This is a genomic window from Ruegeria sp. BHSC037, assembly GCF_059613045.1.
Genome location: NZ_JBXWRT010000012.1, coordinates 53603 through 108876 on the forward strand (window position 1 = coordinate 53603; position 55274 = coordinate 108876).

A 55274-nucleotide genomic window follows, 5' to 3' on the forward strand; every position below is an offset into this window, starting at 1 on the left:
CGTCTTTCGTGAACCTCGGCGCCTATGTGGACGAAGGCACCATGGTCGACACTTGGGCCACGGTCGGTTCCTGCGCGCAGATCGGCAAGAACGTCCACCTGTCCGGTGGCGTCGGCATTGGCGGCGTTCTGGAGCCCATGCAGGCCGGCCCGACTATCATCGAGGACAACTGCTTCATCGGCGCCCGCTCCGAGGTGGTCGAGGGCTGCATCATCCGCGAAGGCTCGGTTCTGGGCATGGGCGTCTATATCGGCCAGTCCACCAAGATCGTGGATCGCGAGACTGGCGAGGTGTTCTATGGCGAGGTGCCGCCTTATTCGGTGGTGGTGTCCGGCTCGATGCCGTCGAAGAACGGGATCAACCTGTACTGCGCGGTGATCGTGAAGCGGGTCGATGAGAAGACCCGTTCGAAGACCGGGATCAACGAGCTGCTGCGCGATTGATCGTAGACGTCGTTCAATGTTCCGAAGGTCGCGGCTCTGGTCCGCGGCCTTTTTTGTTCGGCAGGGTCGGACCTATCCCGCCTTGTAGTCGGCGAGATCCTCGGGCGCGTGCAGCAGGGTGCCTTCGTATTTCGGTAAATCATCGCGCAGATCCAGCCAGGGCAGCTTGCTTTGATAATTGACGTGAAAGGTTGGCGCAAAGTCTGAAGGGTCTTCCAGCGAGGTCGCGTACAGATGCATCCCGCCCTCATAGTGGTCGGCCTCGAACCCCATCGGAGAGCCACACGTGGCGCAGAAATGACGCTGGACGCCGTTCGAACTGGCGAAAGTACGCGGTGTTGCGGCGGTCCATCGGAAATTGCGTGAGGGTACGCCCAACCACGCGACCACGGGCGCGGCGCAATTGCGGCGGCAATCATCACAATGGCAATAGCAACTCCAGGTCTCGGCGCCCTCAAATTCCCAGCGTGTTTCACCGCACAGGCAGCGGCCGCGTTTGGTCATGATGTCCTCCGTCGTTTTTCGCGACCAGTCTGACTGGACGGTGGGCTTGAGCGCGTCAAAAAACGACACGGCATCCGGGAACCGCGTCGAGCTGCCATGCTTGACCATCGACCGGCCCCCGGCTAAGGCCCACGGCATGGAAAAGCAAAAGAAACCCTCGCGCCAGCAGGTCTATACTCTGTTGGTTCAGATTGGTCGCAAGGATGGCGACGGCCTGCCCGAAGGCGCCACCGGCGCGGCGCTCATGTGCTATGCCAGCGGCGTGGACGAGGCCGAGGCCGTGCGCGAAACCGTGGCCATTCTCAAGCAGGCCGATACGGCCCCGCTGGACGTCACCGGCTATGGGACCCTGGCCGAGCGCGAGGCGCAGGGGCACGAGATCGACCCGGACGAACGCACGCTGATGCAGAGGGCGCTGGATGAAAACGCGGTGATCGTGGCGCAGATGACACCGTTTTTCGGCGACAAGCCCGAAGGCAGCTAGCGCCGCGCGCCGAACCACTTGCGATAGATCTGGTCGTAGGTGCCGTTCTCGCGCAACGTGAGCAGCACCCGGTTGACGTCTTCGTCCAGCGGTGACCCGGTCGGGAACAGGATGCCGTAGTTCTCGCGCAGGAAGACGCCGCCGGTCATTGCCGCAATCTTGCGCCCCTCGTGGGTGGCAAAATAGGACAGGATCGGCGCGTCAAACACGACGGCATCAAGGTCCCCATCCCTGAACGCGGTCAACATGCCGTCGAGGTCATCATAGCCGACGAATTCGATCTCGCGCCGGTTCAGGAAACTGGCGGCGGTCGAGCCCGAGATCGTGCCGACCTGTTTGCCGTACAGGTCGTTGACCGAGTTGATGTTGCTGGTGATCGCGTCCACCGTCATCACCGAGGTGATCCGCGCGGTGAACACGGATACGATGAACAGCGAGGACACGACCAGCACCACACCCAGAATGCGTCCGAAGGGGGTGCGGGGCATGCGCTCTTCGAACCCGCCATTGACCACCAGGTTCAGCGCCCACCAGAAGGACGGGAACCAGGCCTCGTTCAGGTCGCGGTCGAAATAGGGTTGGGATCGGCGTTCGAATCCCCACATCAGCATGCCGCCACCCAGCAGGATGGCAAAGGCCAGCCCGATGGCGATGAACAGCTCGCGCGACAGCAGCGCCTGCATCAGGGACGGGCTGCGCGCCGCGTCGGAGGGCACCATGATCTGCAGACCGGCCTCGAAGATCGGCTGGCTAAAATCCATTCGGGCTTCGCGGTCGGCGGTGATCGAGATGTTGGCGATGGCCATGTCCGCCTCGCCGTTTTCGACCGCCGACAGCATGTCGCCGAACGTGTCCATGCGGACGACCGTATATTCCCAGCCCAGCTCCTCGGCCAGTGCGGCCAGCAGATCCATTGAAAACCCGGTATCCACGCCCTCGACTTCATACGAGAACGGTGAGCGGTCCACCGTCGCGACCGTCAGAGTTTCGGCTTGGCTGGCTTGTGCAAGGGCTGCCATGGTCAGGCAGATCAATGCGAAAAGGGCGCGCGTCATGGGGTATTCACCTGTTTCGCGGCCCTCTAGCTCAATTTGGCGTGCTGCGGCAAGGCCGTCGCAAGGTCATCACCTCAGAATTCTTTGTCCCGCATTTTCGGGCCGGATCGCCGGAAAACCGTAGATCGGGGTTGGCATCGCCACCAATTCGTTGAATCTGTGCGGTATCCCGTCCCACGCCGAAACCGCGAGGCCCCCGAATGACCGACCCCGTAGACCTGACCGCAGACCTGATCCGTTGCCCCTCGGTCACACCCGAGGAAGGCGGGGCGCTGGTTCTGCTGGAAGAAATCCTGTCGCGGGCCGGTTTCACCTGCACGCGGGTGGACCGCGGTGGCGTCTGCAACCTGTTCGCCCGGTGGGGCGACAAGGGGCATGCGCGCAGTTTCGGGTTCAACGGGCATACCGATGTGGTGCCGGTGGGCGATGAGGCCGCATGGACCCGCCCGCCGTTCGGCGCGGAAATCCATGATGGCATTCTGTACGGCCGGGGCGCGACCGACATGAAATCGGGGGTTGCGGCTTTTGTTGCGGCGGCGGTGGATTTCGTGCGCGACACTCCGCCGGACGGGGCAATCATCCTGACCATCACGGGGGATGAGGAAGGCGATGCGGTGGACGGCACCACCGCGCTGCTGGACTACATGCAGGCGCAGGACGAGCGGATGTCAGTCTGTCTTGTGGGCGAGCCGACCTGCCCCAACGAGATGGGCGAGATGATGAAGATCGGCCGCCGCGGGTCGATGACCGCTTGGTTCGAGGTGACGGGCGTGCAGGGCCATTCGGCCTATCCGCATCGCGCCAGAAACCCGGTGCCCGCTCTGGCGCGGCTGATGGATCGGTTGGCCAGTCACGAACTGGATCGGGGGACGGACCATTTCGACGCCTCGACCCTTGCTGTGGTCACGATGGACACCGGCAACGAGGCCACCAACGTCATTCCGGCCCAGTGCCGTGGCGCGGTGAACATCCGGTTCAACGACCTGCATACAGGCGTCAGCCTCAGCAACTGGCTGAAGGCGCAGGCAGCCAACGTGGCGGCGGAGTTCGGCGTGCAGATCGACACGCGGATCAAGGTCTCGGGCGAAAGCTTTCTGACGCCTCCGGGGCCGCTGTCGGATCTTGTGGCCCGGGCCGTCGAGGCCGAGACCGGCCGCTGGCCCGAGCTGTCCACGACCGGCGGCACCTCGGACGCGCGGTTCATCAAGGATCACTGCCCCGTGGTCGAGTTCGGCCTGGTCGGTCGCACCATGCACCAAGTGGACGAATCCGTCCCGGTCGAGCAGGTCCGCCAGCTCAAGGCGATCTATGCCCGGATCCTGGCCGACTATTTCACCTGAGCGATTGATGCGCCCGGCCGCTTTTTGGTCATGACGCGGTCGTATAGGCATGCTAGGCGGACATCATGAAACGCATACCGACCAAGCAGGAGATCCTCGACTGGATCTCGGCGAACCTCACGCTCACTTCGAAACGCGACATTGCCAAGGCCTTTGGCATCAAGGGCGCGGACCGGATCGACCTGAAACGGATCCTCAAGGAGCTTGAGGCCGAGGGCCATCTTGAAAAGCGCAAGCGCAGCTATCGAGACCCGGACCGCCTGCCGCCGGTCAGCGTGTTGCAGGTCAAGGCGCCGAACGCCGATGGCGACCTGTTCGCGCGACCGATGGAATGGCATGGAGAAGGGGTCGAGCCGATCGTGCTGATTATATCCCGCGCCAGCGACCCGGCGCTGGGCGAAGGTGACCGCATCCTTGCCCGCCTGACCCAGGTGCATGCAGAAGACCACAATTACGAGGCCCGCCTGATCCGCCGCATCGGCGCCAATCCGCGCCGGGTCGTCGGGATTTTCCGCAAGGGCGCCGAGGGCGGGCGGATCGTGCCGATCGACAAGGCCGGATCGACCGAATGGCTGGTGGCCGAAGGTGCGGCGCTGGGCGCCAAGGATGGCGAATTGGTCGAGGCCGAGCAGGCCGGGCCGAAAAACCGTATGGGGCTGCCGCGCGCGCGCATCGTGGAACGGCTGGGCGATCCGTCCGCGCCCAAGGCGGTGTCGCTGATCGCGATCCACCAGCACGGCATCCCGGACGATTTTCCCGATGACGTGATCGCCGAGGCCGACCTGGCCAAGCCCGTCGGGCTGAAAGGGCGCGAGGATCTGCGGGACATCCCGCTGGTGACCATCGACCCGTCGGACGCGCGCGACCGTGACGACGCCTGCCATGCCCATCCTGACGACGACCCGAAAAACCCGGGCGGCCACGTGATCTGGGTCGCCATTGCCGATGTGGCCGCCTATGTGCGCCCCGGCAGTGCACTGAACCGCGAGGCGCGAAAGCGGGGCAACTCGACCTATTTCCCCGACCGCGTCGTGCCGATGCTGCCGGATCGTCTGTCGGGTGATCTGTGTTCGCTGCACGAAGGCGTGCCGCGCGCTTGTATCGCAGTGCGGATGCGGATCGATGCAAACGGCAACAAGATCGACCACCGCTTTGTGCGCGGGCTGATGCGCTCGGGCGCGTCTCTGAACTATGCCGAGGTGCAGGCGGCCATCGACGGCACCCCCAATGACCGCACCGGCCCGCTAATGGAGAGCGTTCTGAAACCGCTCTTTGCCGCGTATGGCGCGCTGAAGACGGCCCGCAACGAACGTCAGCCGCTGGACCTTGACCTGCCGGAACGCAAGATCGTGCTGAACGACAAGGGCGGGGTCGAAAGCGTGGCCTTCCGCGAGCGGCTAGACGCGCACCGGCTGATCGAGGAATTCATGATTCTGGCCAACGTGTCCGCGGCCGAGACGCTGATCGCCAAGCGCAGCCCGCTTCTGTTCCGGGTGCACGAGGAGCCGGCGCCTGAAAAGCTGGAAAGCCTGCGCGAAACGGCACAGGCCGCTGGGCTGAATCTGGCCAAGGGGCAGGTGTTGCAGACCCGTCACCTGAACGCGCTGCTGAATGCCGCCGCCGGCACCGAGGATGCCGAGTTGATCAATCTCAGCACATTGCGGTCGATGGCGCAGGCCTATTACAGCCCCGAAAACTTTGGCCATTTCGGGCTGGCGCTGCGTAACTACGCGCATTTCACCTCGCCCATCCGCCGCTATGCCGACCTGATCGTGCACCGGGCGCTGATCTCGGCCCATGGCTGGGGCAAGGACGGTCTGACCGCCGACGAGATCGAGCGTCTGGAGGAGATCGCCACCCATATCTCGGATACCGAGCGCCGCTCGATGATGGCCGAGCGCGACACGACTGACCGCTATCTGGCGGCCTATCTGAGCGAGCGCGTCGGCAACGAGTTCACCGGCCGCATCAGCGGCATCGCCCGGTTCGGGGCCTTCGTCAAACTGGATGAAACCGGGGCCGACGGGCTGGTGCCGGTGCGGTCGCTGGGGCGCGAGTTCTTCCATTTCGACGCTGAAGCCGGCACCCTGATGGGAGCCGATACCGGCCTGACCATCGCCATCGGTCAGCGTGTCACCGTGCGCCTGACCGAGGCCACGCCGGTGACCGGCGGGCTGGAACTGGAGCTGCTGTCCATCGACGATCAGCCGATGCCACGTGGGGGCGGCCGTGGAAAGCCGGGTCGTCCGACGCGGCGCAAGGCGGTCAGCACCAAGCGCAAGAAGGACAAGATCAAGCGCAAGGTCGAGCGCAAACGCCGTCAGCGGTGATGGTGCGCAGCGCCTTGCAAAGGAACGCTTTGTGAATTTCCGGATTCGGGTTACCCTGAGCGCGAGCAGTCATCAGGAAAACCTGAATCATGAAATATGTGTGTGGCTTTTTGGCCGCCGCAGTTTGGGCATCCAGCTTGCAGGCGGAGACGACCAACCTTTCCCTTGGGCCAGCAGACGCCAGGGTTCAACTGGCCTCGGCCGATCTGACCGCGTCGCTAAGGCCGGTGCCAAGGCCCGCCCACGGCGCGCATCGTGTGGTGGCGGTAAATCCCCGGTTCGAGGTCTGGCTTGGCGCGTTCCAACGCCGGGCCTTGGCGCAGGGGATCAGCCAGGCCACGTTGAACCGCGCGCTGAGCGGCGTGACCCAAGACCCTGACATAATCAGACGCGACCGCAACCAGGCCGAGTTTTCCAAGCCGATCTGGGAGTATCTGGACTCGGCCGTCTCGGACCAGCGCATCGCCAACGGGCGCAAGGCGCTGGAACGGCATCGCCGTGTTCTCGACCGGATCGAGGCGCGATACGGGGTCGAGAAAGAGGTCGTCGTGGCCGTCTGGGGGCTTGAGACGTCCTTCGGCAGCTTCCGGGGCAGCTCGCCTACGATCCGATCGCTGGCGACCTTGGCTTTTGACGGGCGGCGGGCGGAGTTCTTTGAAACCCAGCTGCTGGCCGCACTGCAAATCCTGCAGGCGGGCGACGTGCGCCCCGAGGCGATGACCGGCAGTTGGGCCGGGGCCATGGGGCACACGCAGTTCATGCCGACCTCATATCTGGAACACGCGGTGGATTTCGACGGCGACGGCCGGCGCGACATCTGGTCGGACGATCCCACAGATGCGCTGGCCTCGACTGCGGCCTATCTTGCGCGCTTCGGCTGGACCGAGGGCCAACCCTGGGGCGTCGAGGTACGCCTGCCGGCGGGGTTCGACTATGCCCAGGCCAGCCGCGAAATCACCCGGTTGCCCTCGGACTGGGCGGCGTTGGGGGTTCGGGCGGCGGATGGGCGGGCGATTGCCGATTATGGACCGGCTTCGATCCTGCTGCCGGCGGGCAGCAATGGCGTGGCCCTGATGATCTTTGACAATTTCAGCGTGATCGAGCGCTACAATGGCGCCGATGCCTATGTCATCGGCATTGGCCACCTGTCGGACCGGCTGGCCGGGCAAGGCCCGTTCCGCGCCAACTGGCCGCGCGACGACCGGGTGCTGAGCTTTGCCGAACGCAAGGAACTGCAACTGCGCCTGACCCTTGCCGGGTTCGACACGCAGGCCATCGACGGACGGATCGGTCCGAACACCATCAATGCGCTGCGGGCCTATCAGGTGGCACGCGGACTGGTGCCCGATGGCTATGCCACCGTGCAATTGCTGGAACGGATGCGCTGAACGAAAAAGGGCGGCCGCGTCGGGCCGCCCGTTTGCGATGTTTCCGTGAAATCAGGAGGCCGCTTTCATCAGGCCCTGGGCGATGATCTCGGCCTGCGCCTCGTCCAGCGACTTGTAGATGCGCACGAACATCTCGTCGATATCGGCCGGGGTCAGAATCAGCGGCGGCGAAATGATCATCCGGTCGCCCACATGGCGCATGATCAGGTTGTTGGCAAAGCAGCGATCGCGGCAGATGTACCCGACCGTGCCCGGATCGGAGGCGAACTTGGCCCGGCTGGCCTTGTCCGGCGTCAGCGCGATCGAGGCCATCATGCCCACGATCTTGGCCTCACCGACCAGCGGGTGCTCGACCAGCGCCTCCCATTTCTGTTTCAGATAGGGGGCCGCGACATCGCGCACATGCTCGACGATCTTTTCTTCTTCCAGAATGCGCAGGTTTTCCAGCGCAACGGCCGCTGCGACGGGGTGGCCCGAATAGGTATAGCCGTGGTTGAACTCGGTCCCGCCGATCACCTCGGCGATCTCGTCATTGACGATCGAGCCGCCGATTGGCGCATAGCCCGAGCTGAGCCCTTTGGCGATGGTCATGATATGCGGGCGGATGTTCATGGTCTGCGAGCCGAACCAGCTTCCGGTGCGACCAAAGCCGCAGATCACCTCGTCGGCGATCAGCAGGATATCGTACTTGTCGCAGATGCGCTGGATTTCCGGCCAGTAGGTGTCGGGCGCGACGATCACGCCGCCCGCGCCCTGGACTGGCTCGGCGATGAAGGCGGCGACGCGGTCTTCGCCCAGTTCCAGAATCGCCTCTTCCAGCTCGCGCGCGCGGGCCAGGCCAAATTCCTCGGGCGTCATGTCGCCGCCCTCGGCCCACCAGTTGGGCTGGTTGATGTGGTGGATGTTCGGGATCGGGATGCCGCCCTGTGCGTGCATGCCGGCCATGCCGCCCAGCGACGCCGACCCGACGGTCGAGCCGTGATAGGCGTTGCGGCGGCTGATGATGATGTTCTTGTTCGGATGGCCCTTTTCCGCCCAATAGGTGCGAACCAGACGGATGTTGGTGTCATTGGCCTCGGACCCGCCGGCGGCGAAGAAGACATGGTTCAGGTCGCCTGGCGCCAGCTCGGCCAGTTTGGCCGCCAGCGCGATGGCCGGGACATGGGTCGTTTTGAAGAAGGTGTTGTAGTAGGGCAGTTCGCGCATCTGGCGTGCCGCCACCTCGGCCAACTCGTCGCGGCCATAGCCGACGTTCACACACCACAGACCGGCCATGGCGTCCAGAATTTCTTCGCCCTCGCTGTCGGTCAGATAGACACCCTTGGCACGGGTGATGACGCGGGCGCCTTCCTTACCCAGGGCATTATTGGCCGAAAACGGGTGAAGGTGGTGCGCCGCGTCCAGCGCCTGCAACTCGGCGGTCGGCATGTGGTTGGTGATGGTCGGCATCGGGAGGTTCTCCTGCAACAGCGGTTGGCGGCCAGAATATGATCAAATTTTTTCCTGTCAATCGACTTGGGCGCTCTCAGTCGTCCGCCAATGCCTCGGCCATCAGCTCCATGCCCTGTTCGATGTCTTGCGTCGTTGCTTTTGCGACCTTTTCCGCGTCACCCGCCCGCAACGCGCCGATGATATCCTTGTGCCGATCCGGCAGGCTTTGGGTGCCGAACCGCCCGCAGACGACGCGCAACGAAGGACCGAATCGCAGCCACAGACGCTCGGCCAGGTCCTTGAGGATCGGGGCGTTCGCGTGGTCATACAGCTTTTCGTGGAAGGCGTGGTTCAGACGCAGGTAGCCGCTGACATCACCATCCGCGATCATGCGATCCAGACGCCGGTCGATTTGCTCCAGATGGTCGATGTCCGCTGTGGTCATTCTGCTGGCCGCGCGACGGGAAAGTTCTGATTCCACGGCGTTTCTGGCAAAAATCATCTGTTCGACATCCGCCGCCGTCAGCAGCGGAACGCTGACCCGGCGGTTGCCCTGAAAAATCAGCGCGCCATCCGAGATCAGGCGGCGGATCGCTTCGCGCACCGGGGTCATGCCGACCCCCAGTGATTCGGTCAGGCCCTGGATCGTGACCGGCTGGCCGGGTACCAGTTCGCCGAACAGGATCTGTGACCGCAACGTCCGATACACCTGTTCATGCGCCGGTGCCTTCTGCGCTCCGTCATCGACCCCGGATGCCTTATTTTTGATCAAATCCAAGTGTTTCACCTCGATCCCGATGGTCCTGACTTGTCAGGTTTGCTGCCGCGTGAAACCATACGACGGATCGACGGAAAACGCAAAACTTGATCAAATCTAAAAAAACGGGATGATACCCCTACACTTGCAGGGAGAAGAAAATGAAAATCAGAACGCTGACGATGACGGCGATCGCCGCCTTGGGGACGTCGGCCGCATTCGCGGAAGAGGTGCGCGTCTACAACTGGTCGGATTACATCGACGAAGAATTGCTGACCAAGTTCGAGGAAGAAACGGGCCTGACCCTGATCTACGACGTGTTCGACAGCAACGAGGTTCTAGAAACCAAGATGCTGGCCGGCGGGTCGGGCTATGACGTGGTGGTGCCTTCGGGCACGTTCCTGCAACGGCAGATCCAGGCCGGTGCGTTTCAGAAGCTGGACAAATCCAAGCTGCCGAACCTGGCCAACTTGTGGGACGTGATCGAGGAGCGCACGGCGCAGTATGACCCGGGCAACGAATACGCCATCAACTATATGTGGGGCACCACCGGAATCGGGGTGAACGTGGGCAAGGTTCAGGAAGCGCTGGGCGAGGACGCCCCCATCGACAGCTGGGACCTGGTGTTCAATCCGGCGAACATGGAAAAGCTGGCCGGCTGCGGCGTGCATTTCCTGGACGCGCCGGCCGAGATGATCCCGGCCGCGCTGAAATATATCGGTGAAGACCCCGACAGCCAGGATCCGGACGTGATCGCCAAGGCCGAGGGCGTTTTCATGGCGGTGCGTCCCCACATCCAGAAGTTCCACAGCAGCGAATACATCAACGCGCTGGCCAATGGCGACATCTGCGTGGCCGTGGGCTGGTCGGGCGACGTTCTGCAGGCCCGCGACCGGGCGGACGAGGCCGACAACGGCGTGACAATCGCCTATCACGCGCCCAAGGAAGGCGCGCAGATGTGGTTCGACCAGATGGCGATTCCGGTGGATGCGCCCAACCCGGACGGTGCGCACAAGTTCCTGAACTTCATCATGGACGCCGAGAACATGGCGGCGGCCACGAACTATGTCTACTACGCCAACGGCAACAAGGCCTCGCAGGAGTTCATCCTGCCCGAGATCCTGGAAGACCCGGCGATCTATCCGCCCGCCGACGCGTTGGAGAACCTGTTCACCACCCGGCCCTATCCGGCCAAGGTGCAGCGGGTCGTGACCCGTCTGTGGACCAAGATCAAGTCGGGCACCTGATCAGGTGCTCGGGCGCAAGGCGGCGACTGCCCGCCTTGCGCATTCCCAGTTCCGGCTGACTTACGGGGGTCCCTTTGAACTCTACCGTCTTTGCGCCGTGGGACGACCCACAGGCGAAACCCTTGATCCAGTTCAAGAACGTCACCAAGCGATTTGGGGGATTCACGGCCATCGACAACCTGTCGCTGGATATCTTCGAACGTGAATTCTTTGCCCTGCTTGGTCCGTCGGGCTGCGGCAAGACCACGATGATGCGAATGCTGGCGGGGTTCGAGCAGCCCTCGGAAGGAACCATCCTGCTGAGCGGTCAGGACATCGCGCCGGTCCCGCCCAACAAACGGGCGGTGAACATGATGTTCCAGTCCTACGCGTTGTTTCCGCATCTGAACGTGTGGGACAACATCGCCTTTGGCCTGCGCCGGGACAACATGCCCAAGCATGATCTGGAAGACCGGGTCGAGGAAATGCTGCGCCTGACCCGGCTTGAAAAATTCGCCCGCCGCAAGCCACATCAGATCTCGGGCGGGCAGCGGCAGCGCGTGGCGCTGGCCCGGTCGCTGGCCAAGGCGCCCAAACTGCTGTTGCTGGACGAACCGCTTGGCGCGCTGGACAAAAAGCTGCGCCAGGACACCCAGTTCGAGCTGATGGACATTCAGGAAAAGACTGGCACCACCTTCGTGATCGTGACCCACGACCAGGAAGAGGCGATGACGGTCGCCAGCCGCGTTGCGGTGATGGATCAGGGCAAGCTGATGCAGGTCGCCACGCCAGACCGCATTTATGAAAACCCCAATTCCGTCTATGTCGCCGATTTCATCGGGGACGTGAACATCATCCAGGGCCGGGCCACCTCGATCGGCGAGGACACCTATCGCGTCGACTGGGCCGAGGGCCAGCCGCCGCTGACCGCGACGTCGGCCAACCGGTTTGCCGACGGTCAAACCTGCCACCTGGCCATCCGGCCGGAAAAGGTGACCATCTCGGCCGAGCGCCCCGCCGATGCCGTCAACGCCGTGCAGGGCAAGGTGCATGACATCGCCTATCTGGGCAATCTGTCCACCTATTACGTCGAACTGTCCAACGGCATCATCATCAAGGCGCAGACGGCCAATACCCGCCGCATCTCGCGCCGGTCCTTCACATGGGAAGACCCTGTCTGGCTGTCTTGGACGGCCACGGCGGCGGTTCTGCTGGCAGACTGATGCGCCGCGCGGTCCTGATCGCCATTCCCTATGTTTGGCTGTTGGCCCTGTTTCTGGTGCCGTTCTTCATCGTGTTGAAGATCTCGCTGTCGGACATCGCGCTTGCGATCCCGCCCTACACCCCGACCCTTGATCTGTCGCAGGGCTGGGCCGGGATCAAGGAATTCTTCAGCCAGTTGGATTTTGAGAACTTCGTCTGGCTAACAGAGGATGACCTGTACTGGAAAGCCTACCTGTCCAGCGTCAAGATCGCGCTGATCGCGACCGCGCTGACCCTGCTGGTGGGCTATCCGATCGCCTATGGCATGGCCCGAGCGCCCGAGGAATGGCGCCCGACGCTGATGATGCTGGTGATCCTGCCGTTCTGGACCTCGTTCCTGATCCGCGTCTATGCATGGATGGGGATCCTGTCGAACGAAGGCTACCTGAACCAGTTGTTGCTGTGGACGGGCATCATCTCGACCCCGCTGACCATCCTCAACACGCAGACGGCCGTCTATATCGGCATCGTCTACACCTATCTGCCTTTCATGATCCTGCCGATCTATGCCGCGCTCGATCGGTTGGACGGCTCGCTGATCGAGGCGGCCGAGGATCTGGGCTGTTCGCGTACGCAGGCCTTCTGGCTGGTGACCATCCCACTGTCGCGCCCGGGCATCATCGCGGGATGTTTCCTGGTGATGATTCCGGTGATCGGTGAATTCGTGATCCCGTCGCTGCTGGGCGGGTCGGGCACGCTGATGATCGGCAAGGTCTTGTGGGAGGAGTTCTTCTCGAACCGCGACTGGCCGGTGGCCAGCGCTGTGGCGGTGATCCTGCTGCTGATCCTGGTGATCCCGATCGTGCTGTTCCAGCGCAACCAGCAGAAACAGGCGGAGGCCGAGCAATGAACAGGCTGAGCTGGTTCAACACGGTCTCGCTGACGCTGGGCTTTGCGTTTCTGTACATCCCGATGGTGATCCTGATCATCTTCAGCTTCAATGAAAGCAAGCTGGTCACGGTCTGGGCTGGGTTCTCGACCAAATGGTACGGCGAGCTTATGCAGAACCAGGCGTTTCTGGATGCGGCCTGGGTCACCGTTCGCGTTGCCGTGTTCTCGTCGACGCTGGCGACCATTCTGGGCACCATGGCCGCCTATGTCATGGTGCGGGGCGGGCGGTTCTTTGGCCGCACGCTGTTTTCCGGGATGATCTACGCGCCGCTGGTGATGCCCGAGGTGATCACCGGCCTGTCGCTGCTGCTGCTGTTCATCGGCATCGGGCTGGACCGGGGCATCCTGACCATCGTACTGGCGCATACGACCTTTTCGATGTGCTACGTTTCGGTCGTGGTGTCCTCGCGGCTGGTGACGTTCGATCAGTCGCTGGAAGAGGCGGCGCTGGATCTGGGCTGCTCGCCGGCGCAGGCCTTTAGGTTGGTGACGCTGCCGATCATCGCGCCGGCGGTGATCTCGGGCTGGTTGCTGGCCTTCACCCTGTCGCTGGATGACCTGGTGATTGCGTCCTTCACATCCGGACCCTCGGCCACGACCCTTCCGATCAAGATCTTCTCGGCCGTGCGTTTGGGGGTCAGCCCCGAAATCAACGCGCTGTCGACCATCATGATCGCCGTGGTCACCGTCGGCGTGATCACCGCTTCGCTGGTGTCGAAACGCGCGATGCTCCGGCAGCGGCAAGAGGAACAAGCCGCCGCGCGCACCGAATGAAACGGATCTTTCCTGCCTACACCTATGGCCCCGGCCCGCGCGCGGCGTGCTGGTGGGATGAAACCGTGCCGGCCCCCGACTGGCCGGTACATGAAGGTGATCTATCGGTAGACGTTGCGATCGTCGGCGGCGGGTTCACCGGCATGTCGGCGGCGCTGCATCTGGCGCAGCAGGGCGTTTCGGTCGCCGTGTTCGAGACGGAAACGCCGGGCTGGGGCGCCTCGGGGCGCAACGGCGGGTTTTGCTGCAAGGGCGGGTCGAAACTGGGCCATGCCGCCATGGTGCGCAGATACGGCCCCGCAGCGGCCGAGGCCTATGCGCAAGCCGAGGCAAATGCGGTAGCGCTGGTTGCCCAACTGTTGTCGGCGCACGGGATTCAGGCGGATGTGCATTCGCAGGGCGAGACCCGGCTGGCCCACACGCCGCGGGCGATGGAGGCGCTGCGGCGCGATGCCGGGCCAGACGGTATTTTGCACGAGACCCGTGACCTGCCGAGTCTTGGGCTGGGTGGGCGCTTTTTCGGCGGATACACCGACCCGGTCGGGTTTGCACTGAACCCGCGCAAATACCTGTTTGGTCTTGCCATGGCCGCCCAGGCGCAGGGTGCGCGCCTGTTTCAGCGCAGCCCGGTGCAGGATGTCCGGCGCGCAGGATCCGGGTTCGCACTTGCGCTGCCGCGAGGCTCCGTGCGGTCCGAAACCGTTCTGATCTGTACCAACGGCTATTCCAGCGAAGACATGCCCGACTGGTTGTCGGGCCGCTACATGCCGGCACAGTCGACGGTCATGGTCACGCGCCCGCTGTCCGAGGCCGAGTTGCAGGCGCAGGGCTGGACGTCGCGCCAGATGGCCTATGATACACGCAACCTGCTGCATTATTTCCGACTGATGCCGGACAATCGGTTCCTGTTCGGAATGCGCGGTGGTCTGATGTCCTCGCCCCGGGCCGAGCGCGCGATCCGGCGCAAGGTGGTGCGGGATTTCGCCCGCATGTTTCCGTCCTGGGCCGGGGTTGAGGCAACGCATCTGTGGTCGGGAATGGTATGTCTTGCCCGCGATCTGGTGCCGTTTGTCGGGCCGGTCGCCGATCGGCCTGGCATGTTCGCGGGGCTGGCCTATCACGGCAACGGTGTTGCGATGGGCACGTTTTGCGGCCGAGCCCTGGCGCAGTTGGTCCTGGGGCAGGATGCGAACATCCCCGACCCCATCGCGCGCCCGCCGGGGCGGTTTCCGCTGGGTCGATGGCGGCGCTTGTTGATGCCGCCGGCTTATGCCGTCATGGCATTGGCGGATCTTTGATCCGGTCTAACGGGCGTCCGCCAGCCCCGCAAGTTCCAGCGATAATCCGTTCTCATAGGCCGGGGCGCCGTTTTCGACGCGCCACAGGCAATAGGCCGCCATTCGCCAAGCGTACCAGGGTTTGAGTTCACGGTATCGTTCCGCGGTTTCCGGGCAGCCATAGGCCTGCAGGAACCGGATTTCCTGATCGTGGGTCAGCGGGCGGCCGCGGTAAATCTGCTGCATCGCAGGTGACAGAAACAGGGCCAGATCCTCGCACCGATCCCCGACCGCAGGGCATTGCCAATCGATCAGCATCGCCCCCGAGGGCGAGGTCAAGATGTTGCCGGCTACCGGGTCGCCATGGATCAGGCAAATCCGAATTGTTGGCGGAACGCTTGTTTCTGGCATCAGCCCCTGCAGTGTCTTTCGGAGCTTGTCGTGGCAGCGGCTCAGAATCTCCGAGCCATGGCGAGCAAGATCGGCACTGCCGTTTCGACCGGCAGGCGCGGCAACAGGCGGATTCATGTCATGCAGGCGTCGTAGTAACCGGGCGACAGATTCGACACCCCTCTGCCAAGGGGCGCCCGGCGCATGGTCATACAATACCCAACCGTCCTTTCTGAAATGTCCCGAAGCACGCAGCCGAGGCGCCATACCCGTTTCTGACAGCGCCCGCAGGCAGGCCGCTTCAAGCCGTGCATCATTGCGGAACAACGGATTGGTCTGGGTCGTGTCATACAGCTTGAGGACCTTGTCCCGACCACGGTCCATGATTTTCCACACCCGGTTGGTTCGCCCGCCATACAGCTTTTGAAAGCTGGCCCCATGGACAATCAGGCCACCTTGGAAAAGGTGCTCGACAAGGCCTGATGGTGGCAAGAGAAGCTGGGACAGGGTGGCACCCTTCGACTGAGAATCCGGATGCGCCCAGCATTGGCCTGCGCATTGGTCAAGTTCAAGCGCTCGCGCGCACCGCCGCGACCTCGGTCGCCGAAAGTGACGCGCCGCTGTCCAGCATCAGCACGATTCCCCCTTTATCCAACTGCGCCTCAACGACGCGGCTGAAGGCCGCAGCCGGCTTCTGGGACAGCAGATTGTCCCCCTTGTAGCTTTCCAGACTGGCGGTATACGCCCCTTCGGCAACCGGCGCGCCCGTGATGTCCAGACCGGGCCAGACGAATTGCCGGTCTGTTGCGGGAACGTCCAGCCGGGTGACCACGTCACCATTGATGTCGCGTATGACAAGCACGGCCTTGTCGGCGTTGGGGTCGGGGTCAGCAAAGACCGTTCGCGGTTGTCCGCCAAATTGAAATGCGGCGGGCGCCCGCACCTCAACCCCGACCCATCCAGACAGTTCATCGAGATTCGCGCCGTTCAGTGCCGCGGCCAACCCGGTCAGCAACTTGTTGGTCTGGACCTGCTGTTCGACCATCGAAAACTGCGCCAGCTGGGCGGCATATTCGGAGGAATCCAGCGGCTCGAGCGGATCCTGATTCCGCGCCTGTGTGGTCAGCATCAGCAAGAAGGTTTCGAAATCGGATGCCAAACCCGAACTCTGCGATTGGGTTGTGGCTTGTCCCTGAGCTGTGGTCTGCGTCGCAGGGTTGGTGGCGTTGATCATGGGTCATAACCTCAAGTCGAGTGGGCGCGAAGGGTCGGGCCGGCGTGGAACCGGAGAATCGGGGTCGGGCGAAACGGGATCCGCCTCGGTTTGAATCGCGCCTTGATGCTTCGCTTCCCCCTGCGTTTCGGAGCCGGCGGCACCATTCGAATCGAATTCAAGGCCCCCATAGCCCAGTTGCTGGAACTCGGTCGACAGCAGCGAGATGTGGCGGCGCATCAGATCCAGGGTTTCCGGCCGTTCGGCGGCAATCACCAGGTGGATACCGTCTTCCCGACCCATCATTCTGATCGAGATTCGTCCCAGCTCTTCGGGGTTGAGCTGCAGCTCGATGCCGCCTCCTGCTCTCGCGGAAACCGATGCCGAAATCTGGCTGGCGATCGACCTGGCCAATTCAGCGCCCGAGGCGCGATGCAGCACGGCCGGCGGCGGCATGCTTTCATGTGCGGTGCGGGCGGCAGACGGCTGCACCAGCTGAGGCGTCTCACCCAGATCCTCAGGCGGCTCCTGCGTGTCAGGCTGAACCGGCGGGAGCGGCTGATGGGATTGATTGGGCGACAGAGACGCGGCTGCCGCCTCCATGTTGGTGGGCGCTACGATGGGGCGCTGACCGGAAACCGGCTTGGGTTGGGTCGAATCGGTCCAAGGCGTTTCCGAAGCGGCGCGCATGCCATGTTGCCGATCAGGCGATTCGGGGCGAAGCAGCAAGGCTTGGACGGCCGTCTCGCCCCGCGTGGTCGAGGAAAGCGAATCGGCGGTTTGTGATGACGGCTCGGCGGTTGTGGCGGACGAGTCTTCTTGCAAAGACCCCGTCCGAGGCGCCACCGCCGACACCCCTTGGCCGTCTGTCATGGTGGACTTGATAGTCTTGGACGCCGCGCCGATGGCCGGAGCGCCCGGTGCGGTGGCCGTATCGTGCGGAACCGGCTTCGACCCCTGTTGGCCCTGAGGTAAGGGCGGAGGCATCGCCGCCGCGTCGTCCGGAATCGCCGGAAGAACTTCCGAATTGACCGACTCGCCCTGGGCGATTTCCAGATCCCCGTCCTGCGCCGCCAAATCGTCAGGGACGACGATCGGGTCCGCCTCCGGTTTTTTCCGGTCTGATGGCTGCAATTCGGCCACGAAGTCCGCAAAAGCCTTCTCAGGCTCGGCCTTTCTTGTGTTGTACGCCGACAAAGCAGCGCTTTTCGCCGTTTGGTCGGGACTCACTGTCAGTGGGTTGGGCATTTTGCTCCGGCTCCGTCTGCATGATCCGAACCTGCCCGCAGGAAGTTACGTTTATTTTAACCGCTCTTCGCTTTCATCGGGAAAGTTTCTGACAATTTTCGGAGTTGCGCATGATGATTTCAGCACTCACCCAAACAGCCCGCCCGGACGTGGGGACCAAGCTCAAGGCCGCCGCGGTCGAGCTGGAGGCGACATTTCTTGCAGAGATGTTGAAGGCCGCCGGCATGGGGCAGGCGCGACAATCCTTTGGTGGCGGCGCGGGCGAAGACCAGTTCTCGTCCTTTCTGGTTCAGCAGCAAGCACTGCAGATGGCCCGGGCCGGCGGGATCGGGCTTTCGGAAATCCTGTGCACTGCAATGATGGAGAAAACCGATGCAAAGTGATAACCGGCGCGTTCAAGCCCAGGCGCTTGAGGAGATTCTGGATCAGGAACGGTCGGCCTTGCTCGAGGGTGACCTGGAGCGGCTGAGCCAGATGCTGCCGCGAAAGGAGCAGTTGATCGAGGACCTGAACGCGCTGGAGGTGTCGGACAGTGACGATCTGATCAGGCTTCAGGCGAAGGTCAATAGAAACCAGAGCCTGTTGAGCAGCGCGGCCGAAGGGATCCGGACCGTAGCCGACCGCATGGCGGAACTGCGGAAGGTGCGTCAGGAGTTCACCACATATGACGCCAACGGTCAGCGGACCGGTCACGCGGTGCGGCATGCGGCCAAGCTTGAAAAACGGGCGTGATGACATTTGATTCAAATGCGTTTTTTTCCACGGGCGCGCTTTAGCACTCCGTTAGGAGATCAAACCCGATAGTGGTCCGGCACCTGCAAGACGGGTGGCGCGAAGGCCGCAAGGTTCCTCGCACAGGTCAGAACGACATTTGGCCCGCCGATCCCGGCGGGGTGTCAATGGGCGAAGAAGGCCCGAACGAACAAAGGATGAAAAGCATGTCCAGCATTCTGACAAACAACGGCGCGATGGTTGCGCTGCAAACCCTGAAATCGGTCAACAAGAACCTGGCCGCCACCCAGAACGCGATCTCGACCGGCAAGGACGTGGCAACGGCCAAGGACAATTCGGCGGTTTGGGCAATCTCCAAGGTGATGGAGTCCGACGTCAACGGTTTCAACGCCATCAAGGACAGTCTGGCGCTGGGCGAATCGACCGTGGCCGTGGCTCGGAACGCGTCGGAAACCGTAACCGATCTGCTGACCCAGATGAAAAACAAGATCGTGGCGGCTCAGGAGGACAACGTCGATCGCAGCAAGATCAACGATGACGTAAGCGCCCTGCGCGATCAGATCGCATCGGTTGTCGGCGCGGCCCAGTTCAACGGGCTGAACCTGGTGGATGGATCGGCCGGCACGGCATCGATTCTAGCGTCGCTGGACCGCGACAGCACCGGGGCGGTGACTGCGTCGTCGATTACCGTGAACGGTCAGAACCTGTCGACCGGAGGCTATTCGAGCAAAGGCGTTCTGGCCGGGTCGGACAACGCCACGACCGACAACGATGCTGCGGGCTTTACCATGGACAAGGCTGGCGGCACCGGTGATATCGTGATCGACAGTTCGACCGACAACTTCGCCGCCGGCGACAAGGTGACGATCACCATCGGTGACAAGGTCGCGTCCTACACCGTCCAGGCCGGCGATCTCGATCCGTCGGGTACTTACGACTCGGCCTATACTGACGCGATTGTCGCAGTCGGCTTGAAGAACCAGATTGACGCGCTGGGCATCACCGGCGTGGCCATCGACTATGACTCCAGCGCGCCCGGCACCCTGACCTTCGTGACCGGCACCGCCGCGGCAGGGGCTGACGCAGATCGCGACGTCACCGTTTCGGCCCAGTTCACCAATGCCGGGTCCGGCGGGCTTGGCGCGCTGTCCTCGATCGATGTCTCGACGAGCGCGGGCGCCGCTGCGGCCCTGGGCACCATCGAGACCCTGATCGACACCGCGATCGACGCGTCGGCGGCATTCGGCTCGGCGCAGGGTCGGATCGAAACCCAGAAGGAGTTCATCTCGAACCTGACGGACTCGTTCAAATCGGGCATCGGCTCGCTGGTGGACGCCGACATGGAAGAAACTTCGGCCCGTCTGCAGGCCCTGCAGGTGCAGCAGCAGCTGGCGACGCAGTCGCTGTCGATTGCGAACCAGGCGCCGCAGTCGATCCTGTCATTGTTCCGCTGATCCCAAAGCAATCCCGGGGCGCAATCCACGCGCCCCGGTTCTGACCGCCAGACCCAGTCGGCCAATTGGAAGGATTTCAAGTGACACTGCAAACGCTTGCTCAACGCGCCTACGCGCAGTCTGCCGCTCCGACCCGCACCCCGCGTGATACCGAGTACGAGGCAATTTCGAAAATCACCCATCGTCTGAAAGCGGCCGCGGCGCGAAAGGCATCGGATTTTTCGGGTTTTGTTCAGGCCCTGCACGACAATCGCAGGCTTTGGTCGGTTCTGGCAAACGGTGTCGCGGACTCAGACAATGCCCTGCCGAATGACCTGCGGGCGCGTATATTCTATCTGGCCGAATTCACCGAACAGCACACCGGTCAGGTTCTTGCGAGGAAGGCCGGGATTGAGCCGCTGCTGGAGATCAATCTTGCGGTGCTGCGCGGCCTGCGTCAGATGGGTGCTTCGTAATGGCGGGCCTTGTTCTGAAGCTGGCGCCAAAAGAGCGCGTTCTGGTGAACGGCGTGGTGATCGAAAACGGAGACCGGCGCAGTCGGTTTTCCATCCTGACGCCGGATGCAAACGTTCTGCGACTGAGGGACGCCATCCATCCCAATGAGGCCACGACGCCCGTCCGCCGGGTGTGCTATGCGGCGCAACTGGTCCTATCGGGAGATCTGGATGCCGCTCAGGCACGCCAACAGCTCTTGCGACGCATCGAGGAATTGAGCCAGGTCTTCACCGACCCTGACAGCCGCCGCGTACTGGGGCAGGCAACCGAAGCCCTGGTGGCCGAGCAATATTACAAGTGCCTGAAGGCGTTGCGGTCGCTTTTGCCGCGTGAAGAACGCTTGTTGGCCTACCGCCAATGACCTTTCAGCCGGTCATACCAACTGGCGGGTTGGTCGGCTGGCGCTTTTTGCAACGCACCTATGATGCCCAGTTGCAGGCATTTTCGTCTTCGGCCGTGAACGAGCGGGACACGCAGTATTTTTTAGAGAATATCCGCAACGTGCAGTCCGCCGAAGACCTGGTTTCGGATCGTCGGCTTTTGAGCGTTGCTCTGGGTGCCTTCGGGTTGGAGGACGACCTGGACAACCGGTATTTCATCCAGAAGGTTCTGTCCGACGGAACCAGCGCCGATGACGCTCTTGCCAACCGCCTTGCCGACAGCCGGTACCGCGAGTTTTCAGAGGCGTTCGGACTGGGGCCAGGTGAGGTGAAAAAAACGGTCCTGATCACGGATATGGAGCAGATCGCCCAGAGAAGCATCGTGTCCCGGTTCGAAACCTCGGTGGGTGAAACGGACGATTCCATGCGGATCGCGCTTTTCGCACAGCATGCCTTGCAGGACCTCGCGTCGCAGTCGGGAAGCGAAACAAAGAAATGGTACGACTTGATGAGTTTGCCGCCGTTGCGCAGCATGATGGAAACCGCGCTGGGGTTGCCATCAAGTTTCGGGCAGCTGGATATCGACAAGCAACTGGAGATTTTCCGGGACAAACTGTCGGGTTTGACCGGGTCCGGTGACCTGTCGCAGTTCTCCTCGGACGCGGCGGTGGAAACCCTGACCGACACCTATCTGGCGCGCCGTCAGATCGCCGATCTGCAAAGCACGATTTCGCCGGCGCAAACGGCTTTGATCTTGCTGGGCGGATCGGCGTGACCCGGTTTCGGGGTCGCTGCTGGCCAGCCGGAGGCGGGTTAGTTGCGTCCCTTGCGGATGCTTCTGACGCCGCGCTGTACAAGCCGGCTCAACCGCCAAGGAGAGCTTCGGCCGGAGTATGCAGGGCAAAGCAGGTGACGGGGCGCGAGACATTGTGGAGCTTGAGCGGCCCCAGCGGCACGACGTCGGCGCATTCGGGTGCGATGTCCTCTGACACGAGGATGCGGTGGCCATTGGTCTTGCCCAATTCTCCCAGCCGAGCGGCGATGTTCGCGGCCCGGCCGATCACGGTGAAATCCAGCCGCTCGCGCGAGCCGACATTGCCGTAGGTGACCCGACCATAGGCGATGCCGATCGAGCAGTCGCAATGATGGTCAGCATCGGATGCCTTCAGTTCGGCCAATTGCTCGACGATCTTGATGGCGCTGCGTTGTGCGTTTGACCGCGCCCGTGCGGGTTCGTCTCCGGCGGGAAAGACCGCAAGTACGGCGTCGCCGATGAATTTCAGAACCTCGCCGCCATTTGCATGCACGATCCCCGAGACGGTTTCGAAGAACGCGTTAAGCAAGGTGATGTAGGCCGACCGTCCCAGTTTTTCCTCGAGACTGGTTGAATTGCGCAGGTCGCAGAACATTATCGCGGCATCGATGTCATCGCCGTCACCGCGCCGGATGTCGCCGCCCAGAACACGGGCGCCCGTGCGCTTGCCCACATAGGTCTCGAGCAGGGCCTGGGCGTTTTCGCGCTGGGTGAAGACCTCGTAGAAACGGGCGATGACGGAGGCGCATTCAAAGACCAGTCCGAGGTTCTCGGTCGTGAACCCATCCGGGTGGTCGCAGGTCAGGGTCAGGACATTTATGCGACCATCCGAGAACGGCAGGGGCATGGCGACATAATCCGTGCCGCCCTTGGCGCGCAGGTCTTCCATGATCGGGAAGCTGTGGCGCGGGTTGGCATCGGTCAACCGCTGCCGGACGCCACCCAGACCGTTCGACACATGCCGCAGCGGGCTGTTGATGAAGGCCGGGTGGTCATGGATTTCATAGGTGGGAACATTGGTCGAAATCTCTTCGGCGCCCTTCTCCCAGATATAGTGTTTGCCGGCGATCAGCGGGTGCAGCGACCAGACTAGTACGCTGAGTCTTTGGATTGCGATTCCATGCTGCTGCATGTTCTCGGCCAGCGCCTTGGTGAAGGCTTCGGGTGTTCGAATCGTGCCGGCGCCCCGCATCAGCCAATCGATCAAGGGGCCGCTGATGTTGCCGTCCTGTACGCTGCGCAGCTGGTTTTCGCCAAGGTCGATGTGGGTATAGGTCTCGGGCATGAAACCGATATGGCCTTGGATGGCCTCGCTTTCGGGCAGCGAATCCTCGTAGGCCCAGACCGAATTGGACAGCCGTTCGTCGCCCAGGATCACGTCATGATAGGTGGCGGTGCCTTTGAACGGGCAGAAGGTCTGCAGATCGGTCTCGGGGCCGAGGTCGACGCAAACGTCTTCGCGCGGCACATAGATGACCGGTGCCAGCCGCGTTTCATACATGATCTTTGCATTGGTGCTTTCGGCCAGAACAAGATCGTCGCGGTAGATCGCGACGCGCCCTGTCAGCCGCTCGATCGCGATTTCATAGCCTTTGGTTTCGGGCGGGGCGTGGACGTTCATCAGCAACCTCCCGTGCCGGGTTTCTAAAGGATGGGCCCTACACGGCGGTTTTCCAAGGGGGGCAACGCAGATTTTACCGGTCGGGACCCGAGCCCGTCAGACCATCTTGATGACGTCCTTGTCGATCGACAGCATATAGCCTTTTTTGGCGATGTTCTTCACCAGCAACTCGCTGACCATCTGGTTGCCCAGCGCGTCGCGCAGCCGCTTGATGCGGGTCGCACCAGCGGCTTCGTCACAATCGCTGGCGTCTCGGCCCGAGATCATCGCTTCGATCTGGGCACCTGACAGAACTTCGTCGTCCAGCCGCGATTCGGCCAGCACCGACAGGGTCTCCATGGCGGCGGGCGTGAGTTTGAAATCCATGTTGTTCAGGTACACCGTGTTTTCCTCGCGGCTGATGAGCAGCGAGGTCACCTGGATGCCGGTGCGTTCGATCTGGGCCATGCGGCGGTTCAGTGCGGTCAGCATCACAAGAAAGACCAGCGCGGCCACAAGCATGGCGGTTGCAAATACCAGCAGCACGAAGATCACCATCCGGTAGCTGGCCAGCGTGTCTGCAAAGGCGGTCCCCGATTGGGCGAGGATTTCCAGCAGGCGGATCTCGGCTTGGGTGGTCAGATCGCTTTCGACGAACAGCCGCTCGACCCGCGCGTTGAAGGCGTTAGCGTCCGGAAGCGTCCAGAACAGGAAGGCTGCCGCCGTGATCAGGATGAGGACGATCGCCGCGATGCCAAAACCGACCAGCCGGGCCCCAGAACGCCGCGCCTCAGAAACGGAGAAAGAATTTTCCGGCATTTTCCTTCCTTTGATCCAGACCCTCGGGGCCAAAGACCGAGATGACGTTCAGCAGCGTCCAGCCCGACTTTTTCAGCCGCTTTGCAATCTCTTGCCTGGCTGGCCCCGGCTGGCAGACCGGGACCTCCATCACGCCATAGTGCAGGCGCAGCGGGTTGTCCTGTTTGGCCTTGTAGTCGGCATAGCACTCTGCCGCCGCAGTGGTGGCGAGAAGCGATAGCAGCGTGGAAACCGCCAGGAAAGAGAGGATCTGTCTCATGGGCCGTATCCTGCGCATGGCTTGGTGCGATATTCAATATCTCAGGGGGGTTACACCAATGATATCGGATATCACCGGGCCGATATTGCCTGTCTTGCAGGGCCGGCGGCAAGGATGGTGCATCACTTCCGACGGTCGCAGACGCGGCCACACAGTTCATCCGAAAGGACGTGTCCGATGCACAAGAAATTCATCGCCCTGGTCGTGTCGACCGCCATTGCCATCACCGGGATTTCGGCCTCGAAGGCGCGGGCTGCCGATGCCCATGACATCCTGGGCGGTCTTGCCGCCATTGCCCTGCTTGGCGCGGCCATCAATCATTTCGACAAACAGAAACGGCCCAAGACGGTCACCCGTACCTACAATCACATCTACACCCCGCCAAAAGTGCAACCACCTGTCCGGCGTCCACACCATGTGCGCCCTCTGCCGCCCCGGGTTGCGCGCTATGACTTGCCGCAGCAGTGCCTGCGGGTCTTCAAGCACTATTCCACAGAGCGGCCGCTCTTGGCGACGAAATGCCTGGACAAGCACTACGACTATTCGGCCAGCCTGCCGCAACAGTGCAAGGTTGGATTCTGGAACGGCAAGAAGGTCGAGCGTGCGTACGAGCCGGCCTGTCTGCGCCAGAAGGGATACCGCGTGGTTTACTAGTAATACGTTTCGAGCAGGAGCGGCGCCGTCAGACGCGCCGTGCGGGAAGGGGGCGGCGCCGATCGCCCCCTTCTTTTGTCTTGCGGATCGGGGCGAAACACGGTTTGCCAATGGCATGACGACTCCGAATTTCGAACTGGAACAGGCGCTGATCGCGCAAGGCTACGCTAGGATCGCCGGCGTGGACGAGGTGGGGCGCGGCCCGCTGGCCGGGCCTGTTGTGGCCGCAGCGGTCATTCTGAACCCGCAGGACGTCCCCGAGGGTCTGAACGATTCCAAGAAATTGACCGCCCGCCGGCGGCTTGCGCTGGATGCGGATCTGCGCGCCCGGTCCGAATATGCCATTGCCGAGGCCAGCGTGGCCGAGATTGACGACCTCAACATCTTGTATGCTTCGCACCTGGCGATGGAGCGCGCCGTGGCGGCGCTGAAGCCGTCGCCGGACTATGTGTTGATCGACGGCAATCTGATCCCCAAGGGTCTGACCGTGCCGGCGCAGGCTGTGGTCAAAGGCGATGCGAAGTCAGTCTCGATTGGGGCGGCGTCGATCCTTGCAAAGAATTGGCGCGATCAGGTGATGGTGGATTTGGCGCAACAGCATCCTGGCTATGGCTGGGAAACCAATGCGGGCTATCCGTCCAAACAGCATCGCGAGGCGCTGCAAAATCTTGGGGTAACCCCACATCATAGACGTTCGTTCAAGCCCGTCCACAATATCTTGTATCAAGAGTAAATCGTAACCCCATGATTCAAAAAAGAAATTGACGGCGAATCCGGTTTGACTCATCCTTGTCTCAACCAAATGAGCGCAAAAGCGCCGTGGATATTGAGGCAGAGAAATGACGAAAACCCAGACACAGGGCGCGGCCGCGCTCCCATTAAACACGATTCTTTCCGGCGACTGCATCGAGGTGATGAACAGTCTGCCCGAGGCGTCGGTGGATCTGATTTTTGCCGATCCGCCGTATAACCTGCAGCTGAAGGGTCAGTTACACCGCCCCGACAACAGCCAGGTCGATGCGGTGGATGACCACTGGGACCAGTTTTCCAGCTTTGCCGCCTATGACAAGTTCACCCGGGCCTGGCTGAAGGCCGCGCATCGGCTGCTCAAGCCCAACGGGGCGATCTGGGTGATCGGCTCGTATCATAACATCTTCCGTGTGGGCTCGGCCCTGCAGGATGCGGGCTATTGGATCCTGAATGACGTGATCTGGCGCAAGTCGAACCCGATGCCGAATTTCCGCGGCAAGCGGTTCACCAACGCGCATGAAACGATGATCTGGGCCAGCAAGCGGGAAGGGGCCAAATACACCTTCAACTACGAGGCGCTGAAGGCGTTGAACGAAGGCGTACAGATGCGCAGCGACTGGGTGCTGCCGATCTGCACGGGCCACGAACGTCTGAAGGATGAAAACGGCGACAAGGCGCACCCGACGCAAAAGCCCGAGTCGCTGCTGCACCGGGTTCTGATCGGTTCGACCAACCCGGGCGACGTGGTGCTTGACCCGTTCTTCGGCACCGGAACCACCGGCGCAGTGGCCAAGATGCTGGGACGCGAGTTCATCGGGATCGAGCGCGAGGAAAGCTATCGCAAAGTGGCCGAAAAGCGCATCGCCAAGGTGCGCAAGTTCGACCGTGACGCGCTTGAGGTCAGCGCCAGCAAGCGCGCCGAGCCGCGCGTGCCCTTCGGTCAGTTGGTCGAACGCGGCATGCTGCGCCCGGGCGAAGAGCTGTATTCGATGAACCGGCGTCACAAGGCCAAGGTGCGAGCCGACGGCACGCTGGTGGGCGACAACATCAAGGGTTCGATCCATCAGGTGGGCGCGCATCTGGAAAACGCGCCGTCCTGCAATGGTTGGACGTACTGGTGCTTCAAACGCGACGGAAAAACGGTTCCGATCGACGTGCTGCGCCAGCAGATCCGGGCCGAACTGCACAACTGATCACACCCATACCGCCGGTGCCTGTGGCCTGACACATGGTACCACGCCTTGCCCCGCCGAACCCGGCGGGGTCTTTTGTTTTTGGCCCGGTGATGTTTGGATGGTCGGACCTCATATCCCGCTACAATGCGAGGGAGCATCAGCCAATGACCGACACCGCCGCCACCCCGTCCCGGTTCGGGCGGTTTTTCGTGACCACGCCGGACAGGTTCGATCTGGACAACAAATACACCGAGGCCGCGCTGGAACGGCACAAGCGCGAAGGGCTGGAACTGGCCGTCCGCGCCCGCTGGATCGCCATGGCGCTGACCGGTGTCCTGCTGGTGTTTCTGAACCCGAACTGGGATGTGATGTGGTACCATTTCATCCTGCTGCTGCTCTGCGGCAACGGCTGGTTGATCCGTCGCGCCGGCCGGGTGGGCCAATCCCGGATCGAGCTGTTGTTGATTTTCGCCGATCTGCTGATCATGACGCTGGGCATGATCGTCCCCAACCCGTTCAGCGACGATGTGCGCCCACTGGCGATGCAGTACCGGTTCGACAATTTTCAGTATTTCTTCGTCATCTTGGCCGCGGGTACGCTGGCCTATTCCTGGCGGACGGTGATCGCCATGGGCAGCTGGACGGCCCTGATGTGGACGGTGGGCTGGATCGTCGCCTGGTGGGTGGCCACGCCCATCCCCGGGCTCAGCGAGGCGGTCGCCGCCGCGTTGCAGGGCTATCCTGCCGTGGCTGAATTGTTGGACCCAAACAGCTTCATGGTTCCGATGCGCGTGCAAGAGGTGATCGTGTTCATGATGGTCGCGGTCACGCTGGGCGTGTCGATGCGGCGGCTCAATCGCCTGTTGATCTCAAACGCCGGGCTGGAACGAGAACGCGCCAACCTGTCGCGATACTTCTCGCCCAACGTGGTTGAGCAACTGAGCCAGAACGACGAGCCGCTCAAGCAGGTGCGCAAGGAAAACATCGCGGTTCTGTTCATCGACATCATCGGCTTCACCAAATTTTCGGCCGGGCGTGACCCCTATGAAGTGATCGAGGTGCTGCGGGGCTTTCACGCGCGAATGGAGGCCGAGGTGTTTCACCATCACGGCACGCTGGACAAATATCTGGGCGACGGTCTGATGGCCACGTTCGGCACTCCGGTTCCGACCCCGTTGGACGCGGTCAACGCCCTGTCCTGCGCGCGGTCGATGGTGGACATCATCGACCGGTGGAACCTGGAACGGCGCCGGGCCGGGGAAGAAGAGATCCAGGTGGGCATCGGAGTGCATTTCGGCCCGGTGGTTCTGGGCGATATCGGCGCCAATCGGCTGGAATTCGCGGTGATTGGAGACGCGGTGAACGTGGCCGCCAAGCTTGAGGCGATGACCCGCGAGATGGGGGCCCGTGTCGTGGTCTCGGACGAGCTGCGTGAACAGGCGTTACGGCAAGCGGATTCTGCCGTCGACCTGATGGCTGGGTTCGTCCGGCATGACCGGCAGGTGATCCGCGGGGTCGACCAGCCGATGACCATCTGGACGCTCTAGGCGCGCGGCATCGGCAGCTCTGCTCTGTTGTAGGGCCGCCAGTTGGTGATCTCGGGATAGTACTGCTGCCGCCAGGCCCGCACCCGCGGGTTCATCATGCGCCGCCACAGCGGTGGGATCATTGCCGCGACCGTCATCACCGGATAGCCATAGGGCAGTTGCGGGGCCGCCTCGGCTGGGTGGTTCTGCAGCAGCGGAAACCGCCGGTTGGGCTTGTAATGATGGTCCGAGTGGCGTTGCAGATTGATCAGCAGCCAGTTCGAGGCCTTGTGCGCGGCGTTCCACGAATGGCGCGGCCGGACATGTTCGTATTTGCCGTCGCCCAGGTATTTGCGCGTCAGTCCATAATGCTCGACATAGTTGACCAGCTCCAGCTGCCAGATCGCGGTGCCCGCCTGAACCAGGAACAGCCCCAGCCCCGCCCATCCGCCGAGCAGCAGCGCCAGCGCCAGCATCAGCCCCTGCAGCCCCCAGTACCGCCAGAACGGGTTCGACCGGTCCGTCCAGCTCAGCCCCTTGCGCGCCAGCTTGGCCTTCTCGGCCTGAAACGCGGACACCAGGCACTGGCGCAGGACGCGCGGATAAAAGCGGTGGAACCCTTCGTTGTAGCGCGCGGTCACGGGGTCGCGGGGCGTGCCCACATAGCGGTGATGCACCAGCAGGTGTTCGGATCGGAAATGCGAATACAGCACCATCGCCAGTAGGATGTCGCCCAGCCACCGTTCCAGCCGGCCCTTCTGGTGCATCAGCTCGTGGCTGTAGTTGATGCCGATCGTACCCGAGATCACGCCCATCCCGAAGAAAAGTCCGATCTTTTCCAGCGATGACAGGTGTTCGGCGCGGGTGGCGTACCAGATCAAGCCATAGAGCGTGAAAAACTGGACCGGCACCCAGGCCTTGGTCAGCAGGACGTACCAGCGCAGCGCGTCCTCGGGCGTTTCGGGGTCGGCGTTTTCAAGGTTCAGCCCGGTCAGGCCGTCCAGCGCCGCAAACAGCCACCAGGTAGACAGTGGCACCAGCAGCACCCACCAGCCGCCGGCAAAAGCGGTGAACCACAGGATCGGGATCAAAAGGAAGGAAACCCAGAAGGGCAGGGCCGATTGCCAGCGCGACAGGGTGTCAGTCGGGATCATGGTTCAGGCTCCGAAACTCTGCCGTCAGGGTAATCCCGCCCGCTGCGTTTTCCCAGAGGTCGAACTGCCGCGCCATAGATCATGCGCCTTGCGCATCACGGTCGGAAGGTCGCTGGGGCGAAAGGAATGTTTGGGCGTCACCAGCAACCCCTCGGGGTTCACCTCCGCGGGCACGGCGGCGGTCCAGACGCGCAGGATAAGGTGGAAATGGGTAAAGGTATGGCGCACCTCGGCGGGCAGCAGGGTCCAATCGGCCGGAAAGGGCGGCGCCTCGGCTGTGTCCTCGGCCCAGTCCGAGCCTGGAAAGCCCAGCATCCCGCCCAAAAGCCCGGTCTCGGGGCGGCGTTCCAGCAGGATTGCGCCATCGGCGCGCTGCGCGATGTAGACATGACCGATCCGGGTGGGTTTCGGCGCCTTGGGCGCCTTGCGCGGCAGGTCGGCCTGGGTTCCGGCAGCGCGGGCCTGGCACGGGTCTCGCAGGGGGCAGATGCCACAGGCCGGAGACTTCGGCGTACAGATCGTGGCACCCAGATCCATCACCGCCTGGGCATAGTCGCCGGGGCGTTCGTCCGGGGTCAGCTCGGCGGCCTTCGCCTTCAGAAGAGGCTTCGATTTCGGCAACGGGTCGTGGATGTCATGCAGCCGGGCCATGACCCGCTCGACATTTCCATCGAGCACGGTTTCGGGGCGGTCAAAGGCGATGGCCGCGATGGCAGCAGCGGTGTAGGGGCCGATGCCGGGCAGCATCAGCAGCGCATCATGGCTGTCGGGAAAGCGCCCGTCATGCTGGTCCACCACCGTGCGGGCGCATTTCAGCAGGTTGCGGGCGCGGGCGTAATAGCCCAGCCCGGCCCATTCCGCCATCACCTCGTCGTCGGGTGCGGCGGCCAGCGCCCGGACATCCGGCCAGCGCGAGGTGAAGCGCAGGAAATAATCCCGCACGGCGGCCACCGTGGTCTGCTGCAACATCACCTCGGACAGCCACACGCGATAGGGGTCGGGCTGCACGCCCGAGGCCCTGTCGGCGGGGCTGACCCGCCACGGCAGGTCGCGGGCATGTCGGTCGTACCAGGCAAGCAGGCCGCGGCTCAGGTCGAAGGTGGCGGTGTCACGCAAGTTTTATCCATTTCTCTGTCGGGTTTCGCTGGCGCCCGGATGCACGCCCATTACAATAGCGGCGCAGGAGTTGGAAACCAGATGCAACCAAGACGGTCCACCACCCGCGGGTTCAAACGCACCGCGTCCTTGCTGAGCGATCGGATCCGGAAAGCCGGTGAAAGCCGCGGCTTTGCCGTGTCGCGGCTGTTGACCCATTGGGCCGATATCGTGGGCCCCGACATCGCCGCCATCGCACGGCCGGTCAAGGTGGGCTATGGCAAGGGTGGGCTCGGCGCCACGCTGACCGTGCTGACTACCGGACCGCAGGCTCCGATGCTGGAGATGCAGAAGGACCGTCTGCGCGACAAGGTGAATGCCGTCTATGGCTACAACGCCATCAGCCGCATCCGCATCACCCAGACGGCTCCCACAGGATTTGCCGAGGGGCAGGCCAGTTTCGAACACCGTCCGAAACAGGCGAAACCCACCATCGCACCGGAAGTCGTTGCCGAGGCAGACAAAGTCACGCGCGAAGTTCACGACCAAGACTTGCGTGCTGCCCTTGAACGACTGGGCCGGAACGTTCTATCCAAACAAAAATCTCTGAGAAAGGGCTGAGAATGAGCCGTATCGCAACCGCAATCTGTGCGGTCATCGCCGTGGCCGCTGGCGGCTATTGGCTGACCCAATCGCCAAGCACCGTGCCTGTGCCACAACTGGTCGGCAGCGCTGAAGCGCAAAGCGCCGATCTGGACACCTCGAGCATCGTCGAGATGGTTCAGGGGGCCGAGGATGCACCGGTCGAGATCATCGAATATGCGTCCTATACCTGTCCGCATTGCGCGAATTTCCATCAAGGGCCGTACAAGCAGCTCAAGAAGGAGTACATCGACACCGGAAAGGTCAAGTTCATCTACCGCGAGGTCTATTTCGACCGCTACGGCATCTGGGCGTCGATGGTGGCGCGCTGCGGTGGCCCCGAGAAGTTCTTTGGCATCACCGACCTGATCTATCAGGGCCAGTCCGATTGGACTCGCGCCGGCGGCCCGGCCGAGATCGTGGAAGAACTGCGCAAGATCGGCCGTCTGGCCGGGCTGAGCAATGATCAGCTTGAAGCCTGCCTTCAGGACGGTACCAAGGCGCAAACCCTCGTCGCCTGGTACCAGAAAAACGCTGAGAAAGACGGTATCCAGGCCACCCCGTCCTTCGTCGTCAACGGAAAGAAGGTCGACAACCAGTCCTATGACGAGTTCAAGGCTCTGATCGAAAAGGAACTGGGCAACTGATGACCGGGCCACTGGCCGGTCTCAAGGTTGTCGAGCTGGCGCGCATTCTGGCTGGCCCCTGGGCCGGCCAGACTTTTGCCGATCTGGGCGCTGAGGTCATCAAGGTGGAATCCCCGGCCGGTGACGACACCCGCGCCTGGGGTCCGCCTTTCGTGACCCGCGATCAGGATGTCTCGGCGGCTTATTACCACTCGACCAATCGCGGCAAGGCGTCGGTGATCGCCGATTTCTCGACCCCCGAAGGGCAGGAGAAGGTGCGCGCGCTGGTCGCTGACGCCGATGTGGTGATCGAGAATTTCAAGGTCGGCGGGCTGAAGAAATACGGGCTCGACTATGACAGCCTCAGCCAGTTGAACCCGCGCCTCGTCTATTGCTCGATCACCGGGTTCGGGCAGACCGGACCTTATGCGCATCGGGCTGGCTATGATTTCATCATCCAGGGCATGTCGGGGCTGATGTCCGTGACCGGAGAACCCGATGGCCAGCCGCAGAAGGCAGGTGTGGCGATCACCGATGTGTTCACCGGCATCTATGCGGTGGCCGGGGTTCTGGCGGCGCTGCACCAACGCCAGCGCACCGGGCGCGGGCAGCATGTGGACATGGCCCTGCTGGACGTGGCCGTGGCAGTCACGGCAAACCAGGCGCTGAACTATCTGACCACGGGCCAGGTGCCGCAGCGCATGGGCAATGCACATGTGAACTTGGCGCCTTATCAGGTGTTCGACTGTGCCGACGGACACATCATTATCGCCACCGGCAATGACCGGCAGTACCGGCGCCTGTGTCAGGTGTTGAACCTGCCCGACATGGCCGAGGCGCCCGAATATCTGCACAACAAGGACCGGCTGGCCAATCGCCGCACCCTGATCGCACGGCTGAACGGCGCCACGGCGACCTGGGCCAAGGCCGACCTGCTGGCCGCCTGCGAGGCGCAAGGCATCCCCGCCGGGCCGATCAACACGTTGGACGAAGTCATGGCCGATCCGCAGGTGATCGCGCGCGGCATGCAGATCGAACTGGACGGGGTGCCTGGAATCCGCGCGCCGTTCGTCTTTTCGGATGCCGATCTGAACTTGTCGCGCCCCGCCCCGAAACTGGGCGAAGACGACTAGGGCGGCGGCGCGGCCGTCAGCAACCGCTGACGCACGTCGTCGGCCTGATCCACCTGCAGGCGCACCGGCAGGGTGATGACCTTGCTGCGGAAGGCGGGCGGCAGGCGAACGGCGTCTTTTTCGGTGGTGACCATCTGCGCACCCAGCAGCCGCGCCTCGTTTTCCAGCCGGGTCATCAGGGCCGGCGTCAGCGGCTGGTGATCGTCCAGCGCCTCGGCCCGCAGCAGCCGCGCGCCCTGTTGGCGCAGGGTCTGAAAGAACTTCTCGGGGTGGCCGATACCAGCAAAGGCCAGAACCGGAGTCTCGCTCCAGTCCATCCCGGTTTGCAGCGCCGTGACTTGACCGGTTGCGTGCGGAACGCCCAGCTTGTTGCCCCATAGCTGCGCGAACCGCTCCTGCGCGGCCGGATCGCCCAGCGACAGCACCAGATCGGCCCGTTGCAGCCCGACATCGACCGGCTCGCGCAGCGGTCCGGCGGGCAGGCACAGGCCGTTGCCAAAGCCGCGGGCCGCATCCACCACGACGATCGAGAATGTCTTGGCCACCGAAGGATTCTGGAACCCGTCGTCCAGCACGATCGCGGTGGCGCCGGTTTCGGCTGCGGCGCGGGCGCCGGCGGCACGGTCCTTGGCGACCCAGACCTCGGCGAAGGCCGCCAGCAGCAGGGGCTCGTCCCCGACCTGGGCGGCCGTGTGCCGCAATGGGTCCACCCGAACCGGACCTTCGAGCGATCCGCCATGGCCGCGGGTAACCACATGCGGGGTGTGATACGCATCGCGCAATTGCTCCAGAACCCAGATTGCCGTCGGTGTCTTGCCGGTACCGCCGGCATTCAGGTTGCCGACGCAGATCACCGGCACACCCGGATCGACTCCGGGCCCAGCCGCCACCCGCCGGGCCGTGGCCCGCGCGTATATCCGCCCCAGCGGCGCCAGAAGGCGCGCGCGCAGACCGGTCCGGTCCGGAGGGGTATCCCAGAATTCAGGTGCTCGCATCGTCCATCCGGCCTTTGTCCAACTGGTCCTGAACCATGTCGATCAGCGTGTCCACCTGCGGGGCCCCCTCGGTCACCAGATCCCAACCGGCCAAGGCCATGTCGGCCGCCCGGTCGGGGGCCAGCAGATCGACCAACGTATCGCCCAGCTCGGTTGCGCTTCTGATCACGCAGGCTGCCGAGGCGTTGTCCAGTTGGCCGTAGATGTCCTGATGATGGCCTACGAAAGGGCCGTGAATGACGGCCGACCCCAGCGCGGTCGCGATGATCGGGTCGCAACCGACGCTGCCCTGCTCGAGCGATCGCCCTAGGAAGGTGACCGGGCACAACCGGTACCACAAGCCCAGCGTTTCGGGGTCGTCGCACAGGATCACCTGGGTCACGTCCTCGATCGGGTCGCCGTTTTCCCAGTTGGCGCATCTGAGATCCATGTCTTCGAGCCGGCGCCGAAGCGGGGCGACCTCGCCCCGGTCGGAGACATGCAGGACCATCGCCAGCCGCGGAAGCATCCGCATGGCCTGCCGATGCGCGCTCAGCACCGAGATGACCTCGCGCGGTTCCACCCAGGCCGCCAGCCAGACCGGGCGCCCCGACACCGCATGTGTTGTTTCGATCAATTCGTCCTCGGGCCAAGATTGCAGCGTCGGATTGATGCGCAGAGGCGGGGAAACCGACACTTTGTTCGTCGCCACGCCGAGTCTGCGGATCTGTCGTGCGGTTTCCTCGGACGTTACGTGGATGGCCTGAAAACAGTCGAAGGTGTGGCGGGCGATGTCGGGTACCCATTTCGCCGCCGGCGCTGCGCGGATATCCGGTTCGGCCTCGAGCAGGATCAGAGGTATTCCGGCGTCATGTGCGCGGATGACGAGGTTGGGCATGAGCCCACCGCCAACCCACAACCCGAGATCGGGTTGCCAGTGGTCCAGAAAGCTGCGTGCCGCGCCGGTCCTCTCGGCCGGAAGGCAGACGACAGGGGCGTCGTCCGAGGTCCAGCCGGTCAGGTCTGTCTCGGGCGGAGCGGTTCTGAGGATCGATAGTCCGGGCCGGGTCTGCTGCAACCGTCGGCAAAAGTCGTTCGCCGCGCGCAGGCGGCGCCGGTCGGCGATATGAAACCACAACAGTTCGCCCGCGGGGCGCGGGGGGGTGCCGTGATCCTGCGGTCTGGGTACACCCCAGGACAGCACCCGGTAGGCCGCGAGGCTGAGAGAGCGCTGTCTGCTCATGCCGGCAGGCCTTGGTCTGCAGGCGGTGCCAGCCGTCGGATCAGCAGCTCGTGCAGCCGGGGGCCGGCGGCCACGACGCCGTTCAGTCGCGGGTTCGGATTGTTGAACCGCAACCGGTCGCCGGCACGGTCCGAGCACTGCCCGCCGGCTTCGTGCAGAATCAGTTCGCCGGCGGCGATGTCCCATTCCCAGCTTGGGCGCAGGGTCAGCATCCCATCAAACCGCCCCTGCGCGACCAGGGCCATGCGGTAGGCCAGCGAAGGCCGGTAGGCCCGACGAAACGAGGGCGGTCTGGCGTCTTTCCAATGTCGCGGGTCGAGGCTGGGTTTGGCGGCCAGCACTTCGGCCTCGGATTCCGACCGGACCCGGGTCGCCTGAATAGGCTGGCCGTTCAACGTGGCGCCCCCGCCACGCTCCGCCGCGAACAGCAGGTCGCGCAGGGGCAGATAGATGACAGCCGCGATCACCTGCCCGTGCTCGGCCACCGCCAGCGAATGCGCCCAGGTGCTCGAACCTTCGGCAAAGCTGCGGGTGCCGTCGATCGGGTCGATGATGAAGACACGGTCGCGGGTCAGCCGGTCGGGGTTGTCTTCGGTTTCTTCGCTTAGCCAGCCATAGCCGGGCCGGGCGGCGGGCAGGCGCTGTTCCAGCATCGCGTTCACGGCCAGATCGGCCTCGGTGACGGGGCCCGCGCCTTGCGGTTTGTCCCAGCGCCGGGCGTCGCGACCCGAATACCGCGTGGCGATCTTGCCGGCCTCGCGCGCCGCGTCGATCAGCAGGAGCAGGTCAGTTTCCGGCAAGCGTCATCCCTTCGATCAGCAGCGAGGGCACCACCCGCGAAAGATAGGGGCGCGCGTCGTTGGCCGGAATGATCCGCATCAGCATCTCGCGCAGGTTTCCGGCGATGGTGCATTCGTTCACCGGATAGGCGATTTCGCCGTTCTCCACCCAGAACCCCGCCGCCCCGCGCGAATAGTCACCGGTGTTGGGGTTGATCGTCGATCCGATCATCGAGGTCACCAGCAGCCCGGTGCCCATGTCGCGCAACAGATCCGCGCGCGTCGCTGTGCCCTGGGTCAGACTCAGGTTCCAGTTGCTGGGCGAGGGCGGGCCGGACACGCCACGGGCGGCGTTGCCGGTGGGCGCCATGCCCAGCTTGCGCGCGCTGGACAGGTCCAGCGTCCAGCCGGTCAGAACGCCGTCTTCGACGATCGCACGATGGGCGGTCGGCAGCCCCTCGGCGTCAAAGGGTCGCGATCCCGAAATGCGCGGGCGGTGCGGATCCTCGACCAGAGACAGGTGTGCGGGCAGAACCTGCTGGCCCAGGCTGTCCTTCAGCCACGATGCGCCGCGCGCAACCGCCGCGCCATTGCTGGCCGCCAGAAGATGCCCGATCAGCGAGGATGAAATCCGTTCATCGAACAGTACCGGGAACTGGCCGGTCTGCGGCTTGCGCGCACCGACCCGCTGCACCGCGCGTTCACCGGCGGTCCGGCCGATCTCGTCCGGGCTGCGCAGGTCGGTCTGAAAGGTGCGGCTGTCCCCGTCATAGTCGCGCTCCATCCCGGTGCCTTCGCCCGAGATCGCCACGCAGGACACCGACCGGGTGCTACGGGCATAGCCGCCCGAGAATCCGTTGGTGGCCGACAGATGCACCCGATGCGTCCCATAGGCGGCAGCTGCATCCGACACCTGCGTCACGCCCGGAACTGCCAGGGCGGCGGCCTCAGCGGCCAGCGCGTCCTGCATCAGCGCGTCGGCGGAAGGTGCGGGCGACGGATCAAAAAGTTCCAGCGCGTCGCCGTCCCAGTTCCGCGCCAGTTGGTCGGGATCGGCCAGCCCAGAAAAAGGGTCTGCGGGGGCCTCGCGGGCCATGGCCACGGCGCGATCGGCCATGGCTTGCAGTGCTTCGGGGCGGCTGTCCGACCCGGACACGATGGCCTGACGCTGGCCCAGAAAGACCCGCAACCCGACATCGATGCTTTCGGCGCGCTCGGCATGCTCCAGCTTGCCGCCGCGCACCTCGACCGAAACCGAGGCCCCGTCGATCACGATCGTGTCCGCCGCCTCGGCCCCGGCTTTGGCGGCCAGTTCGATCATCCGGGCGCTGATTGCTTCGAGTGTGTTGGTCATGTGGCCTCCGACTGCTTGCATTGGACCTAGCCTTCGACAGGCGGCCCCGCAAGCCCCAAGGCGGGCCGGGTCCGGGCGCGGCGGGTGCCAGAAAAACGCATCTGTCGGTGCAGGCCGCGCTGCACGAACCGGGCCTGTTCGACTGATCGCGGGGAGCGGTGCCAAAAAAAGGGCGCGGGTTCCCGCGCCCCTGTCTTTTGCTCTTTCAGGCCGGATTCACTTGATCCGCTGGCCATTGGCCAGGATCTGCCCGTCTTCCTTGAATTCGATGGTCGAATTCAGCGTGTCCGGCGCCTCGCCCGGAACCGCCATCATGCCCATCATCATGCGGGCGCCCATGGCATCGTTGTCCGACACCAGCCCCATTTCGATCAACTTGTCGATCAGGGCGTTTGCGCCCACCAGTTGCAGGTTGACCACCCCGGTCGGGATCGGCATGCCGCCGGTCTGTTCGGCGTTGGAATTGTCAAAGGTGAAATCGCCGTTGCCGGTCAGCTTGGCGCCCACCAGCGAAACCAGCAGCTCGTTGATCTTCAACGAGTGCAACTCGGCCGGAACGGCGTCGGCCTTCTCCATCGCTTCGGCGGCGGCCGGATCGAAGATGTTCAGCAGGACCTTGGCCGTACCGGTGGTGTCCAGCGCGATGGTCGCCGGATCTCGTGGCAGGGCGCCGGCCGGGTCGAACATGCTCCACAGAATGTCCGACATGGTGAAATCGGTCAGGTTCAGGGCCAGGGCAAACGGTTCGACCTCGCCGCTATCCTGAATTGGAGCCTCAAGTTTCAGGCCCGCCTTGGCCATCGCAAGTTCGATGGGAAACGGTACATCGGCAGAGGTGACCGACAGCTTGGCGTTCTTCTGTTCGACGTCATAGGCCAGACGCTGCGCATCGATGCTGGCCGCGAAACGGCCGCCGTCCGAGCTGCTGGCCATCGAAAACGCTTCGCCTTCGCTGGTGCCCTCGATGCTGGTCTGGCCCGCCACATAGGTGAAGGCGCCGTCAAAGGCGAATCCGGCCTCATAGGCGGCCTGGACATCCGCCAGGCTGAACCCGGCCGGGATCACGTTCCGGCCCTCGAAGGCCAGTTGCTCGAGCTTGCCGTTGATCCGGCCTTGTTCGCCGGTTTCCGGTTCGTTGAAATCCACCTCATAGGTCAGATCGGCGGCGGTGAAGGTCTGATCGACCGTTCGCCCCTCGCCGATCACCATGCGCGACGTGCCGGCCAGATCCGCCAGGCGCAGGCTCAGATCAAGGCTGTCTTCGGGCATGGTCTCGCCGTCGACGGTTACGTCGCCCAGCGCCAGGCCCAGGCTCTGGGCCGCGTAGTCATAGGTCATGTCCTCGGGGGCGCCGGACACGACCATGTTCAGACCGTCATGAGTGTACAGAAGTGCGGCAGAAAATGCCTCGCCCTCGGCCTGACCCGAGATGGTCATGGGAAAGCTCTCCGGCAAGCCGATGGTGACGGTGCCGTCGCCATTCTCGGTCAGGGTCATTTCCGGGATGACCATGTCGAACGCGCCATCCTCGTCCGGCAGCTCCATCTTCAGCGTCATGTTCCTGATGCTGGTGACGTTGCCCGAGGTACTCTGATCGCCGGTGACGGCATAGCCCATGCTGCCCATGTAGGACTGCCAGTCGGACCAGACATCGTTGACGGTCAGGTCTGCCAGCGCGCCTTGCGTCGCGATAACATAGGCCAGGACGGCGCCGCCCGTGCGGCGAAGGAAAACGGACATAAGGGAACCCTTCGTGTTGAAATTCGCGCGCATCGTCGGGCCTGTGGCGCACGCCGTCAAGGGGGCAAGGGGTGGACGCTTTCCCCGTTTGCGCGATAGGACTTGAACGGATTGCAAGCCGAAAGGATTACGGGATGTCCATGCAAGGAAAAACAGTGCTGATCACCGGGGCCAGCCGCGGCATCGGGGCCGAGGCGGGGCGCGTTTTTGCCGCGGCCGGGGCCAATGTCGCGCTGGTGGCGCGCAGCCGCGCGCAGATCGACGCGCTGGCCGCCGAGTTGGGGGGGCAGGCACTCGCGATTGCCTGCGATGTCAGCGACTTCGCGCAGGTCGATCAGGCGGTGGCCGCCTGCGTCGATCGCTTTGGCGGGGTGGACGTGCTGATCGGCAATGCCGGGGTGATCGACCCGATTTCGCATCTGGCCAAGGCTGATCCGGCGGATTGGGGTCGGGCCATCGACATCAATCTCAAGGGCGTGTTCCACGGCATGCGCGCGGTGCTGCCGGTGATGCGGGCCGCAGGCGGCGGAACTGTGCTGACGGTCTCGTCGGGCGCTGCGTCCAACCCGGTCGAGGCTTGGAGCCATTATTGCGCCTCGAAGGCGGGCGCGAAGATGCTGACCGAGTGTCTGCATCTGGAAGAGTCCCATCACGGCATCCGCGCGATGGGCCTGTCGCCGGGCACGGTGGCCACCGACATGCAGCGGACGATCAAGGCCAGCGGCATCAACCCGGTCAGCCAGCTTGAATGGGAAGATCATATCCCCGCCGATTGGCCAGCCCGCGCGCTGTTGTGGATGTGCTCGGCCGACGCCGACGAATTTCTGGGCACCGAGATTTCTCTGCGCCGCGACGACATCCGCAAGAGGGTCGGCCTGACGTGATCGAATTGACCAAGGAAAACGGCCTGTGGACCGTGGTGCTGAACAATCCCGGCAAGGCCAATGCGCTGACCGGGGCGATGCTGGCCGAACTGGTCGATATCGCCCAGGCGGCGACCGAGGCGCGGGCCTTGATCCTGACGGGTGCCGGCAAGGTCTTCAGCGCCGGTGCCGATCTGGACGAGGCGCGGGCGGGTCTGGCCACCTCGGACCTATGGGAACGTCTGTCGGGCGCCATAGCCGCGCTGCCCTGCCTGACCGTTGCCGCGCTGAACGGCACGATGGCGGGCGGAGCCAACGGCATGGCGTTGGCCTGCGACCTGCGCATCGCGGTGCCCGAGGCCAAGATCTTCTATCCGGTGATGCGGCTGGGGTTTCTGCCGCAGCCGTCGGACGTGCTGCGCATGAAGGCGCTGATCGGGCCGGCACGGACCAAGCTGATCCTGATGGCGGGGCAGAAGATCACGGCCGACGAGGCCCTGGCCTTTGGTCTGGTCGACCGGGTGGTGGCCCGCGACATGCTGTTGCAGACCGCGCGTGAGCTGGTTTCCGACAGCCTGGCGGCAGATCCTGATGTCGCCTGCGGAATCGCCGGGATGTGCGCATGAGGCTGGCCGCCCTGCATCTGCGCGTGGCGGACCCGGCCGGGCTGGCGGAGTTCTACCGCCAAGCGCTGGGCATGGTGTCGCGCCGTGACGGGGCGGATTGGCGGGTCGGCTACCCTGGCCGGGGTGCGGAAATCGTGTTGCAGCCCGGCGGGGGCGGGTATGTCGCGGATCGTGGGCAGCGGTACTGGAAAATCGGCATCACCTTGCCTGACGTGGACCGGGCGGCGGACTGGCTGCGGCGAAGGGGGGTCAAGGTCAGCCTACCGGCGCAGTTTCTGGACATCGGCTATTTGAGCCATCTCACCGATCCCGAGGGGTTTGCGATCGAACTGCTGCAACATGATTTCGAATGCAACCGCCCGAAGGCCGACCCCGTGCAGGCGCCGTTCGACCGGGCCTGCGTGGGCCAGATCACCCTACGCTCCGGCGACATCCAGGCCGAGGATGCGATCTGTCGCAGCCTTGGGATGCGGCTTCTGTCGATACAGGATGTAACCCCGCACGGGTTCGACCTGCACTTCTATGCCTTCACACAGGAGCGACCGCCCAGCCCTGACCTCTGGGCCGTCGGCAATCGCGAATGGCTGTGGCGACGGCCCTATACCACGCTGGAGTTTCAGCACATTCCCGGTGCCGTCGTCGTACCCACGCCCGACCTGCGCGGGATCGGCATCGAAGGGCTGACCGAACCCGTCCGTGCCGCGCATGGCACGGTGTTCGTGCCCGCCTGATCAGCGGCTGCGGCGCTTTCCGGGCACTTTCGACTGGAACCCGGGCGGGCGTTTGCGCACCCAGTCCAGAAACCGCGACAGCCGGGGGTGGCCGCGCAATGCCGCGACCGAGTTGTAGCTGCGGGCCAGCTCGGCTTCGGTCAGGGTGGCGTGAATTTCCTTGTGGCAGATTCCGTGCAGCAGAACCGTGGGACCGCCCTTGCCCCCTTTGAGTTTTGGGATCAGATGGTGCAGGCTGCCGGTCCCGTCAGGGATCGGGCGGTCGCAGAGCGGGCAGATGGGGCAGTCCTCGGTCATGGCGAGGCTAGATTTATCCCGGGCCCGGCCCGGGACAAGAGGAAAGATATGGCGCAGGCATTGGTGATCGGGGCGGGTCCGGCCGGGTTGATGGCAGCCGAGGAACTGGCGCGGGCCGGGCATGCTGTTCTGGTGGCCGAGGCCAAGCCATCGGTCGCGCGCAAGTTCCTGATGGCGGGCAAATCGGGCCTGAACCTGACGAAGGATGAACCGTTCGAGACTCTGCTGCCGGCCTATGGACAGGCGGCGGACTGGCTGCGTCCGATGCTTGCCGATTTCGATGCCGGAATGGTGCAGGACTGGGCGCGCGGTCTGGGGCAAGAGTTGTTTACTGGCTCGACCGGGCGGGTGTTCCCCCGCGCCAAGAAGGCCTCGCCGCTGTTGCGGGCCTGGCTGGAGCGGCTGGACGGGATGGGGGGTGTGATCCGCACCCGCTGGCGCTGGCTTGGCTGGGACGGCGCGGCGGCGGTGTTCGACACGCCCGACGGCGGGCAACGGGTCGCGGCCGGGGCGACGGTGCTGGCGCTTGGCGGCGCTAGTTGGGCGCGGCTGGGCTCGGACGGGGCTTGGGCGCCGGTTCTGGCGGAAAAGGGGGTGCCGTTGGCGCCTTTCGCGCCGTCGAATGCCGCGCTGGCGATGGGTTGGAGCCCGCACATGACGCCGCATTTCGGCCGGGCACTCAAATCGGTGCGGTGGATGGCGGGCGATCGCATCAGCCGGGGCGAGGCGGTGATCTCGGAGAAAGGGCTTGAAGGGGGTGGGCTGTACCCGCTGACCCCGGCCCTGCGCGCGGGCTTGCCGTTACGTGTGGATCTGGTGCCGGACCTGCCGCAGGAAGAACTGCGCCGCCGCCTCGCCGCGACCAGCGCGAAAACCACGCTCAGCCGGTGGCTAAAAAACGGCTTGCGCCTGCCAGCGCAGAAAGTGGCGCTGTTTCACGAAATGACCAAAGGCGAGGTCGTGACCCGGGCCGACTGGGTCGGGCTGCTGAAAGCGCTTCCCGTGCGCCACGCGGGACTGCGCCCGATGGACGAGGCGATCTCGACCGCGGGCGGCGTCATGCGCAGCGGGCTGACCGATGGCCTGATGCTGAAGGCGCTGCCGGGCGTGTTCTGTGCCGGCGAGATGCTGGATTGGGAAGCACCGACCGGCGGCTACCTTCTGACCGGCTGTTTCGCCACCGGGCGATGGGCCGGGCGTGCGGCCGCAGACTGGCTGAGCGCTCAGGCGGTTTTGGCCAGCTCGCCCAGTTTCTGATAGGCCGGCCGCGCGCGGAGGTCCTTGCCATAGGCTTTCAGCACATCCGAATTCATCGGAAAATCGGCGGTTTTGGCCCAGCTCATGCAATGGACGCACAGGATGTCGGCAATCGTCATCTTGTCACCTTGCAGGTACGGTCCCTTGAAGCGGCGGCCCATGCGCTGGAAGCTGCGGTCAAATTCCCATTTCGCGACCTCGACCACCTGCGGAACACGTTTGTCCTGCGGCAGGATGAATGCGTGCCGGGTAGCCAGCCACAGCGGCGCATCGAATTCCTCGAGCATGGCGTTGACCAGCGAATCCTGCTCGGCCCGTTCCAGGGTTCCGGCCGGATAGGTGAAGGCCCCGTGCTTGTCGGCCAGATAGGTCATGATCGCCACGCTGTCCGAGAGCACGGCATCGCCGACCTGAAGAACCGGCACCTTGCCGGATTCATGCAGGGCCAGAACCTGCGGATCATGCGGCCCTGCCGGGATCAAATCATAGGGCTGGCCCAATTCCTCGAGCAGCCAGATCACCCGCGAAGCGCGGCTGTGGACGCGTCCATAAAGTTTGTACATGCCGTGCTCCTGTATTGGCTGACCTACAGGTTGGTGGCGCAGGGCGGTGCGTCAAGCCCGACGCCCCGTCACGTCAGCGTGACCGGGCCAGCATGGCGATGCGGATCATCGCCCGTTCGACCAGCGCCATGGCCGGCGCGGTCTGCCCGGCCGACCGCAGCGACAGGTCGGTATCGGTCAGCACGGTCAGTGCGGTCTGCAGTTTCTGCGCCCCCCAGGCCTGCGCCTGCCGCAGGATGCGGTCGCGCCGCTTGCCATAGATCGGCGGACGCAGCTTGCCGATGCCCTGGGCCGCGCCGCCCGGGTCCGAAGCGCAGGCATAGAGAGTACGGAAATGCCGCGTGGCGCCGATGCACAGCGTCACCGGGTTGGTGCCCTGCGCCTGCAGGCGTCGGATCAGCGGGCCGATCTCGGGCGCGCGGCCTTCGGCCACCACGTTCAGAACATCGTCCAGCGCGGCCTCGTTGGATTGCGGGGCGCAGGCCTCGATGTCCTCGACTGTCAGCGCGGTGCCGTCCCCGCGTTTGTACAGGGCCAGCTTTTCCAGCGTCTGCGCGAAATCGCCGGGGCTGAGCTCGGCTGCCAGATCCCCTAGCATCGCCATCGAATCGCGCGGGATATCGGTCAGGCCAGCCTGTGCCAATGACCGCTCGATCTCGGCGCGGCTGGGTGGGTCGTCATAGATGCCCACCGCATAGGCGTTGCGATGGGCCTCGAAGGCCTTGCGCAGCTTGGAACTGGCCTTAAGCTGGCCCGCGGTCACGATGATCTGCGCGTCGCCCGGGGCCCAGTCCTCGAGCGCGGTCAGAATCGCAGGGGCGGCGGAGTCGGTTGCCTCCTCGACAAAGACGGCACGCGGGCCGGGAAAGAACCCGACCGCCTTGACCGCGTCCAGCAGCATGGCCGGGTCGCCGCGCAGATCGGCGCCGGGCATCCGGGTCAGGCGCATCTCTTCCTCGGCGGTAGGGCCAAGCAGCGCGGCCAGAACCTGCTGGCGTTTCAGCGCCACGCGCATCGCGTCGGCGCCGTAGATCAGCAAGCCCGTCTTGTCGGGGTCCGGTTTGGAAAAATACCCGTCAGCCTCGCGTGGCGAAAGCTTCATGAAGCCAGTTCCGGTGTGGAATACAAGCGGGTCACGATCTGATCGGCCAGGATGACCATCAGGCGATCCTTTGCGTCGCGCTCGTCGGCCAGGGTCGAGACCGTCGAACCCGATGCCGAGTAACCCACGAAATCGGTCACGGTGCCCGACGCGACGACCTGCCCGGTTTCAGCCGAGGTCAGGGTGAAATTCGCGCGCCCATCTATTGTATAGCGGTTGGTCTCGTTGGTCGTGGTGATCGCTGCCCCGCGGGTTGCGGTGGTGACCTTCACGTTCAACCTATAATCCTTGGCCGAACCGGCGCTGCGCCCCAGCCGCTGTTCCAGATTCTGCACCAGCAGATAGCTTTCGACCGTGTCCGGGGCCGAAACCGCGACTCTGCCATAGAGAGCGGACCCCGCCGCCCCCGGCGCGTAGACGGGTTGAAACCCGCAGGCTGCCGCCAACGCACAGGCGGCCAGCGGCAGCATCAGTTTTCTGCGGTCAAACAACGACATTCACGATCCGGCCCGGAACAACGATCACCTTCTTCGGAGCAGCGCCATTCAGCGCCTTCTGCACAGCTTCGGTGCTGAGCGCGATTTTTTCAACCTGCGTCTTGTCCAGATCTTTGGCCACGCTGATTTCGGCGCGGCGTTTGCCGTTGATCTGGATGGGCAGGGTGACGGTGTCATCGACCAGCATCGACTCGTCCGCCACCGGCCAGGGCGCCAGCGCCACCAGCCCTTCGCCGCCCAGCATCTGCCACAGCTCTTCGGACAGGTGCGGGGTCATCGGCGACATCAGCTGCGCCAGCGTCTTGGCCGCCTGCCGCTTGGCCTGCGCGCCCGCCTTGGATTTGGCCAGCGTGTTGGTAAAGGCATAGAGCTTGGCGATCGAGGCGTTGAAGCCGAAGGATTCGACCCCGCCGGTCACGTCATGGATGGTCTTGTGCATCTCGCGCAGCAGCGCTTCGTCCTCGGCATTGGCCGGGGCGTCGGATGCGGCGATCTCGGACACGATGCGATGCACGCGGCTGAGGTGCTTGTGCGCGGCCTCGGCGCCGGCGGCGGTCCATTCCACGTCACGCTCGGGCGGCGAATCGGACAGCACGAACCAGCGCGCCGTATCCGCCCCAAAGGCTGAGATGATGCTGACCGGGTCCACCACGTTCTTCTTCGATTTCGACATCTTGGCCGAGGGGATGATCTCGACCGGCTCGCCCGTCGCCTTCAGCTTGCCGTCCTCGACTTCCTCGGGAAGGTGATAGACCGGGCGGCCCTTGTCGTCGCGGGTCTGATAGATTTCATGGGTGACCATGCCCTGGGTGAACAGCGCGTCGAACGGCTCGATCGCCTTTTTCGGCAGATGCCCCGTCAGATGCATGGCCCGGGCGAAGAACCGCGAATACAGCAGGTGCAGGATCGCGTGTTCGATGCCGCCGATATACTGGTCCACGTTCATCCAGTATTCGGCTTCGGCCAGATCGGTCGGCGTTTCCGCGCGTGGGGCGGTGAAACGGGCGAAATACCACGACGAATCGACGAACGTGTCCATCGTGTCGGTTTCGCGCTTGGCCGGCTTGCCGCAAGACGGGCAGGCACAGTCGCGCCAGGTCGGGTGACGGTCCAGCGGGTTGCCCGGTTTGTCGAAAGTGACATCGTCGGGCAGGCGAACCGGCAGGTTTTCCTTCTTTTCGGGCACCACGCCGCAATCGTCGCAATGCACCACCGGGATCGGACAGCCCCAGTAGCGCTGGCGCGACAGGCCCCAATCGCGCAGGCGGTACTTGGTCACGCCCTTGCCCCAGCCGGCTTTCTCGGCAAACGCGATGGTCGCGTCGATGGCTTCCTGTCCGGTGGCCTCGGTCAGACCGGCGAAATGGTTGACCCAGCGCACTTTCTGTTCTTTCGGCGGGACGAAAGCGATCTTGTCCACCGGCGTGTCGTCATCCAGAGCAAAGAAGGTGTCGATCACCGGCAGGTCATATTTGCGGCAGAAATCCAGGTCGCGCTGGTCGTGCGCGGGGCAGGCGAAGATCGCGCCGGTGCCGTAATCCATCAGGATGAAATTCGCGATCCAGACCGGCAGTTCCCAGTTCGGGTCCAGCGGGTGCTTGACGCGGATGCCGGTGTCGAAACCCAGCTTCTCGCCGGTCTCGATGGCCTCTTCCGTGGTGCCGCCCTTGCGGCATTCCGCAACGAATTCAGCGACTTCGGGGTTCTCGGTCTCAAGCTGCTTGGCGATCGGGTGATCGGGCGAGATGCCCACGAACGAGGCCCCCAGCAGCGTGTCGGGCCGCGTGGTATAGACGGTGATGGGCGCGCCGCCGTCGGTGCGCTCGAATGCAAATTCCAGCCCGCGCGACTTGCCGATCCAGTTTTCCTGCATCAGGCGCACCTTGGCGGGCCAGTTCTCGAGCGTATCCAGCGCCTCGAGCAGCTCTTCGGCGAATGCCGAGATCTTGAAGAACCACTGCGTCAGCTCGCGTCGCTCCACCAACGCGCCCGAGCGCCAGCCGCGGCCGTTTTCCACCTGCTCGTTGGCCAACACGGTCATGTCCACCGGGTCCCAGTTGACCACGGCGTTCTTGCGATAGACCAGCCCCGCATCCAGCATATCTAGGAACAGCGCCTGCTGCTGGCCGTAATATTCCGGGTCGCAGGTTGCGAACTCGCGCGACCAGTCGATCGACAGGCCCAGCGGCTTCATCTGCGCGCGCATGTCGGCGATGTTGCCATAGGTCCAGTCCTTGGGGTGGCCACCTATGGCCATGGCCGCATTCTCCGCCGGCATCCCGAAAGCGTCCCAGCCCATCGGGTGCAGCACGTTGTGCCCGGTGCTCAGCTTGTAGCGCGCGATCACGTCACCCATGGTATAGTTGCGCACATGCCCCATGTGGATGCGCCCCGACGGATAGGGGAACATTTCCAGCACATAGTATTTCGGCTTGTCCGCCGTGCGTTTGGCGGTGAAGATCCCGGCCTTGTCCCAGGCCTCTTGCCATTTTGCTTCGATTTCGTTGGCCGAGTAACGCGACATCATGCGGTCCTTCGTGAATGAAAACGCCGGGCAGGGGCCCGGCGTGGTAATATTGTGATTTTCTGCGGGTTGCTAGAGCTTGTTGTCCGCGATCCGCAGCTGGCGCGCCCGCGACAGGATCGCATCTTCGACCGCACGCGTGGTGGCGGCGCTGACCGGCGCGCCTCCGCTGGTCTGCAGCGCCACCGAAAGGGACCGCGCCGCCAAGGCCGGATCCTTGATGTGCACCGTTGCCCGATAGGACCGCCCGCCGCCCGGCGGTCTGCCGTAACCCGTTACGATCACGCCGGTAAACGGATCCACCTCTTCGATCGGCAGGAAATTCAGCACATCCAGCGAGGCCGCCCACAGGTACCGATTGACCTGTGTCACTTGTTCCGAGTTGTTGGGGCCGAACACATCCCAGATGGTCGAACGATTCGGATCGTTGAGTTCACGAGCCTCTGACGAACTGCCGTCGGTGGTTAGATAGTTCGGATTGGGCTGTGCCGAGCGATTCTGCCCGCAGGCCGCAACCGAGACGGTCAAAATCAACAAACCCGAAATCGTCTGCAGGCGCATCGTCGGCATGTCCTGTTCTGCTGGTTAGACTGTTGGGTGATACTCCTAGACAAGCTGTTGTGTTGCAACAAGCCCATTCTTTCCAAAGGCGCCATGGCGATGCCGAAAACACGCCCTCAAACCGACTGTGGCATCCTTGCACCAATTCCGGGGCAATGACTGCAAAAGAATTAAGGCAAGCTTGCGCTGAGGGGGCAAAAAGAGCGAAACGGTCTGCGTGCTGAGACATGTGCAGCAGGCATGTGTCGAGTAGAAATTACTGAAACCGAGGGAAACAAGATGAAAAAAGTTCTCTTCGCATCGACCGCACTGATCGCAACCGCATCGGTTGCCGCGGCCGAAGTTAAGTTCAGCGGCTATGGCCGCTTTGGTATCGGCTACCAAGAAGACCGTACCGGCGTTGTGACCAACTTCACCACCACTGCCAGCGGCACCACCACCGGCACCGCTGCTGTCGCGACCGACGAAACCATCCTGGTTTCGCGCTTCCGCCTGAACATCGATGGCATCGCGGAAACCGACGGTGGCGTCCGCTTTGAAGCACGCGTCCGCCTGCAGGCCGACGAGAACGCCGGCACCGGTGAAGCCAACTCGGCTGGCCTGAACGGCGCACGTTTCTCGGTCATCTACGGTGGTCTGCGTGTTGACGCGGGCAACGTTGCCGGCTCCTTCGACAACCTGGCCAACTACTACGGCAACGAGCCGGGCCTGGAAAACTTCATCGGCCAGTACTCGGGCGTCGACTACAGCTTCCTGGGCTATTCGTCGACCGGTTCGGGTTCGAACGCTGTGTTCTTCCAGTACGCAGTCGGCGACTTTGCCTTCGGTGCGTCGTATGACCAAGCCACCTTTGGTGTGAACGGCGTTGCAACCGATGCCGACCGTTGGGACATCAGCGCAACCTACACCTTCGGCAACATCACTGCCGCTCTGGCCTACGGTGAGACCGACGCTCTGGCAGGCAAAGATCCGAGCCTGACCGTCTTCACCCTGGGTGGTGAATTCGGTGACTTCTCGGGCACCCTGTTCGTTGCTGACGACGCAACCCAAGTTGCAGCAACCGACGGCACCGCCTACGGTCTGTCGCTGGCCTACAACGTTGGCTCCGCTCTGACCCTGACCGCCGCTTACGGTGACGGTTCGGCTGACGCCGACACCCAGCAGTACGGCATTGGCGCCATCTACGACCTGGGCGGCGGCGCATCGCTGCGCGGTGGTATCGGTGTGTCGGACTGCGACGTCTGCGTAGACTCGACCATGCGTGCCGACTTCGGTGCTCAGTTCAACTTCTAAGTTGATCTGAATCGCAAGGTTTGGGGCGGGTCTTCGGACCCGCCCTTTTCTTTTGCGCCGACATGGTGTTTTTCTGGCGCGAAACCGGAACAGGGGAAATCCATGTCGTTGCAGGAAATCAAAGATCGCATCGCAAAGGCCGAAGCCGCTGCCGGGCGGCAAGCCGGGTCCGTGACCCTGATTGCCGTATCCAAAGTTCAACCAAATGACAGGGTTCAGGCCGTGCTCGAGCAGGGCCACCGCTGTTTCGGCGAAAACCGGGTGCAGGAGGCCGCCGCGAAATGGCCCGCCTTCCGCGAGCGGTTTCCCGGCATCGACCTGCATCTGATCGGCCCGTTGCAGACCAACAAGGCGCGGCAGGCGATGGATCTTTGCAATGCCATCCATTCAGTGGATCGGCCCAAATTGGCAAAGACCCTGGCGCGGTTGGCGCAAGAGACGGGCGCCTGCCCTGATCTGTTCATCCAGGTGAACACCGGAGAGGAACCGCAGAAAGCCGGCGTTTTGCCCGCCGATGCGGATGCTTTCATCGCCGAATGCCAGGGGCTGGACCTTCCCGTGCGCGGCCTGATGTGCATCCCGCCGGTGCACGAGGAACCGGCGCTGCATTTCGCCCTTCTGGCCAAGATCGCCGCGCGCAACGGGCTGCAAGGTCTCTCGATGGGCATGAGCGGCGATTTCGAAACCGCGATCGCGTTGGGGGCCACCCATGTCCGGGTGGGGTCGGCGATCTTTGGCGAACGGGTCAAAGCGGGGGAATGATCACTCGGGTGCCCAGGGTGACCCTTTGCGCCATCCAGTGCAGGTGGTCACGGCGGAAGGCCAGGCAGCCCTCGGTCGGATAACCCGTCCGGCGCCATTGGTGGATGAAGATGGCTGATCCGCGTCCAGGCACTGCATCGGGCCAGTTCCAGTCGGTGATCAAAACCAAATCGTACAGCGGATCGGCCCGCCGAAGGCGTTCATGGCTGAACCCGTGCGGCGCCCGCACATGCCGGTTGTAATCCGGGTCAGCACCATCATCCGACCACAGGTCGCGCGGCCCGATCGGCAGCGCCCAGGGGGCGGGTGGCGCGATCCGGTCGGGCCGGTACAGCATGCCCACGATCCGCAGAACGCCGGTCGGGGTGGCGCCGTCGCCTTCGCGTTTGGCGTTGGTCAGGCCGCCTTTGCCGATCGTGCAGGGGAACGTCCTGCCGTGAAACCGCACGCCGCGCCAAGACAGGACCAGATCGTGCGGGCTCACAACAGATGGCCCGACTTGGCCGCCTTGGTCGCCAGATAGCCGCGATTGTGCGCTGTTTCCCCGACCTTGAGCGGCACACGTTCGGTGACGGCGATCCCGGTGCGTTCCATCATCGCGATCTTGGCGGGGTTGTTGGTCAGCAGTCGCACCGAACTGAAGCCCATTGACTTCAGGATGTCGGACCCGAGGCGGAAGTCGCGCTCGTCATCCTCAAACCCAAGCCGGTGGTTCGCTTCGACCGTGTCGAACCCCTGATCCTGAAGGAAATAGGCGCGCATCTTGTTGGCCAGGCCGATCCCGCGGCCCTCCTGGTTGAGATACAGCAGAACGCCGTGGCCCTCGGCTCCCATCTGCGCCAGGGCGCCGCGCAGCTGCGGGCCGCAATCGCATTTCAGGCTGCCCATCAGGTCGCCGGTGAAGCAGGCAGAATGCAGCCGCGCCAAAACCGGTTTCGAACGGTCGGGCCGGCCGATTTCGATGGCATAGTGTTCTTCACCGCCGTCCTCGGGGCGAAATACATGCAGCCGCCCGGCCTCGGAGACCTCCATCGGCAAGCGGGCGGCGACCACCTCGTGCAGGGGGCTGCGATCGGCCAGATGTGGGGCGGCGCGGGTATGGTCGATGCAGGTCAGCCCGTGGGAGGCGGCAAACGCGCGCCCGTCCTCGACGGGTACGACCACTGCCGCCGGCAGCAGGCGCGCGGTCTTGGCCAAGGCAATGGCGATGCGGTGCAGGTTGGTATTGCCGCTCCGCTGGGTCATCAGCGGACCCTTCATCGGGGAATCGAGGTCATCGGACGGGTCTGCCACGGCCTGCACCCAGGCAAGGTCGGCATCGGCGGGGATTACGACACGAGCCAGATCGCCGTCATAGGCGCGCGCCTTCAGGGTCTCGGCCCGGCGGTTGGTGATGGCAACCACGGGCTGATCGCCCAGACCGCGGAGATCGGACAGACGTTGCGGCCCCAAGGTCTCGGCCGCCGCGGCCACTACGCCACGGCCGCCGTCATCGACCAGCACCACGGGAACGCCCATGCGCAGATCCGCCCGCGCGCGCGCCAGCAATTCGGTGATGTCGGGAATCAGACTCATCGATGTTATCCTGTAACGTTTGTCTCGTCCTAGCCCGTTCGCCGCCGAATGTGAAACATTTCCCGTCCATCAGACACGAGGGCGTGAGAGCGTTGCAGCAAAACTTGTGGATTGCATATTCCAAGCTCAAGTGATGCAAAAGCAAAAGGAGGACCGGGACATGGCGCAACTCAAGAAAATCCTGCTGGTCGATGACGACGAGGACCTGCGCGAAGCGCTGAGCGAACAGCTGGTGATGACCGAGGATTTCGACGTGTTCGAGGCCTCGGACGGTCAGTCTGCTTTGGAGCGCGCGCGCGAGGCGATCTATGACCTGGTGATTCTGGATGTGGGCCTGCCCGACACCGATGGGCGCGAGCTGTGCCGGCTGATGCGCAAGCAGGGGGTCAAGAGCCCGATCCTGATGCTGACCGGCCATGACAGCGACGCCGACACGATCCTCGGGTTGGATGCCGGGGCCAATGACTACGTGTCGAAACCCTTCAAGTTTCCAGTGCTTCTGGCCCGCATCCGCGCGCAGCTGCGCCAGCATGAACAATCCGAGGATGCGGTTTTTGTTCTTGGGCCCTACACCTTCAAGCCGGCGATGAAGATGTTGATCACCGAGGATGACCGCAAGATCCGCCTGACCGAGAAGGAAACCAACATTCTCAAGTTCCTGTACCGATCCACCGACGGTGTCGTGCCGCGCGATGTTCTGCTGCACGAGGTCTGGGGCTATAACGCAGGTGTCACCACGCACACGCTGGAAACCCACATCTACCGTCTGCGCCAGAAGATCGAGCCCGATCCCTCGAATGCGCGCCTTTTGGTCACAGAATCCGGCGGATATCGCCTGGTTTCCTAACGATTGGTGGATTGATGTGGATCAAAGTGATACTCTATAGACATCTTTAGGTTACTCGCAACCCGCGCATGTCCGGGTCATGACATGTACCTCCCTGTTGGACTGCCGGGCCTTTGGCCCGGCTTTTTTTCGGATGGCACCCCGGCAATTGCCGCGTTAGGTTGCCCCGGTCGCGACAAGGGAACCCCGATCATGCCTTTCACTCTGGCCACCTGGAACATCAATTCCGTTCGCCTGCGCGAGCCGATCGTGCAGAAACTGCTGCAGGAGGAGGCACCGGACGTGCTGTGCTTGCAGGAATGCAAATCGCCGGTCGACAAGATCCCGACCGAAGGTTTCGCGGAACTGGGTTACACCCACATGATTGCCCGCGGGCAAAAGGGCTACAACGGTGTGGCCATCCTGTCGCGCCTGCCGATCACCGACCTGGGTGACCGGGATTTTGCCGGGCTCGGCCATGCCCGCCATGTCGCAGGGCAACTGGAAAACGGTGTGATCATTCACAATTTCTACGTCCCTGCAGGCGGCGACGTTCCCGACCGGGAGGTGAACGAAAAATTCGGCCAGAAACTGGACTACCTGACCGACATGCGCGACTGGTTCCACGCCGAAAAGCCACAGAAATCCATTCTGGTTGGTGACCTGAACATCGCCCCGCGCGAGGATGACGTATGGTCGCACAAGCAACTGCTCAAGGTCGTGTCGCACACGCCGATCGAGGTCGAGCAGCTGGCAGAAACGCAGGACGCGGGCGGCTGGGTCGACATCACCCGGCAGGACATCCCCGAGGGGCAGCTGTACAGCTGGTGGTCCTATCGCGCCCGCGATTGGGATGCGGCTGACAAGGGGCGGCGCCTCGATCACGTCTGGGCGACGCCCGACATCTCTAACGCGGGTCATTCCAGCCGCATCCTGCGCGAAGCGCGCGGCTGGGAGAAGCCCAGCGACCACGCGCCGGTTTTTGCGACCTTTGATCTCTGATCCGCCCTGAACCGGTGCGACGGCTCTTGGTTTCCGCCGCGCCCGGTTGCATATAAGGGCCAAGACTGAATTCCGGAGAGTGAATGCCATGGAACTTCTGAACGGCGCAGGCAACCCCGCCGCCACCGATCTGATCAAGGACGGAACCGAGGCCACGTTCATGGCCGATGTCGTCGAAGCGTCGCAGGAAACCCCGGTGATCGTGGATTTCTGGGCGCCGTGGTGCGGCCCGTGCAAAACGCTGGGTCCGGCCCTTGAAGAGGCCGTGACCGCCGCCAAAGGCGCGGTGAAAATGGTCAAGATCAACGTGGACGAGGCGCAGATGATCGCTTCGCAGATGCGAATCCAGTCGATCCCGACCGTCTATGCCTTTTTCAAGGGTCAGCCGATCGACGGGTTCCAGGGCGCGCTGCCTGGCTCCGAGATCAAGGCGTTCATAGACCGCGTGATCGAGGCTGCTGGCGGCCAGAGCCCCGGCGGACAGCTGGACGAGGCAGTGGAGGCCGCCGAAGAGATGCTGGCCGAGGGCGCGGCAGTAGATGCGGCCCAGACCTTTGCCGCCATTCTGGGCGAAGACCCGAACCATGCCGCGGCCTATGGCGGACTGGTGCGCGCCCATATCGCAATGGGTGATCTGGAGCAGGCCGAGGCCATCCTGAACGGCGCTCCGGCCGAAATCTCAACGACGGCCGAGTTGGAGGCTGCCCATGCGCAGTTGGAGCTTGCCAAGCAGGCCGCAAATGCCGGCCCGGTGGCCGAGCTGACCGCTGCTGTCGAGACCGACCCCGACAACCATCAGGCCCGGTTTGACCTGGCGCAGGCGCTTTATGCCAACGGCAAGGCCGCCGAGGCGGTCGATCAGCTGTTGGAGCTGTTCCGTCGCGACCGCGAATGGAACGATGGTGCAGCCAAGACCCAGCTGCTGACGATCTTCGACGCGCTTAAGCCGAATGATCCGATCGTGCTGAACGGACGGCGCAGGCTGACTTCGATGATATTTGCCTGATCGCATATCAGAGCTAGAACACATTACATGATGCATCCCGCCGATCTGCCGGACACGGTGTCCGTGTTCCCGTTGCCCGGGGCCCTTTTGCTGCCCCGGTCCCGGCTGCCGCTGCATATATTCGAGCCGCGCTATCTGCAGATGCTGGACGATGCCCTGAAAACCAAGGAACGGCTGATCGGCATGGTCCAGCCGAATCCGGGCCCCGGCCATGGGGCTCGATTGCACCGCATCGGCTGCGCCGGGCGCGTCACCCAGTTTTCCGAGACCGAAGACGGGCGCTATCTGATCACCTTGACCGGCGTGTCGCGGTTCCGCATTCAGTCCGAGGTCGAGGGCTTCACGCCCTATCGCCGCTGTGCCGTCACCTGGGAGGG

General features: G+C 63.6%; 58 protein-coding genes (2 of these 58 running past the window's edge). 33 read left to right on the top strand and 25 right to left on the bottom strand.

Going from position 1 to position 55274, the window contains the following annotated elements; translation table 11 throughout:
* Positions 1 to 443, top strand: the 3' portion of a protein-coding gene (gene dapD / locus AC2FMN_RS12805; protein WP_170364205.1) for a 2,3,4,5-tetrahydropyridine-2,6-dicarboxylate N-succinyltransferase. 385 nt of this gene lie to the left of the window's left edge; 443 of the gene's 828 nt are visible here — the last part of the coding sequence; the start codon falls outside the window, past its left edge; its stop codon occupies positions 441 to 443.
* A gap of 72 nt (positions 444 to 515) precedes the next feature.
* Here dapD and AC2FMN_RS12810 read toward each other — a convergent pair whose 3' ends face one another.
* On the bottom strand, positions 516 to 1055 hold the full coding sequence (locus AC2FMN_RS12810; protein ID WP_496688602.1) for a GFA family protein: 540 nt from the start codon (positions 1053 to 1055) through the stop codon (positions 516 to 518).
* Between the two features lie 28 nt (positions 1056 to 1083).
* Between AC2FMN_RS12810 and AC2FMN_RS12815 the strand changes: the two genes are divergently transcribed.
* Positions 1084 to 1431, top strand: a complete 348-nt coding sequence (locus AC2FMN_RS12815; protein ID WP_496688604.1) for a DUF8846 family protein — start codon at positions 1084 to 1086, stop codon at positions 1429 to 1431.
* Here the strand turns inward: AC2FMN_RS12815 and AC2FMN_RS12820 are convergent.
* Complete coding sequence (locus tag AC2FMN_RS12820) at positions 1428 to 2486, bottom strand: transporter substrate-binding domain-containing protein (RefSeq protein ID WP_496688606.1); 1059 nt, start codon at positions 2484 to 2486, stop codon at positions 1428 to 1430. The genes AC2FMN_RS12815 and AC2FMN_RS12820 overlap by 4 nt on opposite strands.
* Before the next feature lie 200 nt (positions 2487 to 2686).
* On the opposite strand from AC2FMN_RS12820, the gene dapE reads away from it, so the two are divergent.
* The 3 genes from dapE (at position 2687) to AC2FMN_RS12835 (ending at position 7544) form a co-directional block, all read left to right on the top strand.
* A complete protein-coding gene (dapE, locus tag AC2FMN_RS12825; RefSeq protein ID WP_496688608.1) occupies positions 2687 to 3826 on the top strand; it encodes a succinyl-diaminopimelate desuccinylase in 1140 nt (379 codons plus the stop codon).
* Positions 3827 to 3891: 65 nt separating this feature from the next.
* The gene (rnr, locus tag AC2FMN_RS12830) at positions 3892 to 6156 is read left to right on the top strand and encodes a ribonuclease R (protein ID WP_496688609.1); all 2265 of its coding nucleotides are present in this window, start codon (positions 3892 to 3894) and stop codon (positions 6154 to 6156) included.
* Positions 6157 to 6245: 89 nt separating this feature from the next.
* Positions 6246 to 7544 (top strand): lytic murein transglycosylase, encoded by a 1299-nt coding sequence (locus AC2FMN_RS12835; protein WP_496688611.1) that lies wholly within the window; start codon positions 6246 to 6248, stop codon positions 7542 to 7544.
* A gap of 51 nt (positions 7545 to 7595) precedes the next feature.
* Here the strand turns inward: AC2FMN_RS12835 and AC2FMN_RS12840 are convergent, their stop codons facing one another.
* Positions 7596 to 8993: an aspartate aminotransferase family protein gene (locus AC2FMN_RS12840; protein ID WP_496688613.1), complete on the bottom strand. Its 1398-nt coding sequence runs from the start codon at positions 8991 to 8993 to the stop codon at positions 7596 to 7598.
* Between the two features lie 76 nt (positions 8994 to 9069).
* The gene (locus AC2FMN_RS12845) at positions 9070 to 9753 is read right to left on the bottom strand and encodes a GntR family transcriptional regulator (RefSeq protein ID WP_496688615.1); all 684 of its coding nucleotides are present in this window, start codon (positions 9751 to 9753) and stop codon (positions 9070 to 9072) included.
* Positions 9754 to 9893: 140 nt separating this feature from the next.
* Between AC2FMN_RS12845 and AC2FMN_RS12850 the strand changes: the two genes are divergently transcribed.
* From AC2FMN_RS12850 to AC2FMN_RS12870, 5 genes are all read left to right on the top strand, one after another.
* The gene (locus AC2FMN_RS12850) at positions 9894 to 10979 is read left to right on the top strand and encodes a polyamine ABC transporter substrate-binding protein (protein WP_496688616.1); all 1086 of its coding nucleotides are present in this window, start codon (positions 9894 to 9896) and stop codon (positions 10977 to 10979) included.
* A 74-nt stretch (positions 10980 to 11053) separates the two neighbouring features.
* Entirely contained in the window at positions 11054 to 12181 is a 1128-nt protein-coding gene (locus AC2FMN_RS12855; RefSeq protein WP_496680747.1) for an ABC transporter ATP-binding protein, read from the top strand.
* Entirely contained in the window at positions 12181 to 13071 is an 891-nt protein-coding gene (locus tag AC2FMN_RS12860; RefSeq protein WP_496688618.1) for an ABC transporter permease subunit, read from the top strand. Before AC2FMN_RS12855 ends, AC2FMN_RS12860 begins: the two co-directional genes overlap by 1 nt.
* On the top strand, positions 13068 to 13886 hold the full coding sequence (locus AC2FMN_RS12865) for an ABC transporter permease (protein ID WP_496680750.1): 819 nt from the start codon (positions 13068 to 13070) through the stop codon (positions 13884 to 13886). The genes AC2FMN_RS12860 and AC2FMN_RS12865 overlap by 4 nt, the downstream gene beginning before the upstream one ends.
* Positions 13883 to 15184, top strand: a complete 1302-nt coding sequence (locus tag AC2FMN_RS12870; RefSeq protein ID WP_496688619.1) for an NAD(P)/FAD-dependent oxidoreductase — start codon at positions 13883 to 13885, stop codon at positions 15182 to 15184. The genes AC2FMN_RS12865 and AC2FMN_RS12870 overlap by 4 nt, the downstream gene beginning before the upstream one ends.
* Positions 15185 to 15190: 6 nt before the next feature.
* On the opposite strand, the gene AC2FMN_RS12875 is transcribed toward AC2FMN_RS12870, so the two are convergent.
* The 3 genes from AC2FMN_RS12875 to AC2FMN_RS12885 all read right to left on the bottom strand — a co-directional run bounded on the left by AC2FMN_RS12875 (position 15191) and on the right by AC2FMN_RS12885 (position 18014).
* Positions 15191 to 16045: a phosphotransferase family protein gene (locus AC2FMN_RS12875; RefSeq protein WP_496680755.1), complete on the bottom strand. Its 855-nt coding sequence runs from the start codon at positions 16043 to 16045 to the stop codon at positions 15191 to 15193.
* Between the two features lie 76 nt (positions 16046 to 16121).
* Entirely contained in the window at positions 16122 to 16787 is a 666-nt protein-coding gene (locus tag AC2FMN_RS12880) for a flagellar hook capping FlgD N-terminal domain-containing protein (RefSeq protein ID WP_496688621.1), read from the bottom strand.
* A 3-nt stretch (positions 16788 to 16790) separates the two neighbouring features.
* On the bottom strand, positions 16791 to 18014 hold the full coding sequence (locus AC2FMN_RS12885) for a flagellar hook-length control protein FliK (RefSeq protein ID WP_496688623.1): 1224 nt from the start codon (positions 18012 to 18014) through the stop codon (positions 16791 to 16793).
* Between the two features lie 110 nt (positions 18015 to 18124).
* On the opposite strand from AC2FMN_RS12885, the gene AC2FMN_RS12890 reads away from it, so the two are divergent.
* The 6 genes from AC2FMN_RS12890 to AC2FMN_RS12915 all read left to right on the top strand — a co-directional run bounded on the left by AC2FMN_RS12890 (position 18125) and on the right by AC2FMN_RS12915 (position 21850).
* Complete coding sequence (locus AC2FMN_RS12890; RefSeq protein ID WP_496680761.1) at positions 18125 to 18397, top strand: rod-binding protein; 273 nt, start codon at positions 18125 to 18127, stop codon at positions 18395 to 18397.
* The gene (locus tag AC2FMN_RS12895; RefSeq protein ID WP_496688624.1) at positions 18387 to 18746 is read left to right on the top strand and encodes a flagellar biosynthesis protein FlgN; all 360 of its coding nucleotides are present in this window, start codon (positions 18387 to 18389) and stop codon (positions 18744 to 18746) included. The genes AC2FMN_RS12890 and AC2FMN_RS12895 overlap by 11 nt, the downstream gene beginning before the upstream one ends.
* A gap of 206 nt (positions 18747 to 18952) precedes the next feature.
* On the top strand, positions 18953 to 20200 hold the full coding sequence (locus AC2FMN_RS12900) for a flagellin N-terminal helical domain-containing protein (protein WP_496680766.1): 1248 nt from the start codon (positions 18953 to 18955) through the stop codon (positions 20198 to 20200).
* An 80-nt stretch (positions 20201 to 20280) separates the two neighbouring features.
* Complete coding sequence (flaF, locus tag AC2FMN_RS12905) at positions 20281 to 20655, top strand: flagellar biosynthesis regulator FlaF (protein WP_496680768.1); 375 nt, start codon at positions 20281 to 20283, stop codon at positions 20653 to 20655.
* A complete protein-coding gene (flbT, locus tag AC2FMN_RS12910; RefSeq protein ID WP_496680771.1) occupies positions 20655 to 21056 on the top strand; it encodes a flagellar biosynthesis repressor FlbT in 402 nt (133 codons plus the stop codon). Before flaF ends, flbT begins: the two co-directional genes overlap by 1 nt.
* Positions 21053 to 21850: a DUF1217 domain-containing protein gene (locus tag AC2FMN_RS12915; protein ID WP_496688626.1), complete on the top strand. Its 798-nt coding sequence runs from the start codon at positions 21053 to 21055 to the stop codon at positions 21848 to 21850. Before flbT ends, AC2FMN_RS12915 begins: the two co-directional genes overlap by 4 nt.
* 88 nt (positions 21851 to 21938) lie before the next feature.
* Here AC2FMN_RS12915 and AC2FMN_RS12920 read toward each other — a convergent pair whose 3' ends face one another.
* From AC2FMN_RS12920 to AC2FMN_RS12930, 3 genes are all read right to left on the bottom strand, one after another.
* Positions 21939 to 23510 carry a DUF427 domain-containing protein gene (locus tag AC2FMN_RS12920; protein WP_496688628.1) on the bottom strand — a complete coding sequence of 524 codons (1572 nt, stop codon included), beginning with the start codon at positions 23508 to 23510 and terminating at the stop codon, positions 21939 to 21941.
* A 96-nt stretch (positions 23511 to 23606) separates the two neighbouring features.
* Positions 23607 to 24308 carry a winged helix-turn-helix domain-containing protein gene (locus AC2FMN_RS12925; protein WP_496683970.1) on the bottom strand — a complete coding sequence of 234 codons (702 nt, stop codon included), beginning with the start codon at positions 24306 to 24308 and terminating at the stop codon, positions 23607 to 23609.
* Positions 24280 to 24567 carry a hypothetical protein gene (locus tag AC2FMN_RS12930; protein WP_496683969.1) on the bottom strand — a complete coding sequence of 96 codons (288 nt, stop codon included), beginning with the start codon at positions 24565 to 24567 and terminating at the stop codon, positions 24280 to 24282. The genes AC2FMN_RS12925 and AC2FMN_RS12930 overlap by 29 nt, the downstream gene beginning before the upstream one ends.
* Positions 24568 to 24744: 177 nt before the next feature.
* On the opposite strand from AC2FMN_RS12930, the gene AC2FMN_RS12935 reads away from it, so the two are divergent.
* From AC2FMN_RS12935 to AC2FMN_RS12950, 4 genes are all read left to right on the top strand, one after another.
* A complete protein-coding gene (locus AC2FMN_RS12935; RefSeq protein WP_496688630.1) occupies positions 24745 to 25221 on the top strand; it encodes a hypothetical protein in 477 nt (158 codons plus the stop codon).
* Positions 25222 to 25336: 115 nt separating this feature from the next.
* Entirely contained in the window at positions 25337 to 25954 is a 618-nt protein-coding gene (rnhB, locus tag AC2FMN_RS12940; RefSeq protein ID WP_496688632.1) for a ribonuclease HII, read from the top strand.
* Between the two features lie 106 nt (positions 25955 to 26060).
* Positions 26061 to 27164, top strand: a complete 1104-nt coding sequence (locus AC2FMN_RS12945) for a site-specific DNA-methyltransferase (protein ID WP_490361517.1) — start codon at positions 26061 to 26063, stop codon at positions 27162 to 27164.
* A 146-nt stretch (positions 27165 to 27310) separates the two neighbouring features.
* Entirely contained in the window at positions 27311 to 28693 is a 1383-nt protein-coding gene (locus AC2FMN_RS12950) for an adenylate/guanylate cyclase domain-containing protein (RefSeq protein WP_496688633.1), read from the top strand.
* Here the strand turns inward: AC2FMN_RS12950 and AC2FMN_RS12955 are convergent.
* Positions 28690 to 29826 carry an alkane 1-monooxygenase gene (locus tag AC2FMN_RS12955; RefSeq protein WP_496688635.1) on the bottom strand — a complete coding sequence of 379 codons (1137 nt, stop codon included), beginning with the start codon at positions 29824 to 29826 and terminating at the stop codon, positions 28690 to 28692. The genes AC2FMN_RS12950 and AC2FMN_RS12955 overlap by 4 nt on opposite strands.
* Before the next feature lie 24 nt (positions 29827 to 29850).
* Positions 29851 to 30942, bottom strand: coding sequence for an A/G-specific adenine glycosylase (mutY, locus tag AC2FMN_RS12960; protein ID WP_496688637.1), 1092 nt, complete (start codon positions 30940 to 30942; stop codon positions 29851 to 29853).
* A gap of 81 nt (positions 30943 to 31023) precedes the next feature.
* Between mutY and AC2FMN_RS12965 the strand changes: the two genes are divergently transcribed.
* From AC2FMN_RS12965 to AC2FMN_RS12975, 3 genes are read left to right on the top strand one after another with little or no spacing between them, the layout of a single operon-like run.
* Positions 31024 to 31542 carry a DUF721 domain-containing protein gene (locus tag AC2FMN_RS12965; protein ID WP_496683957.1) on the top strand — a complete coding sequence of 173 codons (519 nt, stop codon included), beginning with the start codon at positions 31024 to 31026 and terminating at the stop codon, positions 31540 to 31542.
* Between the two features lie 2 nt (positions 31543 to 31544).
* Complete coding sequence (locus AC2FMN_RS12970) at positions 31545 to 32210, top strand: DsbA family protein (RefSeq protein WP_496688638.1); 666 nt, start codon at positions 31545 to 31547, stop codon at positions 32208 to 32210.
* Complete coding sequence (locus AC2FMN_RS12975) at positions 32210 to 33322, top strand: CaiB/BaiF CoA transferase family protein (RefSeq protein WP_496688640.1); 1113 nt, start codon at positions 32210 to 32212, stop codon at positions 33320 to 33322. Before AC2FMN_RS12970 ends, AC2FMN_RS12975 begins: the two co-directional genes overlap by 1 nt.
* On the opposite strand, the gene lpxK is transcribed toward AC2FMN_RS12975, so the two are convergent.
* The 5 genes from lpxK to AC2FMN_RS13000 form a co-directional block, all read right to left on the bottom strand.
* Positions 33319 to 34317 (bottom strand): tetraacyldisaccharide 4'-kinase, encoded by a 999-nt coding sequence (gene lpxK, locus AC2FMN_RS12980; RefSeq protein WP_496688642.1) that lies wholly within the window; start codon positions 34315 to 34317, stop codon positions 33319 to 33321. The two genes, AC2FMN_RS12975 and lpxK, sit on opposite strands and share 4 nt — an antisense overlap.
* Complete coding sequence (locus tag AC2FMN_RS12985; RefSeq protein ID WP_496688644.1) at positions 34304 to 35539, bottom strand: 3-deoxy-D-manno-octulosonic acid transferase; 1236 nt, start codon at positions 35537 to 35539, stop codon at positions 34304 to 34306. Before AC2FMN_RS12985 ends, lpxK begins: the two co-directional genes overlap by 14 nt.
* Positions 35536 to 36339 (bottom strand): inositol monophosphatase family protein, encoded by an 804-nt coding sequence (locus tag AC2FMN_RS12990; protein WP_496688646.1) that lies wholly within the window; start codon positions 36337 to 36339, stop codon positions 35536 to 35538. The genes AC2FMN_RS12985 and AC2FMN_RS12990 overlap by 4 nt, the downstream gene beginning before the upstream one ends.
* Entirely contained in the window at positions 36326 to 37672 is a 1347-nt protein-coding gene (locus tag AC2FMN_RS12995; RefSeq protein ID WP_496688647.1) for a TldD/PmbA family protein, read from the bottom strand. The genes AC2FMN_RS12990 and AC2FMN_RS12995 overlap by 14 nt, the downstream gene beginning before the upstream one ends.
* Before the next feature lie 216 nt (positions 37673 to 37888).
* Entirely contained in the window at positions 37889 to 39412 is a 1524-nt protein-coding gene (locus tag AC2FMN_RS13000; RefSeq protein ID WP_496688649.1) for a DUF2125 domain-containing protein, read from the bottom strand.
* Positions 39413 to 39546: 134 nt separating this feature from the next.
* On the opposite strand from AC2FMN_RS13000, the gene AC2FMN_RS13005 reads away from it, so the two are divergent.
* Genes AC2FMN_RS13005 through AC2FMN_RS13015 form a run of 3 tightly spaced genes read left to right on the top strand, consistent with a single transcriptional unit; the run spans position 39547 to position 41632 of the window.
* On the top strand, positions 39547 to 40296 hold the full coding sequence (locus AC2FMN_RS13005) for an SDR family oxidoreductase (protein ID WP_496688651.1): 750 nt from the start codon (positions 39547 to 39549) through the stop codon (positions 40294 to 40296).
* Positions 40293 to 40901, top strand: coding sequence for an enoyl-CoA hydratase/isomerase family protein (locus AC2FMN_RS13010; RefSeq protein WP_496680327.1), 609 nt, complete (start codon positions 40293 to 40295; stop codon positions 40899 to 40901). Before AC2FMN_RS13005 ends, AC2FMN_RS13010 begins: the two co-directional genes overlap by 4 nt.
* Positions 40898 to 41632, top strand: coding sequence for a VOC family protein (locus AC2FMN_RS13015; protein ID WP_496688653.1), 735 nt, complete (start codon positions 40898 to 40900; stop codon positions 41630 to 41632). The genes AC2FMN_RS13010 and AC2FMN_RS13015 overlap by 4 nt, the downstream gene beginning before the upstream one ends.
* On the opposite strand, the gene AC2FMN_RS13020 is transcribed toward AC2FMN_RS13015, so the two are convergent.
* On the bottom strand, positions 41633 to 41929 hold the full coding sequence (locus tag AC2FMN_RS13020) for an HNH endonuclease (RefSeq protein ID WP_496680331.1): 297 nt from the start codon (positions 41927 to 41929) through the stop codon (positions 41633 to 41635).
* Between the two features lie 48 nt (positions 41930 to 41977).
* On the opposite strand from AC2FMN_RS13020, the gene AC2FMN_RS13025 reads away from it, so the two are divergent.
* Positions 41978 to 43186 carry a TIGR03862 family flavoprotein gene (locus AC2FMN_RS13025; RefSeq protein WP_496688655.1) on the top strand — a complete coding sequence of 403 codons (1209 nt, stop codon included), beginning with the start codon at positions 41978 to 41980 and terminating at the stop codon, positions 43184 to 43186.
* On the opposite strand, the gene AC2FMN_RS13030 is transcribed toward AC2FMN_RS13025, so the two are convergent.
* The 5 genes from AC2FMN_RS13030 to AC2FMN_RS13050 all read right to left on the bottom strand — a co-directional run bounded on the left by AC2FMN_RS13030 (position 43153) and on the right by AC2FMN_RS13050 (position 48433).
* Complete coding sequence (locus AC2FMN_RS13030; protein WP_496688657.1) at positions 43153 to 43749, bottom strand: glutathione S-transferase family protein; 597 nt, start codon at positions 43747 to 43749, stop codon at positions 43153 to 43155. The two genes, AC2FMN_RS13025 and AC2FMN_RS13030, sit on opposite strands and share 34 nt — an antisense overlap.
* Before the next feature lie 73 nt (positions 43750 to 43822).
* On the bottom strand, positions 43823 to 44851 hold the full coding sequence (gene holA / locus AC2FMN_RS13035; protein ID WP_496680336.1) for a DNA polymerase III subunit delta: 1029 nt from the start codon (positions 44849 to 44851) through the stop codon (positions 43823 to 43825).
* The gene (lptE, locus tag AC2FMN_RS13040) at positions 44848 to 45348 is read right to left on the bottom strand and encodes an LPS assembly lipoprotein LptE (protein ID WP_496688659.1); all 501 of its coding nucleotides are present in this window, start codon (positions 45346 to 45348) and stop codon (positions 44848 to 44850) included. The genes holA and lptE overlap by 4 nt, the downstream gene beginning before the upstream one ends.
* Positions 45335 to 47872, bottom strand: a complete 2538-nt coding sequence (gene leuS / locus AC2FMN_RS13045; protein WP_496688661.1) for a leucine--tRNA ligase — start codon at positions 47870 to 47872, stop codon at positions 45335 to 45337. The genes lptE and leuS overlap by 14 nt, the downstream gene beginning before the upstream one ends.
* A 72-nt stretch (positions 47873 to 47944) precedes the next feature.
* Entirely contained in the window at positions 47945 to 48433 is a 489-nt protein-coding gene (locus AC2FMN_RS13050; protein WP_496680340.1) for a DUF3576 domain-containing protein, read from the bottom strand.
* A gap of 279 nt (positions 48434 to 48712) precedes the next feature.
* Here AC2FMN_RS13050 and AC2FMN_RS13055 point away from each other — a divergent pair, with 279 nt between their 5' ends.
* Positions 48713 to 49726, top strand: coding sequence for a porin (locus AC2FMN_RS13055; protein WP_496680342.1), 1014 nt, complete (start codon positions 48713 to 48715; stop codon positions 49724 to 49726).
* Between the two features lie 102 nt (positions 49727 to 49828).
* Positions 49829 to 50488: a YggS family pyridoxal phosphate-dependent enzyme gene (locus tag AC2FMN_RS13060; RefSeq protein WP_496688663.1), complete on the top strand. Its 660-nt coding sequence runs from the start codon at positions 49829 to 49831 to the stop codon at positions 50486 to 50488.
* On the opposite strand, the gene AC2FMN_RS13065 is transcribed toward AC2FMN_RS13060, so the two are convergent.
* Positions 50472 to 50972 (bottom strand): L,D-transpeptidase family protein, encoded by a 501-nt coding sequence (locus tag AC2FMN_RS13065; RefSeq protein ID WP_496688664.1) that lies wholly within the window; start codon positions 50970 to 50972, stop codon positions 50472 to 50474. The two genes, AC2FMN_RS13060 and AC2FMN_RS13065, sit on opposite strands and share 17 nt — an antisense overlap.
* Positions 50969 to 52063: a GTP cyclohydrolase II gene (gene ribA, locus AC2FMN_RS13070; protein ID WP_496688666.1), complete on the bottom strand. Its 1095-nt coding sequence runs from the start codon at positions 52061 to 52063 to the stop codon at positions 50969 to 50971. Before ribA ends, AC2FMN_RS13065 begins: the two co-directional genes overlap by 4 nt.
* Positions 52064 to 52223: 160 nt before the next feature.
* Here ribA and AC2FMN_RS13075 point away from each other — a divergent pair, with 160 nt between their 5' ends.
* The 4 genes from AC2FMN_RS13075 to AC2FMN_RS13090 all read left to right on the top strand — a co-directional run.
* Entirely contained in the window at positions 52224 to 52910 is a 687-nt protein-coding gene (locus tag AC2FMN_RS13075) for a response regulator transcription factor (protein WP_149775464.1), read from the top strand.
* Between the two features lie 192 nt (positions 52911 to 53102).
* Complete coding sequence (locus tag AC2FMN_RS13080) at positions 53103 to 53891, top strand: exodeoxyribonuclease III (protein ID WP_496688667.1); 789 nt, start codon at positions 53103 to 53105, stop codon at positions 53889 to 53891.
* 88 nt (positions 53892 to 53979) lie between these two features.
* Complete coding sequence (gene trxA / locus AC2FMN_RS13085) at positions 53980 to 54897, top strand: thioredoxin (protein WP_496680350.1); 918 nt, start codon at positions 53980 to 53982, stop codon at positions 54895 to 54897.
* Positions 54898 to 54924: 27 nt separating this feature from the next.
* Positions 54925 to 55274, top strand: the 5' portion of a protein-coding gene (locus AC2FMN_RS13090; protein WP_496680351.1) for an LON peptidase substrate-binding domain-containing protein. The gene runs 292 nt beyond the window's last position; only the first 350 of its 642 coding nucleotides appear in the window; it begins with the start codon at positions 54925 to 54927; its stop codon lies beyond the right edge, outside the window.

Coding starts and splice junctions, on each gene's coding strand:
- AC2FMN_RS13000 (WP_496688649.1), bottom strand. CDS start 39,412: ATGTCCGTTTTCCTTCGCCGCACGGGCGGCGCCGTCCTGGCCTATGTT.
- AC2FMN_RS13005 (WP_496688651.1), top strand. CDS start 39,547: ATGTCCATGCAAGGAAAAACAGTGCTGATCACCGGGGCCAGCCGCGGC.
- AC2FMN_RS12885 (WP_496688623.1), bottom strand. CDS start 18,014: ATGCCCAACCCACTGACAGTGAGTCCCGACCAAACGGCGAAAAGCGCT.
- AC2FMN_RS13015 (WP_496688653.1), top strand. CDS start 40,898: ATGAGGCTGGCCGCCCTGCATCTGCGCGTGGCGGACCCGGCCGGGCTG.
- AC2FMN_RS13030 (WP_496688657.1), bottom strand. CDS start 43,749: ATGTACAAACTTTATGGACGCGTCCACAGCCGCGCTTCGCGGGTGATC.
- trxA (WP_496680350.1), top strand. CDS start 53,980: ATGGAACTTCTGAACGGCGCAGGCAACCCCGCCGCCACCGATCTGATC.
- leuS (WP_496688661.1), bottom strand. CDS start 47,872: ATGTCGCGTTACTCGGCCAACGAAATCGAAGCAAAATGGCAAGAGGCC.
- AC2FMN_RS12950 (WP_496688633.1), top strand. CDS start 27,311: ATGACCGACACCGCCGCCACCCCGTCCCGGTTCGGGCGGTTTTTCGTG.
- AC2FMN_RS12880 (WP_496688621.1), bottom strand. CDS start 16,787: ATGATCAACGCCACCAACCCTGCGACGCAGACCACAGCTCAGGGACAA.
- AC2FMN_RS13025 (WP_496688655.1), top strand. CDS start 41,978: ATGGCGCAGGCATTGGTGATCGGGGCGGGTCCGGCCGGGTTGATGGCA.
- AC2FMN_RS12895 (WP_496688624.1), top strand. CDS start 18,387: ATGCAAAGTGATAACCGGCGCGTTCAAGCCCAGGCGCTTGAGGAGATT.
- AC2FMN_RS12810 (WP_496688602.1), bottom strand. CDS start 1,055: ATGGTCAAGCATGGCAGCTCGACGCGGTTCCCGGATGCCGTGTCGTTT.
- dapE (WP_496688608.1), top strand. CDS start 2,687: ATGACCGACCCCGTAGACCTGACCGCAGACCTGATCCGTTGCCCCTCG.
- AC2FMN_RS12925 (WP_496683970.1), bottom strand. CDS start 24,308: ATGCCGGAAAATTCTTTCTCCGTTTCTGAGGCGCGGCGTTCTGGGGCC.
- AC2FMN_RS12890 (WP_496680761.1), top strand. CDS start 18,125: ATGATGATTTCAGCACTCACCCAAACAGCCCGCCCGGACGTGGGGACC.
- AC2FMN_RS12955 (WP_496688635.1), bottom strand. CDS start 29,826: ATGATCCCGACTGACACCCTGTCGCGCTGGCAATCGGCCCTGCCCTTC.
- AC2FMN_RS12970 (WP_496688638.1), top strand. CDS start 31,545: ATGAGCCGTATCGCAACCGCAATCTGTGCGGTCATCGCCGTGGCCGCT.
- AC2FMN_RS12860 (WP_496688618.1), top strand. CDS start 12,181: ATGCGCCGCGCGGTCCTGATCGCCATTCCCTATGTTTGGCTGTTGGCC.
- AC2FMN_RS12920 (WP_496688628.1), bottom strand. CDS start 23,510: ATGAACGTCCACGCCCCGCCCGAAACCAAAGGCTATGAAATCGCGATC.
- AC2FMN_RS12835 (WP_496688611.1), top strand. CDS start 6,246: ATGAAATATGTGTGTGGCTTTTTGGCCGCCGCAGTTTGGGCATCCAGC.
- AC2FMN_RS12900 (WP_496680766.1), top strand. CDS start 18,953: ATGTCCAGCATTCTGACAAACAACGGCGCGATGGTTGCGCTGCAAACC.
- AC2FMN_RS12915 (WP_496688626.1), top strand. CDS start 21,053: ATGACCTTTCAGCCGGTCATACCAACTGGCGGGTTGGTCGGCTGGCGC.
- rnr (WP_496688609.1), top strand. CDS start 3,892: ATGAAACGCATACCGACCAAGCAGGAGATCCTCGACTGGATCTCGGCG.
- AC2FMN_RS13080 (WP_496688667.1), top strand. CDS start 53,103: ATGCCTTTCACTCTGGCCACCTGGAACATCAATTCCGTTCGCCTGCGC.
- AC2FMN_RS12815 (WP_496688604.1), top strand. CDS start 1,084: ATGGAAAAGCAAAAGAAACCCTCGCGCCAGCAGGTCTATACTCTGTTG.
- AC2FMN_RS12945 (WP_490361517.1), top strand. CDS start 26,061: ATGACGAAAACCCAGACACAGGGCGCGGCCGCGCTCCCATTAAACACG.
- AC2FMN_RS12840 (WP_496688613.1), bottom strand. CDS start 8,993: ATGCCGACCATCACCAACCACATGCCGACCGCCGAGTTGCAGGCGCTG.
- lptE (WP_496688659.1), bottom strand. CDS start 45,348: ATGTCGTTGTTTGACCGCAGAAAACTGATGCTGCCGCTGGCCGCCTGT.
- AC2FMN_RS12865 (WP_496680750.1), top strand. CDS start 13,068: ATGAACAGGCTGAGCTGGTTCAACACGGTCTCGCTGACGCTGGGCTTT.
- AC2FMN_RS13020 (WP_496680331.1), bottom strand. CDS start 41,929: ATGACCGAGGACTGCCCCATCTGCCCGCTCTGCGACCGCCCGATCCCT.
- lpxK (WP_496688642.1), bottom strand. CDS start 34,317: ATGCGAGCACCTGAATTCTGGGATACCCCTCCGGACCGGACCGGTCTG.
- AC2FMN_RS12930 (WP_496683969.1), bottom strand. CDS start 24,567: ATGAGACAGATCCTCTCTTTCCTGGCGGTTTCCACGCTGCTATCGCTT.
- ribA (WP_496688666.1), bottom strand. CDS start 52,063: ATGAGTCTGATTCCCGACATCACCGAATTGCTGGCGCGCGCGCGGGCG.
- holA (WP_496680336.1), bottom strand. CDS start 44,851: ATGAAGCTTTCGCCACGCGAGGCTGACGGGTATTTTTCCAAACCGGAC.
- AC2FMN_RS12935 (WP_496688630.1), top strand. CDS start 24,745: ATGCACAAGAAATTCATCGCCCTGGTCGTGTCGACCGCCATTGCCATC.
- AC2FMN_RS12995 (WP_496688647.1), bottom strand. CDS start 37,672: ATGACCAACACACTCGAAGCAATCAGCGCCCGGATGATCGAACTGGCC.
- AC2FMN_RS12850 (WP_496688616.1), top strand. CDS start 9,894: ATGAAAATCAGAACGCTGACGATGACGGCGATCGCCGCCTTGGGGACG.
- AC2FMN_RS12965 (WP_496683957.1), top strand. CDS start 31,024: ATGCAACCAAGACGGTCCACCACCCGCGGGTTCAAACGCACCGCGTCC.
- AC2FMN_RS13055 (WP_496680342.1), top strand. CDS start 48,713: ATGAAAAAAGTTCTCTTCGCATCGACCGCACTGATCGCAACCGCATCG.
- AC2FMN_RS12975 (WP_496688640.1), top strand. CDS start 32,210: ATGACCGGGCCACTGGCCGGTCTCAAGGTTGTCGAGCTGGCGCGCATT.
- AC2FMN_RS13060 (WP_496688663.1), top strand. CDS start 49,829: ATGTCGTTGCAGGAAATCAAAGATCGCATCGCAAAGGCCGAAGCCGCT.
- rnhB (WP_496688632.1), top strand. CDS start 25,337: ATGACGACTCCGAATTTCGAACTGGAACAGGCGCTGATCGCGCAAGGC.
- AC2FMN_RS12985 (WP_496688644.1), bottom strand. CDS start 35,539: ATGAGCAGACAGCGCTCTCTCAGCCTCGCGGCCTACCGGGTGCTGTCC.
- flbT (WP_496680771.1), top strand. CDS start 20,655: ATGGCGGGCCTTGTTCTGAAGCTGGCGCCAAAAGAGCGCGTTCTGGTG.
- AC2FMN_RS13050 (WP_496680340.1), bottom strand. CDS start 48,433: ATGCGCCTGCAGACGATTTCGGGTTTGTTGATTTTGACCGTCTCGGTT.
- AC2FMN_RS12870 (WP_496688619.1), top strand. CDS start 13,883: ATGAAACGGATCTTTCCTGCCTACACCTATGGCCCCGGCCCGCGCGCG.
- AC2FMN_RS13075 (WP_149775464.1), top strand. CDS start 52,224: ATGGCGCAACTCAAGAAAATCCTGCTGGTCGATGACGACGAGGACCTG.
- AC2FMN_RS12820 (WP_496688606.1), bottom strand. CDS start 2,486: ATGACGCGCGCCCTTTTCGCATTGATCTGCCTGACCATGGCAGCCCTT.